Origin of the sequence: Kordiimonas marina (assembly GCF_023006325.1) — a bacterium.
Lineage (GTDB): Bacteria > Pseudomonadota > Alphaproteobacteria > Sphingomonadales > Kordiimonadaceae > Kordiimonas > Kordiimonas marina.
In genome coordinates this window covers 112,724-170,394 of the sequence record NZ_JAINDF010000004.1, presented here as the reverse complement: position 1 = coordinate 170,394, position 57,671 = coordinate 112,724, and the positions used below count along the sequence as shown (strand labels likewise).

Here is a 57,671-nt window from a genome sequence, read left to right as displayed (position 1 = left end):
ACGGAAAATAATGTCTCAATTTGAAACAATCGGCGTGAAGCCGAAACGGCGCCATACGGGTCCGCTGGCCGGACTGGTGAGATAGGTCAGGAAAGCATTGGCATCCGCCTGTGCCGCTTTGGTCATGCCGGCCATATAGAGGATGGGCTTGGTGCTGCCTTCCGGCACGGTGCCGAGGATGATAACCCGCTTGCTGGCCGCGGCATCACTGCCGTAGACAAAGCCGGGAAGCCCGCCGCGTTCCACCAAAAGCAGCGCTTGGCGCACATTGGGGGCAAGGGCGAGCCGGGGTTTGAGCGGCAGCCATAGGCCGATGTGTTCAAGAAAGGCGCGGGCATAGGCGCCTGCGGGGGCGATGGCCGGGTCCGCGAGGGCAAGCTTGCCGCCGCCGACCGTTTTTTCAATCAATTCCCTGGTTACAAGGTGGCCCGGTGTGCCTGCCGCACCACGGGAGGGCACCACCAGCACGAGGCTGTTTTTGACGAGGGGCACTGGGGCCCCTGACAAAAACCCGCCCTTTTCCAGCATCTGCACCCACGCCGGGTTGGCGGACAGCATCAGGTCCGCGGGGGCGCCGGCTGCAACCTGCCGCGCCATCGTGGCACTGGCGCCGAACGAGAGACGAGGCATCGGCTTGCCGGTCTCGCGGGCCCAGGCGGTGGCTTCCGCCTTGAGAACATCGGTGAGGCTTGCGGCGGCAAACACGATCAGCGGTTTTTTGGGCTCATCCGCGCGGGCTGCCTGTCCCCCCAGTATCAGGGCGGTGGCACACAGGATGGCACTTAGAAAGCGATGCGGCATGGCGGGCTCCTGGGTCGCGAAGGGGTTGGTCTTTCCGGCATAGTCAGTTTTCCGGCTTCACGCAAGCAGGCCTCTCCCTGGCGGTTTTCCCTGTGGGCTGCCCAGTTCGGAATGCGCGCACGGGCACAATTGCGCTTGGTCACTGGCTTTTTCCCGTCTAGGCTTGAGCCTGCTCAGGGGGAAGGAGCATTTATGGATGAGAAACATGAACCCGTAATGGGCTTTTGGCGCGCGTGGGGGCTGGTGGTCGGTCTGATGATCGGCTCGGGTGTCTTCATGCTGCCGACGGTCTTGGCGCCATATGGCTGGATCGGGGTTGGCAGTTGGCTCATTACCGGCACGGGTACGCTCGCGCTGGCCTTTTCTTTGGCGGCGCTCGCCAAGCGGATCCCGAAAGTCGGGGGGCCTTATGCCTATACCCGTGCGGGCTTTGGCGATTTCGCCGGCTTCCTGATGGCCTGGGGCTACTGGGTCTCGGTCTGGGTGGCCAGTGCCGCCATCGCGGTCGCCTTTGTCGGCTATCTCGGCGTTTTTATCCCTGCGGTGACGGCGAGCCCCGGGGCTTCAATCGCCGCGGGCGTTGGCATCATCTGGGTGCTGACCTATCTCAATTTCCATAGCATCCACCACAGCAGCGTGTTCCAGCTGGTCACCTCCATTGCCAAGGTTCTGCCGCTTGTGCTCCTCGGCACGCTTGGGTTCGTCGGCGCGCGCGGTGAGGTCTATGACACGATGGTCATGCCCTCAGGCTCCCCGCTTGCGGCGCTGGCGACCGCGGGGGCCCTGGCCATGTGGGCCTTTGTCGGTTTCGAGGTCGGTACCATCCCGGCAGGCGACATCAAGGAGCCGAAGAAAACCATTCCGCGGGCGCTTATTGCCGGGGTCGGGCTTGTGGTGGTGCTGTATCTGGCCGTTACGGTTGTCGTATTCGGGCTCGTGCCGTCCGAGCAACTGATGAAATCCACCTCGCCGCTTGCGGATGCTGCCAGCGTTCTTCTCGGCCCTTGGGGCGCAGGATTTGTGGCACTTGTCGCCCTTGTCGCGACCGCGAGCGCGCTCAATTGCAATATCCTCGCGGTCGGCCAGATGCCGATGGCGGCGGCGATGGACGGCCTTTTCCCGCAAGCGTTCGGGCAGCTCACGAAACGGGGAACCCCCGGTGTGGCCTTCCTTGTGGGGGCGGTGCTGTCGTCGGCGGCTTTGATGATGAATTATGTGAAGGGCCTGGTCGGCGCGTTCGAGTTCCTGATCCTCTTGTCGACACTCACCACCGTGGTGCCGCTCAGTTTTTCGGCCGGGGCCGCGTGGCTGTTCGCCGCCGGGGACAAGAGCCTCAGCCGGCGTGAGCGCCTGCGGGACGGCATTACGGCTGTGCTCGGGTTCCTCTATAGCCTGTGGGCGATCGGCGGTGCTGGCACGGAAGCTGTGTACTGGGGGTTCCTCCTGTTGATGGTAGGTGTGCCGGTCTATGCCGACATGCGGGCAAAGGCCAACGCCTTGGAAGACGCCGTGGATGCAGGCGAGGCGGCAGAGGAGGCGGCTGCGGAATGAAGCTTAGCGGTTTCAACGAATATGGCGCCTTGAAGGCCGTGGCCGTGCGCACGCCCGACGCGGCCTACCAGAGCGATGCCAAAATCACGGACGAATGGCAGCAGCTGCGCTTCCATGCCGCGCCCGATCTCGCTGCCGCACGCGCCGAACATGCGGCCTTCTGCGACCTCCTGACCGAAGCGGGCGCGGAGGTCATCGAACTGCCGACGAACGGTGAGATCACGCTCGATTCCATCTATGCCCGCGATGCGCTGCTTGTCAGCCCCGATGGACTGATCGTCTGCACCATGGGGCGGGCGAGCCGCAACCATGAACCGGCCTTGAATGCAGCCGCCCTCGGCGCGATGGGCTTCCCGGTCGCAGGCGTTATCGAAGCCCCCGGTACCATCGAGGGTGGCGATTTGATCTGGCTCGATGAGACTGCGCTTGCCGTGGGCCTCGGCCCGCGCACCAACGCGGACGGTATCGAGCAGCTGAAGGCGATCCTCGGCGGCGGGGTGGACGTGCATGTGGTGCCGCTGCCGGCGCCAGACCATCCGGAGGATGTGTTCCACCTGATGTCGATGATCAGCCCGCTGGACCGTGACCTCGCGCTCGTTTACCGGCCGCTCATGCCGGACAGCTTCGTCGCCTGGCTCGCCTCCAAGGGCGTGGAGCTGGTCGAGGTGCCGGAAGAAGAGTTTATCCCCATGGGCTGCAACGTGCTGGCGGTCGGCCCGCGGGATGTAGTGATGCTGGACCGGCTTCCGGAAACGCGGGCACGGCTTGAAAGCGCAGGCTGCCGGGTCCAGACTTACAAAGGTGATGAAATCAGCCGCAAGGGTGAAGGCGGACCGACCTGCCTGACCCGGCCGCTCAGGAGAGACGTGTGATGTTCGACGATAGCGCCATGCCGGTCCATACGGGCGAAAGCCTGCCTTCCTGGACTTACAGCGACCCGGATTTCTTCGCAGCCGAAATGGAGGCTGTGGTACGCCCGTCGTGGCAGCTTGTCTGCCACCGGAACGACATCCCGAATGTGGGCGACTATGTCACGCTCGATCTCCTCAATGACCGTCTGGTGGCGCTCCGCACCAGGGAAGGTGGCGTGCGCGTGTTCCACAATGTCTGCCGCCACCGGGGCTCCCGGCTTCTCGAGGGCTCGAGCGGCTCTTGCCCCGGCCGTATCCGCTGCCCCTATCATGCCTGGACTTGGGACCTTGAAGGCACGCTCATCAACGTGCCCTATGAGCGCGATTTCGAGGAGTTCGACCGCGCCCAGCATGGCCTCGCGACCGTGGAGACTGAGGAATTCCTTGGCTTCATCTGGGCGCGGCTTCAGCCGGGCGGGCCAAGCGTCGCCGACCAGTTCGCGCCTTATATCGACGAAATCAAACCCTATAGGTTCGAGGAGATGCAGCCGCTCGGCCGCGTGACCCTGCGCCCCCGCGTGGTCAACTGGAAACAGATCGCCGACAATTATGTCGATGCGCTCCATATTCCAGTGGCGCATCCCGGCCTTTCGGGGCTTGTCGGCAACACCTACGGCATGGAAGTGAAGGGCGACATTCACAAAATGTGGGGCGACGTGATGGAAACCCGCAAGGATTGCTGGTCGACCCGCGCCTACAAGAACCTGCTGCCGCCAGTCGATCATCTGCCCGCGGACAAGCAGCGCCACTGGGTCTATTACCGCCTGTGGCCGAACCTGGCGTTCGACATCTACCCGGACCAGATGGATTTCATGCAGTTCATCCCGATCTCGCCGACCGAGACCATGATCCGCGAAATCGCCTATGTGCTCCCGGATGACCGGCGCGAGATGAAGGCGGCGCGGTATCTGAACTGGCGCATCAACCGCGAGGTCAATGCCGAGGACACGGCGATCATCAACCGGGTCCAGAACGGCATGGGGGATTCGAGCTTCGTCACCGGCCCTCTGGCGAAGACCGAAGTTTGCCTGCGCGACAGCGCCGCCCGCATCCGTGAAGCCGTGCCCTCGGCCCGGCATAGGTCGAAACCCTAATAAGCTATCTGCAACACCCTTTCCAAGCTTTTGAGCTGACTTGTTACTTACCTAAGAAGTGATATAAAGTAACAATTAAAGGGGATAGTATGGCACAAAAGCTTTTTATAATTCTGCTCATGTTCGTTTTGTCACCTGTTGTGCATGCGCAGTTGGTAATACGGCAGCCGTTGCCTGTGACCGAAAAGGAGGCGCTTGATGCCGTTGAGCAAGTATTAGGATTGAAGCTTCGCTCCATAGATATGGCGGGTGTTCATAAGTACCGAGCTCGGACGAATAGTTCTGTGCTGGAGATCGATTGGGACAGTCCGCCCTTTGCACTCCCAGACGGGGGCTGTACAAAAAGGCACCACCATCTTTGGTATCCTGAGTGGGAGAAGGACAAAGCAAAGCTTCGGTCTCTACCCTATTATTTCCAGTCATGGAGCCTAATGGCCGAGAAGCCCCAAGGGCCTGATGCTTGTAATGCAGTAGGACATTGGTTTCGGGTTTCGCCGTCACTTGAATATGGCGGAATTATCGATTTTTTACCGAAACTTCGGGAGTGGGCTGGTTCGGTATCTGAAGCTGATTTCTGTAAAGCGCTGGCGAAGGGTGAAGGCAGAGACAAATGTGACTCGTTATGGAAGACCCTGCGAAAGAACGCCGATCTGTCCAACTTAACTTATATAGAGTTGTTCGAGTGTGCGCATGAAGCATCTCAGTGCCATAATGCGCTCGAGTTCCATTTCAAAGTCGGAAAGCTCGAAACCATGGTGCTGAACCTCTTCGGGACTGATGACGTCAATGACCCATTCCAGAGCATTGGTGTGTCTTGGCTCATAGTATAGATGGAAGCCGTGCCTGCTGCGCGCCACCGCCAGAAGCCGCGCTAGTCTAGAAGGATGTTTCCCTGAGAAGCGCGGCCACGACCGATTGGTAGGCGCGGACGAGCAGGCTTTGCGCGGAGGCGTCGAGCTTGAGGGTGCCACGCCGCGCCTGGGCGAAGGGCGCTGCCATGGGGGCTGTGCTCACATCGATATGCCCGGTTACCCGGTAAACAGCGTCCACAGGCACCAGCCTGCCGTGTTCCGTGCGCCGGGCCGCAAGCGGACCGCCAAAGATGCTGGCAAGCGCCGGGGCTTCCAGGGTTGAGGCGCCAATCTTGTCGATATCATCGATGGTTACCTTCAATATCTTCGCGGTCGGGCTGTCCGCCAGGAAATGCGCGTCCGGGTTGGCCCGCAGGCGACCGATGTCGGTCTGGGAGACATAGGCGACAACCCTGCCGCCAGCCTCGGTGCTGACGATACGGGCAAGCGGTGTCTTGGCGCTGAACCAAGTGCCGTTATGCAGGCCCTCGGCGAGGTCCCGCACCCGTCCGGCAATCGGCGCGCGGATGGTCAGCAGGTCTTCCCGTGCTTTCAGGCTTTCAAGACCGGCTTTCAGACGCAGGGCTTCTTTCTCAAGCGGTGACACGGTCGCCAGGGCACGGCCACCAACCCGGGCCTGCGCGAGCGAAATCTCCGCTTCTTGCAGTTGCAGCCTCTGCCCAGCCAGCTTGTCATCCAGCTCAGGCGAGCTGAACTGGAACAGGACATCACCTGCCTTCACGACCTCGCCATTCTTCACCTTCACAGCCGTGAGGCGGCCGGCGCTGGCGGTCAGGACCGGAGTATCCGCCTGCGCTTCCAGAATGGCGGCGCCCGTTACCGTGCCGCGCCAGGGAACGGCGAACAGGATCAGGGCAGCGGCAAGGCCACCCGCAAGCGCCTTGAACATGTTGGTCGGTTTCATCTGGCCGCGGTGGCGCCACCAGACTGTTAGCTCTCGGAACACAGGCAGGGCGATGAACCAGCCGATCTCCACCATGAACAGCAGGATGCCGAGGATTTTGAAGAACAGATGATAGACCACGAGCGCGATGCCGAGGAACAGGGTGAGGCGGTAAATCCATACCCCGAAGGCATAGAGGATAAGGGTGCGCTGGCGTTTTTCGCTGAATGGCTCGGGCATCGGCGCGCCCAGCCCAAACAGCATTTCGCGTATTTTCCAGCGGGCGAGGGCGAAGGCACGGTCCTGCAGGTTCGGCACGCGCAGATAATCCGACAGCAGATAATAGCCGTCGAAGCGCATGAAGGGGCTCATATTCACCAGAAGCGTCGACACCCATGTGGTGGAGGCCACGAGGAAGGCGGCGGACTGCGCCAGTCCTTCGGGGACCACATGCCACAGGAAAGTGGCGATAAGCGCAAGCGCGAGTTCGACCCGTATACCGGCGGAGCCAATCCGCAGCCTGTCTATATGGTTCGTGAGCTTCCAGGCGTCAGACGTGTCGGTATAAAGAACCGGGTACATGACCAGAAAAGCCACGCCCATGGTCGGTACCCGGCAGCCATAACGCGTGGCGGTATAGGCATGGCCGAGCTCGTGCAAGACCTTGGTCAGCGTCAGCGTCAGCGCGATCCACAGCGCGCCCTGCCAGTTGGCGAACTGCATGAAGGTGCCGATAAACCGGTCCCACTGCCGCAGGGTCAGGAACAGCCCGATGATGCCGAGAGTCAGCACCGTGATATGCGCCGCGCGCGAGGCAAACAGGTCGGCGATCCACTGGGTTTTTCTCAGGAACCGGTCAGGCCGGACGAGCGGAATGCGGATGAACAGATAATGGTGCAGCAGCCACTTCAGGAATGGCGGCTTTCCGGCGGCGTGGATACGGCCAAACTCCGCGACTGAGGCATCGCCCAAGCGGATGAGAAGCCCATTGCCGTGCAGGAAGCGGATCAGGCCGTCCACATCTGCCACCTCGAGGCTGAGAATGGTCTCTGCATTGACCTGATCGACCAGTGCCTGGGCGGTACTCGCGCCCCAGCGGCTCAGCATTTCGAACGCGGGCAGGCCGATGCGGAAATAGCGGTTGCGGACCGGGTCATGGATCGTCCAGCCCGGCGCGCCATACTCGTCCCGCTCAGCGGGCAGGAGGTGCAGGTCCTCCCGAAGCGGGGGCAGGGGATAGTCCTGATCCTCGGCGTCACCGTTCGTGGGCGCCTGATCCGCCGCTGCCATGGCCTATATCCCCACCATCTGGCGGAGGGCGGCAAGCGGCCTGCGGAACAGGAACAGGAACAAGGGAACGCGCTCGCCCAGCACCTTGGCAGAGCCCTTGAAGCCGATCCGGGGCACCTTGGTGCCGTCCTTGAAGCGGGCAACTGCCTGATAGGCGAGCTTGCCTGCGGGTGTTGTCACCGGCTGGTAGGATGCGCGCTCGAGCGTGGCATCCAAGGCCGACAAGGGTGCGACATCCAGGAACAGGCGAACCTCGGCCCCCGGTTTCAAGTCGATGGCATCCTTGACCGGGATCATGATTTTCACGTCGGCGTCTTCAGGCGCAGCCACCGCCATGACCCGCTCCCCGGTGGAGACCGGCCTGCCGCGCCAGTCGTTGGCATCCGCGAAAATGGCAATGCCGTCTGTGGGGGCCGTGACGTTAACTTCGGACAGCTGATAGGCGCTATAGGCTGCCTGTTCCTGGCGGAGCGCCAACCGCGCCCTCAGTAGCGCGACCTCGGCCCGGCCGCGGGCATCGCCGAACGCTTGCTGGCTCGCGCGTTTAAGCTCAGCCTCAGCTTCCTCGACCGCACGTTTTGCGATGGCGTCATTGGCCTTAAGCTCGGCGTCTTCAAACGAAAACAGCACGTCGCCCTTGTGGACTTCGGCGTTGGGTTTGACGAACACCTCACGAATGACACCGGCCATGGGGGCGGCAACCACCGCTGGGTCCTTGGGCGCAACTTCAGCCGGGGCAATCACGCTCAACCGCACGGGTAGAAGCATCAGGGCGACAAAGGCGCCTGCGGCAATCAATTTGGTCCTGCGAGAAAGTTTCGGTTTCGAAACAGCCTTTTTCTTGCCTGCGTTTAGGAGCGCCGCCCATGCATGGCCTGCACTATCGGCTACCTCGGCCAGGAGGATGGTTTCAGTTTCGGTCCACGGTTCAGGGCGGATGAAAAGAAGACCGCCGAGCATGCTGCCATCTGGCGCTATGATCGGCTGCCAGAAGGCGGTATCCGACAGGAATTCCTGCCATTCCGCCCGGTCAAGCTGGCCAAGGCTGGCGGGGTCGACCGTGCGGGCGCCCTCAAGCTCACCTGCCTTGTCGAAGCTCGCCATTGTGCGCTCGACGAACACGACGAATGGGGCATTCCGGTCGATTGTCGCGACGTTGGAAACGGCAGAGACTTTCAACTTCCCGCTCAGGCCGCGTTCGAGCAGGATCGCCTGCTTGTAGGCGATCAGCCGCCGCGGGTCGGAGACGAGGGTGAAACGGAGAGCCGTCAGGTCCGGCGCATGGCGGAGCGTGCGGGCGAGCGTCAGCAGCAGCCCGGCGGCGGTGGCCCCGTTCGTGTTGGTCTCAATCTGGCGTCCGTCGTCCATGGGTTCCCCGTCAGTTTGCCGGGTGGTCGATAATAGCCCGGCCACTCATGCCAGCCAGCAATTTCCCCTGTCCGGGGGCAATGGTAGCATAAATCTTGATTGTTTGGCTGACAGGGTCGATCCGGCCGCTGAGGCGGCTGACCTGGCCTTTGATGGCACCCCCGGTCTCATCGATATGGGCGGTCACCATTTGGCCCTTCTTGAGCCAGGCAAGCCAGGCTGAAGGCACGATAAGCTCTAGCTCCAAGCCACTGGTGCCGACAATTTCGATAAGCTTGGCGCCGGGTTCCGCCGTTTGGTGCGGCCTGGCATCCCAGCCAACGACGGCGCCGGCGAAAGGCGCTTTGATGGCACAGCGGTCCAGGTTGATGTTCTGGAGCTCAAGGTTGGCTTGGGCGCGGTCCCGGTCGGCGCGGGCCATAGCCACATCCAGCTCACCTGCCGATTTTAGCTCGAACAACCGTTCCTGGGCCGCCAGTTGCGCCTCGGCCTTGCGGACAGCGGCTGCTTGTGCCGCCTGCTGGGCCTTATAGGGCGCGCAGTCAAAGGTGACGAGTGTATCGCCTTTATGGAAGGTTGCGCCGGGGCGTTTCGGCATGGAGGCGATGGGCGCCAGAATTTGGCTTGAAAGCACGGCCCATTCGCTGGTGGTAACGAGCGCCCGGGCCTCGTATGCATTCGTGGTGTCAGTGTCCGCCATCACCTTGGGGGCAAGGGCCGGCAGGCACAATAGAAGGGCGGCGGACAAAGCCGTCCGCCGCACCCGGGAGTGGTTGAAAAAGCGTGTCGTCATCGCGAAACGGCGGTTCCCTCCGGCAAGCGTTCCGGTTCGTCATACTGGCCCTTGTCCCACTTGGCAAGCACGGTACCCACGGCTTTCGAGAGTGAGGCAACCGAGTTGTCCGGCACTGAGGCGGGGAGGGGATTGGCGCCGACGGTCGCGAAGATACGCCCATAGGCTGCCTGCATGTCGGCATAGGCCATGTCCCGCTGCAAGCCGCTCAGAAGCGCCCGGACTTCACCGCGGATTTCCTGCGCTTCGCTGATGGTGTTCGCTTTGCGGCCTGCGCTCAGGCGGTCGAAGATCTGGTCCTGTACATTGGCGATTTTATTGGCGAGGTCGAAGTCCGATTTGGCGTGGTTAAAGCGCAGTTCGGCAATATGCACCTGGCTGAGCACAGCCATGGAAAGCGCGAGCCGCCGGACTTTCGACAGGTCTATATTGCTATTGGCCAAATGCAGGTTGGCTGGCGCCTGAACGATTTTCATCAGGTTCCAGGACAGGTTCATCGCACCGTCGTACCAATCCTGGTTCAGCTTGTAGCTGTCGCTGGTGTAATTGATGCCGGTGGTGAAGTTGAGGCCTGGCAGCATGTCCATGACGGCGATCTTGGCGTCACGGCGATAGACGCGGAGCTGGTAGGCTTCTTCCCTGAGTTCCGATCGGTTCTTGAGCGCTTCGGTTTCCATCTTGTCGACGGTCATTGGCATATCCGGCTCAGCGGTCGGGATGGGGCCATCGGCCGCCGCCAAGTGGAAGTCAGTCCCCGGGCGGACGTTGATGAGGGTCGCAAGCTCGGTCTTGGCTTCCAGAAGCTGGCGGTGCCGGGTTTCCAATTCACGCAGCGTCAACAGCAGGTCCTGCTGGTATTTGAGGGCATCGAGCGAATTGCCGACATTCTCAGACACACGCTTCTGGGCTTCATCCAGGGCGCCACGCACACGCTTGATTACAGGCGCGAATTGCTTGAGCGCGCGTTCTGCAGCCGCCGCCCGCCAATAAGCCCGGCGGACGTCATTGACCACATTGTGGATCACGTTGCGGCGGCGTTCCTGAACGATCAGCGCGGTATCCGCCTGCTGGCGGGCACGCATATAGCCGATCGCGAAATCGAGCACGTTCCAGCTGACGGAAAGGTCGGCGGTCTTGCGCGTCCGGTCCGAACTGGTTGAGGTCGCGGTTTTGGCCGTGTTGTAGGTGCTGTCCTTGTTGCTGCGGCTCGAGATACCGGCGCGGGCGACAAGATCAGGCAGCAGGTCCATGCGGGCGACATCCAGCTGCCCCATCGCGACCGCTTCCTCCATCAGCTTCAGGCGCTGGTCGAGATTATATTTGAGTGCGCGGGCAATGGCGTCATCGAGCGTGAGCGGCGCGCTGATCGGTTCCTGGTCCTTGAAAAGGGCCTGAAGGTCGGTTTGTGCACGGGCCGCATTTTCCGCGTCGGTGAAAGGAACCGGCTTGATAGCACAGCCCGTGATCAGAAATGTGGAGGTGAGTAGAAGTGGCAGTATGCGTCTTTTCATATGCAATCCCTGACGGCCTGTTGCCAGAGCCATCCCCCTTTGGTCATCCATTGCGCGTTTCGCGCCCCCAATCCGTGGAAGAGTCATAAATAGTCCTAATTATCACGCTGCTGGCGGTTTATGAGCCAGCAGTGCCTGAGCGAGTGTTGTTTGATCTTTGCCGAATTTGCCTGCGGCAGCCGCTAATTGGGCGCTGAAGCCGGGCAGGGTCGGTTGCTGTTGTAAGTCAGAAGGTTTTTGGCCGTTCATGTGGGCTGAGGTTGCCGCATCTGCATGGTCCGGTGCCTGCGGGTTACGGCTGTCAGGCAGACTGTTGCCACCCTGCATTTGCGGCATGTCGATCAGATCATCGGGATGACCAAATTCACTGCCGTCACCGCCGCCTACATAGCTGTCTCCTGCCCCACCCACAACGGTATCGTTGCCAAACATGCCGCTTGACCCGAAGTCACCATTGAGGCCGAGGCCGAAGAAGCCGCCTAGGCCGCCGCCAAAACCGGCAGAGCCACTGATCGAGCCGCCAAGGCCGGAGCCCAGGCTGAAGCTGGAGGAAGAGGCCGTGTCCGTGGTTGAGACAATGGTGATCGCGGTGCCGACCGGCGTGCCGCTGTTGCCGACGACGCTGGTATTGCCAAGCGCGCCGGTAACCACGTTCACGATCGGCGTGCCGTTGCCGCTGCTGCCGCCAGTGTCGCCGACGGTAACGGTACTGAGGCCGCCGTCGGTCGAGCCACCGGTCCCGCCACTGCTGCTACCCTGGATCTGGCCGACTGCCGTGCTGACGGGGGTGCCGCTATTGCCGTTGCCTGTGGGTGTCTGGACGACGACCACCGTCCCGCCGCTTCCCTGTTCCGATACCGGTACAGGCGTCGGCGTGGTCACAACGACGGGAGCTGCCTGGACCGTTAGCGACAGGGTCGCACTAGTGCTGGCACCATGGCTGTCGGTTGCGATGATCTGGACCTGCAGGGTCTCATCCTGGTTGATGTTCGTCGGCGTGCCACTCAGGGTTCCAGTGGAAGCGTTGAAGTTCATCCATGAGGGCAGGGCGCCACCGCCCTGCAATTGCGCGGTCAAGGTCACGCTGTCCTGGCTGTCGGCATCCGAGAAGGTAGGAACCTGAAGGCTGAAGCTCTGGTCTTCCGTGAGCGTCGCCCCGGTCACTGTGCCCGAAACCGCCGGGGCGTCATTGGTGCCGGTGATGGTGATTTCCACCAACTGGGTCGTGCCGTCGGTCGCGGTGAAGGTGTGGGTGTCGGTAACGGTGTCACCGGCATTCAGGCTTTGTACCGCGCTTTCATCCAGCGTGTAGGTCCAGGTGCCACTGGTCATGGTGAAGCTGCCGTAGCCTTTGTCGCCGGTGGTCGCGCTGACGTCACTAAAGCTGGGGCTGACACCCGCGCCTGCATTGCTGATCGCAAGCGTGCCAGAAGCCGTGACCGGCGCATCGCCGACATTGCCTTCGGTGACTGCGCCGGTGCTGGTGCCCGTCACCGTGGAGGCATCACTGGTACCGTTGATGGTGACGGTGACTGTCTGCGTGGTGCCATCGGTGGCCGTGAAGGTATGGGTGTCGGTGACCGTGTCGCCGTCGTTCAGGCCCTGGACCGTGCTTTCATCGAGCGTATAGGTCCAGGTGCCGGACGACAGGACGAAGCTGCCGTAGCCATTGTCGCCGACGGTGGAAGCCACATTCGCAAAGCTTGGGCTGTCGTTGCTGTCGGCATCCGAAATGGTCATGGTGCCCGAGGCGGTGACCGGCGCATCGCCGACATTGCCTTCGGTGACCGACCCGGTGGTGGTGCCGCTCACCACTGCCGGGTCATTGGTGCCGGTGATGGTGATGGTGATTACCTGCGTGGAGCCATCGGTCGCGGTGAAAGTGTGGGTGTCGGTGACCGTGTCGCCTTGGTTCAGGCTCTGGACCTTGCTTTCATCGAGCGTGTAGGTCCAGGTGCCGGACGAAAGGGCGAAACTGCCGTAGCCATTGTCGCCCGTGGTGGCGGCGACATCCGCGAAGCTCGGGTTGTCGGCCACGTCCGGGTCGCTGATCGACAGGTCGCCGGTGGCGGTGACTGGGGCGTCGCCGATATTGCCTTCGGTCACGTTGCCGGTATAGGTGCCGGAAATGACTGATGGGTCATTCACGCCGGTGATGTTGACACTGATGGAGCCAAGCGACACATCCGTGCCGCCCCCGGTGCCGGTGTTGCCATTGTCGTTGGCGATGACAGCAATGGTATCCGCCCCCGTACCTTCGGCGTTGAGCGCGCTGGTATATTGGATGTTCGAGGCGGTGGCCAGGTAGACATCGATCTCCGAAACCGAGCCGGTCAGCGTCAGCGTGCCGGTGCCCGAGCCGCCAACCGTGACGCTGGCGTCGGACGCAGCTTCCAGGGTGCCGTGCGTGGCCGCCAGGGTCAGGGTAACCGACCCGCTGCCGGCATCAACGTCCGCCAGGGTAAAGCCCGAAAGGTCCAGGTTTCCCGCCGTGTCCTCGATCTGGGTGGAAGTGGCGGGAAGGCCGGAGCCGGTCGGATTGTCGTTGACCGTCGTCACCGTAATGGTTTGGGTTGCTGTCGAGCTATTGTCGGTACCGTCATTGACCACGAAACTAACCGTCCGGTCGGCGGTGGATGGGGTGTTCGAACTGTTCGCGTAGGTTACAGCCCTCAAGGCAGCCTGCCACTCGGCGACGGTGGCCGTGGCGCCGGAGGAGGTCAGGGTCAGGACACCCGTCGCGCTTTCATAGCTTGCCGCGATGTTGCCCATGGTGCTGCCGTCGTTGGTGAAGGCAAGCGCATCCTCGCCCGAGGAGAAGTTGCCGGTGATCGAAACGGTCGCGGAGGCAAGGGTGGTGTTATCGACGTCGGACACGGTAATGCCGCTGTCGATCGCGGTGGCGCTGTCACCTTCGGTATAGTCAAGGCTGGACGACGGCGTGTTGACCGACGGCGCATCATTGACCGGGGTTACGCTGACGGTCGAGGCAATTGAGACGTTGGATGTGTCCGTGCCGCCGTTCGACGTGCCACCACTGTCGGTCACGCTGGTGATGGTGACGACACGATCGTTGCTGCCTGGGTTATCGCTGGCGTTCGAATAATGCATGCCCTGAATGAGGGTCTGGAAGTCGGCTGCGCTGAGGCTGCCGCCTGTCAGCGTCACTGTCGCCGTAGTGCCGGAGACGGAGACGCTGTAATTCAGGCTGTTATCGGTGGTGGTGCCAGACCCATCGGCCATACCGATCGACCTGCCGTCGATGCTGATATATTCATCAGCACCACTGTCGACATTGGTCACCGTGAAGGTGAGACCGGTGAAACTCTGGCTGCTTTCGATGGTGCTGGCCGAAGCCCCCGTGAACAGATAGGCGACCGAACCGCCCTCGGTGTAGGTCGGGTTTGCGCCCGTGGCCGTCAGGGTCGGCGCATCGTTGACATCGGTGATGGTTACCGTGGAGGCCACACTGAGGCTGGTGGTATCGACGCCGCCGTTCGCGGTGCCACCACCATCCTTGATGCTGGTGATGGTCACCGTGCGCGTGGCCGATGCGCTGGCCGGGTCGTTCGAGCTGTTCGTATAGGTTATAGCGTTGATGAGGTCTTGCACCCCGGCGGCCGACATGCCGCCCGTATTCAGGGTGAAGGTGGCTGTGGTGCCGGAAACCGCAACGCTATAGTCCAGGTCATTGCCGGAGGTAAGGCCGGTCCCGGCCGCCAGGCCAACCGCCGTGCTATCGACATTCAGGACCTCGGACGAGCCATTGGCGACGTTGCTGACCGTAATGACGATGGTGTCGACGACCTGGCCGGTTTCGCCGGTATCGATCGCGGTGCCGGAGAACAGGCTGACGGCCGAGCCGCCTTCGGTGAAGGTCGGGTCGCTGCCCGTGGCGGTCAGGCTCGGCGCATCGTTGACACTGAGGACGGAGACGGTCTGGGTCGCCGCCGTGCTGCTGGCGGTGCCGTCCGATACCACATAGCTGATGGTACGGTCCGAGGTAGAGGGTGCGTTGGAGCTGTTGGAATAGGTCACAGCCCTCAGGGCGGCCTGCCATTCGGCCACAGTGGCCGAGGCGCCGGAACTGTTGAGCGTCAGCACGCCGGTCGTGCTGTTGTAGCTTGCCGTGATGTTGCCCATGGTGCTGCTGTCGTTGGTGAAAGCCAGCGTATCCTCTGTGGAGGTGAAGCCACCGGTGATCGACACGGTCGCGGTGGCCAGTGTGGTGCTGTCGGCGTCCGTTACAGTGATGCTGCTGTCGATCGCGGTGGCGCTATCGCCTTCGGTGAAGGTAAGGCCGCTGCCGAGCGCTTCGATCACCGGCGCGTCATTGACCGGGGTGATGGTGACGGTGCTGGCGCCCGATGCCCCGCTTTGGGTGTCCGAGCCACCGTTCGCCGTGCCGCCGTTATCCTTGACGCCTGAGATGGTGATGGTGCGTGTAGTGGCCGTGCCAGTCGGATTATCGCTGCTGTTGCCGTAGGTCATGCCGTTGATGACCGTATTGAAGGCGGTGGCCGAGAGGCTGCCACCCGAAAGGGTGACGGTGGCGGTGCCGCTTGTGACTGACACGCTATAGCTGAGGCCATTGGTCGCCGTGGTGCCGGACGTGGTGTCCGCCAGCGCAATCGAGGTGCCATCAATGGTCAGCGTTTCGGCGGATGTGCCGTCCACATTGGTGACCGTGGCGGTGAAGCCGGTCAGGGTCTGGCTGCTGTCAACGGTGGAGGACGTGGTGCCGCTGAACAGGGTCACGGCGCTGCCGCCCTCTGTCAGGCTGGGGTCAGACCCGGTGGTTGAGCTAGTCGGCGCGTCGTTGACGATGCTGATATCTACCGTTTGCGTCACCGCCGTGCTGCTATCTGTGCCGTCATTGGCCACAAAGCTGATGGTGCGGCTCACGCCGCCGCTCGCGCCCGGGTCAGAGGAATCGTTGGCGAAGGTCACGGCCCTCAGGGCGGCCTGCCATTCGGCCACGGTGGCTGTGGCGCCAGACGACGACAGGGTCAGCACACCGGTGGTGGCATTGTAGGCCCCGGTGATGTTGCCCATGCCGCTGGTGTTGGTGAAAGCCAGTGTGTCATGACCGGTCTGGAAATTGCCGGTGACCGAAACCGTGGCAGTTGCAAGCGTGGTGCTGTCCACGTCCGCTACCGTGATGCCACTGTCGATAACCACAGGCGTCCCGCTGCCTTCGGTGAAGCTGGCAGCACTTGAAGGTGCCGTGACCACCGGCGCGTCATTGACGGCGGTGATATTGACGCTGACGGTGCCAAGCGAAACGTCCGTGCCGCCGCCCGTGCCGGTGTTGCCATTATCGTTGATCTTGACCGCAACGCTGTCCGCCGCTGTGCCATTGGCGTTCGAGGCACCAGTGTATTGGATGTTCGATGCGGTGCCGAGGAAGCTATTGAGGCTTGCAAGGGTACCGGTCAGTGTCATCGCTGAGCTGGTGCCGCCCACTGTCACACTGGCGTTGGACGTGGCGGACAGGGAGCCGTTGGTTGCCGTCAGGGTCAGGGTCAGGTTGCCAGACTCGGCATCAGGGTCAGCAAGCGTGACGCCGGAAAGGTCCAGGTTGCCCGCGGTATCCTCCGTGACCGTCACCGAAGACGGCAGGCCGGTTGCGGACGGATTGTCATTAACTGCGCTGATGGAGACGGTCGAGGCAAGCGAGAGTGTCGTGGTATCCGACCCGCCGTTCGCGGTGCCGCCACTGTCCTTCAGGCTGGTGATGGTGATGGTACGGTCCGAACCTGAACTGGTCGGGTCATCGCTGGTGTTGTTATAGGCCGCATTGGTGACAAGGGTTTGCATCCCGGTCGCATCCAGCGTGCCGCCTGTCAGAGAGACTGTGGCGGTCCCACTGGAGACGGAGACGCTATAGCTCAGGCTGTTGATGCTGGTCGTGCCGGACCCACTGTTCACCAGGGCGATCGGGGTGCCGTCTAGGGTCAGCGTTTCCGCACTGGTGCCATCCACATTGGTGACAGTGAAGGTGATTGCGCTGAAAGTCTGCCCGGTTTCAACCGTCGAGGGCGTGACCGCGGAGAAAAGCGTCACAGCAGATCCGCCTTCGGTGAAGCTAGGGTCGCTGGCCGTTGCTGTCAGGGTCGGGGCATCGTTGAGGGCGGTTACATTGACTGTCTGGGTCGCGGCTGTGCTGTTGGCGGTGCCGTCACTGACAACGAAGCTGACCGTGCGGGCCGAGGTGGACGGATCGTTGGAGCTGTTCGAATAGGTGACGGCGCGCAAGGCTGCCTGCCATTCCGCCGTAGTGGCGGAGGCGCTTGCCGAGGTCAGGGTCAGCACGCCGGTCGTGCTGTTATAGCTGCCGGTAATATTGCCCATGCCGCTGGTGTTGGTGAAGGCCAGCGTATCCTGGCTCGACGAGAAGTTGCCGGTGATCGAAACGGTCGCGGAGGCGAGGGTGGCGTTATCCACATCGGAAACCGTGATGCCGCTGTCGATCGCCGTGGCGCTGTCCCCTTCGGTATAGCCAAGCGCGCTCGAGGGTGTGGTAACGACAGGCGCATCATTCACCGCGGTGATGTCGACACTGATGGAACCGAGCGTTACATCGGTGCCGCCGCCGGTGCCAGTGTTGCCGCCATCATTGGCCTTGACCGTGATCGTGTCAGCACCGGTGCCGTTCACGTTCGAGCCACCGGTATATTTGATGTTGGAGGCGGTGCCGAGGAAGGTGTTGATGTTGGCAACCGTACCCGAAAGGGTTAGCGAGCCCGAGCCGGAACCGCCCACGGTCACACCGCCGCTTGACGTGGCCGTCATTGTGCCGCCGCCGGCGCTAAGTTTCAGGCTTACCGAGGCGCTGCCTGCGTCCACATCCGCGAGGGTCATGCCGGACAGGTCCAGGTTCCCTGCCGTGTCCTCAGTATAGCTGGCGCTCGTCGGGACGCCTGTAGCGGTGGGGCCATCGTTGACCGCGGACACGGAAACGGTTGAGGCGATGCTAAGCGTGGCTGTGTCCGAGCCGCTGTTCGCAGTGCCGCCACTGTCCTTGAGGCTGGTGATGGTGACAGCGCGGGTCGAGCCGCTGCTGGTCGGGTTGTCGCTCGTGTTCACGTAGGTCGCGCCGGTGATGAGGGACTGCACGGCCGCAGCATCCATCGTGCCGCCTGTCAGCGAAACAGTGGCAGTGCCGCTGGTCACCGAAACGCTGTAGCTGAGGCTGTTGGTAGCGGTCGTGCCCGAGCCGCCGTTCACCAGGGCGATGGAGGTGCCGTCCAGGCTCAGGGCCTCTGCGCTGGTGCCGTCGACATTGCTGACGGTGAAGGTAATGGTGCTGAAGGTCTGCCCGCTTTCCACGGTTGATGCCGTGGCGGCGGAGAACAGCGATACGGCGGTGCCGCCTTCGGTGAAGCCCGGGTCGGCGGCCGTGGCCGTCAGGGTCGGTGCGTCGTTGACCGCGGTGATGGAAACCGTGGTCGAGCCCGTGACCGTGCCCGGGTTGCTGCCGGTCCCTTGCGCATTGGCACTGTTGCCGTCCGAGAAGGTCCAATCAAGCTGCGCGCTGGAGGCCGGTTCGTTGCTGCTATTCGAATACTGAATGTGCTGAAGCACATCATCGACCAGGGCGGCGGTTGCCGCCGTGCCGGTCGAGGTGAAGTTGATGGTCAGCGTGCCGCCCGTGTCACTGAAGGTCGCGAAGGTTTGCCCGCCCGATTGCAGGTTGGAACCCGAAACCGTGAACAGCGCGCCTGACGTGTTGAAGCCGTAGCCATCGTTCGCGCTCGCGCCGCCATTGCGCGCGATCGTGAGGCTGGCGCCGGCATAGTCCGCTGCCGCATCCAGTTCAACGTCCGAAACGGTGACGTTGGTATCCAGCGTGACGGCGGAGCCGTTCTCGGTAAAGGTCGGCGTGCCGTCGAGGCCGGTAAAGACCGGCACGTCGTTGACCGCGGAAATATCAATGCTGACCGTGGCAGCCGTGCCGTCGACCGTGCCGTCGTTCGGCGTGACGGTCAGCGTGGCCGCCCCCGTGCCGTTCGCGTTCGTGGCCCCGGTATATTTGATGTTCGAGGTGGTGGTCAGGTAGGTGTTGATGGCGCTCGCGGTGCCGGAAAGCGTCAGCGCCGTGCTGGTGCCGCCGACGGTGACGCCGCCGCTTGAGGATGCGGACAGGGTCCCTGCGTCGACTGCGAGGGTGACGGTCAGAGGATCGCTGTTCGCATCCGCGAAAGTGGTGCCGGAAAGGTTCAGGTTTGACGCCGTGTCTTCCGTTACCGTCACCGAGGTTGGCGCGCTCGAAACCGTCGGGGCGCTGTTGCTGATGGCAGTGGCGACCACCACGTTGTCGACACCCATGACGCTCATGGTGCTGGGGGTCGATGGTGCGATGCGGAATTCGACGATGTTGTTGAAATCGGCGCCGAGGCTAGCGCTGCTGACCGTCGTGTAACCGACATTGAAACCCTGGTCAGTGGCTGTGGTGAAGCCCGTCAAGGTCGTCGAAGATCCGATTTGGGTTCCCGAGGAATCATAGGCGGAAACGGTAAAAGTCTGGCTGGCGCTGGTGGTGGAGTAGAAGAAGACGAAACCGTCCAGCCGGAACGTGTCGGTGCCGTTGTCGGACTTCAGCGAGATATAGTTGAGCGTGGCCGGATAGCCTGCGCCGCCGCCGCTGCCGGCAAATTGACAAAACTGCAGGGCCTCGCCGCTCCAGGCTACACCTTCACCATAGTGGGAGGGGAGGTCAACAGCATAGCCATCGCCGCTAGCAAAAAGGCCGATGTCCATCGTGCTGCTGCCCGAATAGCTGGCGCTCAGCCCCGAACCGCCGACGTTGGCGACGGGGCCGGCGCTGTCGGTCGCCAGGATCGAAATCGAGGTGCCGAAATCCTTAGTGCCGATGGTCAGTGCAAGGGTCGACGTGAAGTCAGTCCGCAGGCCGTCGAAGGCCGCTTTGGATTCGATGGTGCCAGTGGCGACTTCAAGGACCCAGTCGCCGCCTTTGTCGGCGGCACCGGTCAGGTCGTTCGATGCGGCAACATCGGCGCCGGTAATGCTGGCGACGTTATCGATGAAGGCCATACCCTGACCGCTTTGGCCGACATCACAGCCATAAAGCAGCAGGTCGCCATCCGCGGTCAGGCTCTTGCCGATGGCTGCGAGCTCACTCGTGTAGGATGCCAGCGTATCGCTGTTGACCACGTCGGTGCCTAGTTGAAATTCGCCGACTGAACCGTGGGACAGGATAGTGATCGAGCTAATGCCGGTGCGGCCCGCAAGCTGGGCGGCGAGATCGGCAATGCCGTGGCTGGTGCCGTCGATCAGGATGACTTCTGCATTCGGGTTCACGCCCGCCAGCAGGGACTGGTAATCGCTGACCGAGGTATCGATGACGACGATGTCATGGCGTTCCTCGGAATTGACTGCATGCGCGGTCAGGTCGCCGAAGCCGGTGTGGCTGCGATCGCCGCTGTGGCGCATCACGTCGCGGCTGTCATGGGTGCGGCCACTGGTATGGGAGGATGCCGGCGCGGACTGGTCGGCATGATGGCCGCCGTGCGCGCCACCGTCGGACCGGCTGACAGCTGCGGCATTGGCTTCCGCTGTGGCGGCTGCGTCCTGGAGCGCTTGCGCCCCGGTTGCGACGCCGGCGGCATCATACATATAACGTGATTCCAGGGGTAGGGGCTTCAGGCTGGAAAGGCTGGTGCCGCCAAGCGGCATGGTGCGTTTGGTGCGAATATCGTCTGCCATTTTTCCCCATCCGGACTGGCGCCGCGTGGGGCCAGCCACTTTGTTCTAAGGGAAATTCCGCCATGGGCTATGGCCCGGGGCTTCCCTCCCCTGGTCTGTCTTTCCGCTCGGCAATCCGTTGAAAACGGGCCCCTACAGCCGACGGTTCCAGCCTCTGTCATGCTGTGTCTGTATGGATTGTTACCGTTTTTGCTTGGCTTGCAAAGTCAATTACAACCATGAATCCATATTTTTTTTGTTGACATTTTAATCAATTTTTCGCCGTCGATTCTTGTTGCTGCCGGGCAGGGCAGCTTTAGGTACTTCCCTGCGGGCGGTGGGCTTCGTTGCCGCCATCCCTCATATAACGCGAAAAATGCATGAAAAATATAATGATAGCTATGGTGTGGCCGGGTTTCCTCCAGGGTTTCCCTATGGTCAGGTGGCTGGATAAAAAATAGTGCCGATCGAATTTCACAAGATGGATCCGGCTGCGTCATAACTCGTAATACGGGAGTATTGTTTTGCAGTGTTTTCGAGGGAGGGTGCATGGCCGTGGACGGTCCTGCAGCCGCTTTCTGGTGCTGATCGTCAATCTCTGAACGGCTATCCAGAATTGTCGGGTAGGTATGTTGCAGACTTGGTGTGATGTCCCATTATCGCACTGAAATTGCAATACAAATTCAGATTGATATTCCCGCAACTACCCTCCTGCGTGCCTTGTTTAAGGCGAGCAATTTGGCTTTCAATCCTAAGGGGATGAAGATGGACGGATATTACGGTGTGATTCAGGCGCTCGGCTTTCAATTTGCGCCGCTCAAATGGGGCTACTGCAACGGCGCTCTTCTGTCGGTCAATCAGTATGCGGCACTCTATTCGCTGATCAGCACCTATTTCGGCGGCGATGGACGCGTCAGTTTCGGCCTGCCCGACTTGCGGGGGCGCAGCCCGATCGGCCAGTTCCAGGGGCCCGGCACGTCCCTCCGGACCATGGGCCAGATGACGGGGGCTGAGACGGTGACCCTGTCGCTCGATCAATTGCCTACGCATACTCATACCCATACCTATGCCGGTTCAGCCGGCGGTGGCAGCGACCTGGACGTGACGGTTGAGGTTGCCTCGAGTTTGGCTGATACCGAGACCCCGGCGGCGGGCGACTTTATCGGCATGCCGAGCAACACCTTGGGCACATCGGCCAACGGCAAACTGTTCGTGTCGGCGGCAGCCGTTACCAGCACGGTTCCGATCGGCGGTGTGACGGCAAGTGGCGGCGGGGCGTTCGACAACACCCAACTGGTCATCAACAACACCGGCGGCAGCCAGCCGGTCGACATCATGCAGCCGAGCCTTGTGGTCAACTATTGCATCTGCATGGACGGTCTCTATCCGACGCGCAGCTAACGGATGACGGGCGGACGGCTTCCTTCGACAGGGTGCCGGCGCTGCCTGCCACTCAAGGAGAGTGATCATGCTTGACCAATTGTCAGTCGATAAATTTGAGAAGCTCGTCGGGAGCGACGTCAAGGTGACGGTCATGACCGGTCCCAACCTGACGCTCACGCTCGACGGCGTCCGCAAGGGTGATTTCAAGTGCGACTGCATGCCGGAAGGCTGTCGTGCCCAATCCTTTACCCTGACCCTCAGCGGCCCGGCGAATTATCAGGTGAAGGACGGAACGTACGACCTGAGCTTCGACACGCTTGGCGCGGTTCCCGGCGTCTATATGGACAACAAGGGAACCCCGAAGCCTGAGCCGGAGGAAGGCGCCGCATCGCCTGAAAGCGCTGGGCCCCAGCGCGTGCTTTATGAAGTGGTTTTCTCCTGATGCCGGCGGCCCGCGCCGGGCGTCAGGCGACGCAACACCATGCCCGGCGGGAGCCGGGATTGAAGGAGCAATCCTATGTACGATAACTATATGGGTGTCATACAGGCTCTCGGTTTCCAGTTCGCGCCGGAAAACTGGGCCTATTGCAACGGTGCGATTATCCTGATCACGCAGCAGACAGCGCTCTATTCGCTGCTGGGCTGCGAATTCGGCGGCAACTGCACGTCCGTTTTTGGCTACCCCGACCTTCGTGGCAGGCTCGCCATGGGTCAGGGCCAGGGGCCGGGGCTGTCCCTCTGGCAGGTCGGAATGATGCCAGGCGAGGAAGAGACCTACCTCAGTCTGGTGGAGATGCCGACCCACACCCACCCCCACACCTACGGCGGTTCCGCTCACGGCGGCGCCACGGTTGAGATTGAAGTTGCCACACAGCTTGCAGACAGCCAGATACCGGGTGACGGCGATTATATCGGGGTGCCTAGCAATACTCTCGGCACCTCCGCAAATGGCCAGACCTATGCTGCGGCGGCGGCCGCAACGACGACGGTGCCGATTGGCGGCGTCAGCGCGGCAGGTGGCGGTGGCGGCTTCCAGAATACTTTGCTGAGCATCTCCTCTACTGGCCTCAACGCAGAGGTGTCGGTGATGGCGCCGAGCCAGGTGGTCAATTACTGCCTCTGCATCGACGGCTATTATCCGTCGCGGTCCTGATCAGGGTTCGAACCGGGGCGTACCCGCGCTCCGGTTCCATTCTTCTGCGAGGCAAGATATTGGTATGATTGAAGAAAACTGTATATGAGGGATGGCATGACGGAAGGCAATTGGGTCGCCAACGTAACCGCCGAGCGCTTCGAGGAGCGGTTGAAGAGCATGTTCCAACTGGTCAGTGGTGAAGTGACCATGGATGTCCAGCTTGTCCGGTGCAAATTGAACCCGGACGGCGAGGGGCCTGATAGCGTCCGCACCCCCTTCAGCCTGGTGTTCAGGGCTGACGAGGATGCGGCCCATCCGATGCAACAGACCAAGGAATTCACCGGCGCCTTGCATGGGCTTGAGCTCGGGACGCTGTCCGGCCTTTACATTTGCCGCACCCTGAGGCCGGTACGCACGCCGCCCGGGGCCTATTACCAAGTCGCATTCAACTAGTTGAGGAAGACACGATGATCACAGGCACCGTCAATCTGCCGCATGGCATGACCGCCCGCCCGGCCCGGGCGACCGACCGGGGTTTCCTCTCGAAAATGTACCGCGAGAACCGCGACGATATCCGCATGGCTGATGCCGAGCGCGACTATATCGAAAGCGTGATCGAAATGCAGCTTCGGGCGCAGGAAGGCGGCTACGGCACCCAGTTCCCGGACGCCGTTTATATGGTGATCGAGAAGAACGGGACCCGCATCGGGCGCGTGACGCTCGATATCGGCAAAGTGGAACTGAGGCTCGTCGATCTTGATTTCATCAAGAAGGCGCAGGGCAAGGGCTTCGGTTCCTCGATCATTGTCTGGATGATGCAGACGGCGGTTAAGGCCAGGCGTCCGCTCCTTGTGCCTGCCCGGCGCGACAATATCCCGCTTGGCCGTTTCCTGGAGAAATATGGCTTCCTCGAGGACGAAACCATGTCGGACGAGGTTTATGCTCGTATGGCCTGGTTCCCGACTACCGACGAGATGAGCGGTATTGCCAGCATCAAGCCGCGGCCGGCGGTGGTGGGGACGCACTGAACCGTCCGGAATTACATCCAGAATTCCGCCTATCTTCAGCCCGCCCTTTACAGGCGGGCTGAAGTCTTTATAGAGGGGCCATGACCCTCGATCCCAAACAGATTCTTGCCGATGTGTTCGGCTTTTCCGCCTTCCGCGGCCGCCAGGAAGAGGTGATCAGCCACGTGCTGGCGGGCGGCAGTGGCCTGTTGGTGATGCCGACAGGCGGCGGGAAATCTCTGTGTTATCAGGTGCCTGCGCTCTGCCGGGATGGTGTCGCGGTCGTGGTTTCGCCGCTTATCGCGCTTATGCAGGATCAGGTCACCAGCCTGCGCCAGCTTGGCGTGCGGGCGGCGGCGATCAATAGCGCGATGGAATTTGCTGACCTTGTTGCGGCGGAAAATGCGCTGAGGGCCGGGGAGCTGGACCTGGTTTATGTCGCGCCTGAGCGTCTGCTGACAGACCGGTTTCTGGCGCTTCTGGATGACATCAAGGTTGCGCTGTTCGCGATCGATGAAGCGCACTGCGTGTCCCAGTGGGGGCATGATTTCCGGCCGGAATACCGCCAGCTTGAGCTTTTGGCTACCCGGTATCCTGCGATCCCGCGCCTTGCGCTGACCGCCACGGCGGATGAGCCGACCCGGCAGGATATTGTCGAGCGCTTGGGCCTCAGCCCCGATGATGTATTCATCGCCGGGTTCGACCGTCCCAATATCCGGTATCTGATCGCGCCGAAGGAACAGGCGCGCAAACAGGTGTTGTCCTTCATCCAGAACGGCCACGCGGGTGAGGCGGGCATCGTCTATTGCCTCAGCCGGCAGGCGGTGGAGGAAACCTCAGCCTGGCTGAATGAGCAGGGCATCATGAGCCTGCCGTACCACGCCGGGCTCGACCGGGCGATCCGGGCCGGAAACCAGGACAGGTTCCTCAAGGAAGACGCCATCGTCATGGTGGCGACCATCGCCTTCGGCATGGGCATCGACAAGCCGGACGTACGCTTTGTCGTCCATATGGACCTGCCGAAAAGCCTTGAGGCTTACTATCAGGAAACCGGCCGCGCCGGGCGCGACGGCCTGCCTGCCGAAGTGTTCCTGGTCTACGGCGCCAAGGATATGGCGAAAATCCGCCAGTTCACCGAAAACTCCGGCGCGCCCGAAGCCCAGAAGCGGATCGAGCGCCAGAAGCTTGATGCGCTCCTCGGCTTTTGCGAGACCGCAAGCTGCCGCCGTCAGGTGCTGCTGTCTTATTTCGGTGAAGATGAGCATGAACCCTGTGGCAACTGCGATACCTGCCTCAACCCGCCCGACGTGTTCGACGGTACGGTGGCGGCGCAGAAGCTGATGTCCTGCGTTTACCGTACCGGGCAGATGTTCGGCGCGGGTCATGTGATCGACGTGCTTCTGGGCGGCAATACCGAGCGCATCCGCAAATTCGGGCATGACATGGTGTCCACCTACGGCATCGGCGAGGAGTACACGCGCCGTGAATGGCAATCGTTCGTGCGCCAGTTGGTTGCCCAGAACCTGCTTACGGTTGATATCACCGGGCATGGCGGCCTGCATCTGGGCGCTGAGGCAGGGCCGGTCCTCAAGGGCGCGCGGCAGGTCATGCTGCGCAAGGATCATGCTGTGGCGAAACCGGCGAAGGAGAAGCGCAAGCGGGCAGCCATTGGGGTTGCTGAAACCGACCAGGGCCTCTTTGAAGCCCTGCGTGCCTGCCGGGTCGCCCTCGCGCGGGAGCAGGGCGTGCCGCCCTATGTCATCTTCCATGACAGCACGCTTGCCGCCATGGCTGCCGACAGGCCGCGGGACCAATATGGGTTCGCACTTCTGCCCGGTGTTGGTGGCGCCAAACTGGAACGCTATGCCGAGCCCTTTCTGGCAGTCATTTCTGGCCATTCCAGTTAATTCTTGAACAATGAGGCATTGCCGCCACTAGAGGTGATTATTCCCTCTGATCCTGCCTTTGGTGCGTCAAAAGTGGTAATTGATTATTATATATTCCTCTTTAGTGTGAAGGTGTTTTGCCCGTTATGGCATACTAGTGTACAACTGTGAGTATTCTCATGGTGGGAGTGCTAGATGATGGATACGGTCTCCCCTCAAGCAGAGGCACTGGAAGAGGCATTTATGTTTGATACGTCGTCAGATATTGAGACGATTGCGGATGGATTCGAGGTTTTTCCCTGGAACAGCAATTTTGAAACCGGCATTGCAGCCATTGATAATCAGCACAAGGTGCTGGTTGGTATCCTGAACCATCTGGCGGCGCTGTTGACCGGGTCACCGAACCCGGATGCCCTTCTCAAGGTCTTCGATGAGCTGGAAAGCTACGCCGAATTCCATTTCACGGAAGAGGAGGAGATCTGGCGCACCTGTTTTGGGGACGATCCCCGTTACAAGCAGCATGAGAAGGTCCATGGGGCATTCCTGCGCAAGATCTCCGCGCTCAGAGACCAGCACGCCGAAAGCCATTTTGATGACACGCTTCTCAAGACACTGGAATTCCTGACCAACTGGCTGGCCTCCCATATACTGGATAGCGACCGCTATATGGCGCGGATCGTGCTGGCTGTGGAAGCGGGAATGCCGCTCGAGGACGCGCGCGAGCACGCCACGCGGGAGATGAGCGGGACGTCACGGGTCCTGATGGAAACCATCCTGTCCATGTATGGCACGCTCTCGGCGCGCACTGTCCGGCTGATCAAGGAAACGCTGACCCGCAAGCGTGTGGCGCATGACCTCCAGGTCAGCGAGCAGCGTGAAAAGGCATTCTCCGGCGCGGTGGTTGATAACGTTCCTGGACTGATGCTTCTGCTGGACGGTGAAGGGCGTCTGGTGCGGTGGAATACGCGGACGGTCGACCTGACGGGCTATGACGAGGACGAACTTGCCGGAAAGCCGGTGGCGGAATTGCTTGAGGGCGATCAGCAGGCGAACCTGCTGCCCAGCCTTGAAAGCCTGCGCGAGCAGGGTACGCAGGATTTTGAGATAGACATCCTGTTGAAGGACGGCACCAGCCGCCCTTACCAGATGACAGGCACATATCTGGACCTGGACGGTGAGGATTTTTACATCGGGATCGGTGTCGACATCAGCAAGCTTAAGTCGGTGGAGGCGGACCTGCGTTCCAGCCGGGACCATTACAAGGAAGCGCAGCACCTGGCGCACCTCGGCCACTGGACGCTCGATTTCGCCACGCGGGAGATTATCTGGTCGGATGAAGTCTACAATATCTATGGCTGCGACCCGGCGGTATGGCAGCCGACCTACGACAAGGTTATCGCCAGGGTGCATCCGGATGATGTTGCGGACCTGGAGCGGATTCTGAACCGGTGCCTGCAAACGGATGGTGCCTATTCCCATGTTCATCGGATTCTGATGGATGATGGTGGCATCAAATATCTACGGACCCGCGGGCATGTCGTGAATGAGCCAGTCCATGGGCAGGCCGGGACGGTGAAACGGCTTGTCGGGACCGTGCATGACATCAGTAATGAGAAACAGGCGGAACAGCAACTCGCCGAAAAGGCGGAAGAGGCCAAGGCCGCGCTGATGAGCACGGTGGCCGCAGTCGCAAAAGCGCTTGAGGCCCGCGACCCCTATACCGCCGGGCATCAGCATCGGGTGTCGGAAATCGCCGTTGCGATAGCTGAAAAAATGGGGCTGGACGCCCACAGGATCGAAGGTATCCGGCTTGGCGCCAGCATCCATGACATCGGCAAGCTCGCGGTCCCTGCCGAACTCCTCACCAAACCGAGCCGCCTCAGCGACATCGAATATGAACTGATCAAGAATCATGCCCCTGCAGGGCGGGATATTTTGGCGGACATCCAGTTCCCCTGGCCGATCTACGACATCGTTTCCCAGCATCATGAACGCATTGATGGCACCGGCTATCCGGACGGTTTGAAGGGCGATGAAATCTGCCTCGAAGCCCGCATTGTTGCCGTGGCCGATGTGTTCGAGGCCATGTCCGCGCACCGGCCGTACCGCGCGGGCCTCGGCCCCGACCGCGCGATTGAGGAACTCACCCGCAACAGCGGTCTTGCCTATGACAAGAATGCGGTCGATGCGCTCATCGATCTCTTGGTGGAGGATAAAAACCGGTTTGATGCTGGAAACCGCACGTCTGGCAACCGTTCCTGATTGACTCTTTCATGCGCTTTCGGCATATGATCGCGCACGATCACGTCAGGCAAAGGGCTTCGGTCTTTTGTGGGCATGTGCGGGAGAGATTGGCCCTTAAGTCGGGGCTGACGCCGAAGGAGCAACCGCCCCGGAAACTCTCAGGCAAAAGGACCGCACGCACCCGTTGACACTCTGGAAAGCAGGACGGGCCAAATCCGTTCTCACCGACGGGGTAAGCCAGCCGTATTTTTCCGGCTGGTCAAATCTCTCAGGTTCCGTGACAGAGGGGGCGCAACCTACCGGCTTTTGTCGGTTAAACGCTTGCGCGGGAGTGCCCTGAATGTCGACGGACGAAAATTTGCTTAAAACCCCCCTATACGACCTCCATGTCGAACGTGGCGGCAAGATGGTGCCGTTCGCCGGTTACCTTATGCCGGTCCAGTATCCGCTCGGGATCATGAAGGAACATGAACATACGCGTTCGGCTGCCGGTCTTTTTGACGTTTCCCACATGGGCCAGTGCTACATCCGCGCGACCGATGGCGGTGACCCGGCCGCGGCGCTTGAAAAGCTGATGCCCGGCGCGCTTCAGGTTCTGAAGCCCGGCAAGATGCGCTACACGCTGCTCCTGAACGACGAAGGCGGCATTGAGGACGACCTGATGGTCACCCGCACGCATGAGCCGGACGGCATGCTTTATGTGGTCGTGAACGCTGCCTGCAAGGACAAGGATTACGCCATCCTCGAAGAGAAGCTCGCGGGCCAGATCACGCTTGAGCCGCTCGACGACCGCGCCCTCATCGCCCTTCAGGGTCCGAAGGCGGAAGCCGTGCTGGCTGCGCTCGCCCCGGAAGTGGCGGACCTCGGCTTCATGGAAGCAACCGCTGTCACGCTGGAAGGCGTGGTTTGCTGGGTGTCCCGCTCGGGCTACACCGGCGAGGACGGCTATGAAATCTCAATCCCGCAAGAGGAAGTCGACGCTTTCACCCGCCGCTTGCTTCAGAATGACGATGTCGAGCTGATCGGCCTTGGTGCGCGCGACAGCCTGCGCCTGGAAGCGGGTCTCTGCCTGTCCGGTCATGATTTCGATGCCAGCGTCAGCCCGGTTGAGGCTGCCGTCACCTTCGCACTTGGCAAGAAACGCCGCGAAGACGGTGACTTCATCGGTGCTGAGCGCATCCTCAAGGAACTGGCCGACGGCCCCAAAAAGGTTCGTGTCGGCATCCAGCCGGAAGGCCGCGCACCGGCCCGTGAAGGCACCCCCGTTGCCGATATGGACGGCAATGAGATCGGTGTCATCACCTCAGGCGGTTTCGGCCCTACGGCCGGTGGCCCGGTTGCCATGGGCTTCGTGCCCGCTGCTTTCGCTACCGTCGGCACCGAAATTCAGCTTATTATCCGCGGCAAAGCCCACCCGGCAAAGGTGGCGGCGCTGCCCTTTGTTGAACAGCGCTACAAGCGCAAAACGTCCTGATTTTTTCGTCACAGATTGAATACGCCTAAGAAGGAATAAGCCCATGTTGAAATTCACCGAAGACCACGAATGGCTCGACATAGAAGACGGCATCGCCACCGTCGGCATCACCGACTATGCCCAGAAAGCCCTGGGTGACGTTGTATTCGTCGAACTGCCGGAAGTTGGCGCCACCTATTCGAAAGGCGATGAAGCCGCCGTTGTCGAATCCGTCAAAGCCGCCAGCGAAGTCTATGCCCCGATTTCGGGTGAGATCACCGCAGTCAACACCGCCCTGGAAGGCGAACCCGCGCTCGTCAACAGCGCCGCCATGGACCAAGGCTGGTTCTTCAAGATGAAAGTCGAAGACGAAGGCGAGCTGGACGAGCTGATGGACGAAACCGCCTACGCCGATTTCGTCGCTGGTCTCGAATAAGCTTTAGTGGGCGCTATCCCCAGGACGGGGTGGCGCCTTTTTTACTGCGACCCTTAAGGAGCAGGCGCATGCGCTATTTGCCGCTCACCGGTGCCGACCGTGAGGCCATGCTGGCCAAGATCGGCGTCCGGCATGTGGACGATCTGTTTAAAGACGTCCCCAGTGATGTTCTCAACCCCACCATTGACCTGCCGCGCCACAAGAGCGAGCTGGAGGTGGAACGCTATCTCTCCCGCCTGGCTGCCAAGAACACGGTGGCGGGTACCGTGCCTTTCTTCGTCGGCGCCGGGGCTTACAAGCACCATGTGCCTGCGACGGTCGACCATATGATCCAGCGCGGCGAGTTCCTGACCGCCTACACGCCGTATCAGCCGGAAATCGCCCAGGGCACGCTGCAATATATCTTCGAGTTCCAGACCCAGGTGGCGCAGCTGACCGGCATGGATGTGGCCAACGCCTCCATGTATGACGGTTCGACCGCGACCGCGGAAGCGGTTCTGATGGCACGCCGCGTGACCCGCAAGAAGAAGGCGGTTCTCGCAGGCAGCCTGCACGCACACTATAAGGCCGTGGTCGAAACCACGACCCAATATACCGATGACGAGATCGTCTGCCTGACGCCGATGCCGGCAGACCCAGAAGCCGAGCTTCAGGCTGCGATCGATGCGATCGATGACGCCACCAGCTGTGTGGTTGTCCAGAACCCGGGTGTGTTCGGCCATGTGCTCGACCTCACCAAGGTTGCGGAAGCCGCGCACGCCAAGAAGGCGCTGCTCATCGTTGTAGTCACCGAAGTCATGTCCCTCGGCCTGATCAAGAGCCCGGGTGAAATGGGCGCCGATATCGTGGTTGGCGAAGGCCAGTCGATCGGCAACGGCCTCAACTTCGGTGGGCCATACCTCGGCCTGTTCGCGACCAACGACAAGCTGGTCCGTCAGATGCCGGGCCGCCTGTGCGGTGAAACGGTTGACGCCGACGGCAAGCGCGGCTTTGTGCTGACGCTGTCGACCCGTGAGCAGCATATCCGCCGCGAGAAGGCGACCTCCAACATCTGCACCAACTCCGGCCTGTGTGCGCTGGCGTTCACCATCCATATGACGCTTCTGGGCGAAGCTGGCCTGCGCGGTGTGGCGAAAGCCAACCACAAGGCAGCTTATGACCTGAAAGCCGCGATGGCGTCCGTGCCGGGTGTCGAGGTTCTGAACCAGACCTTCTTCAACGAAATCACCCTCAAGCTGCCTGTTGCCGCTCGGGCAGTAGTCGACACGCTTGCGGACAGAGGCATTCTCGCCGGTGTACCGGCCTCGCGCCTCTATCCGGGCGAAGGCCTTGATGACATTCTCATCATGGCCGCGACCGAGACGGTGACCGCGGACGACATCCAGGCGCTTGCCGCCGCCCTGAAGGAGGCCTTCTGATGAGCATGAACACACAAGGTCGCCCCACGGGCGTTGAGGGTGTTGAAACCCAGCCGGGTCAGTTCGAAAGCTTCTCGGGCCATGTAGGCCTGCGTCTCGCCGAACCGCTGATCTTCGAGCTCGGCAGCACCGACACCACCGGCGTCGACGTGCCGGAGGTCGAGGATTTCGACATGTGCCTCGGCGGGCTGGAGCGTAAGAGCGAGATCGGCTGTCCGGGCCTGTCTGAGCCGGACACCGTGCGCCACTATACGCGCCTCAGCCGCCGCAACTACGGCATCGATATGGGCGTGTTCCCGCTTGGCTCCTGCACCATGAAGCATAACCCGCGTCTCAATGAGAAAATGGCACGCCTGCCGGGCTTTGGGGATATCCACCCGCTGCAGCCGCAGTCGACCGTTCAGGGCGCGCTTGGCCTCATCGACGAGTTGGCCACCTGGCTGATGACGCTGACCGGCATGCCGGCTGTCGCCATGTCTCCGAAGGCAGGTGCGCATGGTGAGTTGTGCGGCGTGATGGCGATCCGTGCGGCGCTGGAAGCCCGCGGGGACGCGCGTGAGATCGTGCTGTGCCCGGAATCAGCCCACGGCACCAACCCGGCAACTGCGGCTTTCTGCGGCTATAAGGTCAAGTCGATCCCGGCCAAGGAAAACGGCCGCGTCGATATCGAGGCGCTCAAGGCGGCGCTCGATGACACGGTGGCGGCGGTGATGATCACCAACCCGAACACCTGCGGCCTGTTTGAGACTGAAATCCGTGAAATCGCGGATGAAATTCACAAGGCCGGTGCCTTCTTCTACGCCGACGGCGCCAACTTCAACGCCATCGTCGGCAAGGCCCGTCCGGGTGACCTGGGCGTCGATGCCATGCACATCAACCTGCATAAGACCTTCTCAACCCCACACGGCGGCGGTGGTCCGGGCTCAGGCCCTGTGGTCTTCTCCGACGCGCTCAAGGACTTCGCGCCGGTGCCCTATGTGGTGAAGGACGCTGAAGGCTTCCACCTCGTCGAGAACAAGGAAGGTAAATCCTTCGGCCGCATGGTCGCGTTCCATGGTCAGATGGGCATGTATGTGCGTGCGCTCAGCTATATGCTCAGCCACGGCTCGGACGGCCTGAAGCAGGCGTCGGAAGATGCTGTCCTCAACGCCAACTATGTGCTCGCAAGCCTCAAGGATGTCATGACGCCGTCCTTCGATGGCCCCTGCATGCACGAGGCGCTGTTCGATGACCGCTTCCTGAAGGACACGGGGGTCACCACGCTCGATTTCGCCAAGGCGATGATCGATGAGGGCTACCACCCGATGACCATGTATTTCCCGCTGGTGGTTCATGGCGCCATGCTGATCGAACCGACCGAAAGCGAGAGCAAGGCCAACATGGACCAGTTCATCCGCTCCATGCGCGGGCTGGCCGCAGCCGCCAAGGCAGGCGAGGTCGCCCGCTTCGAAGGCGCGCCTTACCATGCGCCCTGGAAACGGCTGGATGAAACCCAGGCGGCCCGGAAGCCGGTCCTGCGCTGGGAAGCTGGCGAATAGGGCTGGCATGAAGCCAGACAGAGTTGAGGGAAGGGAGCTTTCGGGCTCCCTTCTTTTTTGTGTGGTGTTATCTGGCAACTTCTCCACCGTCACCCTGAACTTGTTTCAGGGTGACGGTGGATGCTGAAACAAGTTCAGCATGACGGTGTTGGGTGTTGGATGCAGGGGCGTTGAGGTACCATAAATATGGCCGCACCTCCTTCCAAGTCTCAGATATGTTTGACCTTTAGGTCTTTGATGGTAGGTTGATGCGTGCCGGAACAGGAGGCCACGTGACCAAACGCATACTGGTAGTAGACGATTCCGCAACCATGCGTGAACTGCTGATGCAGTATCTGCGCTCGGGCGACTATATGGTCTCCGGCGCGGAGAACGGCGTGCAGGCGCTCGAAATCCTCAAAACCGAGCAATATGATTATATCATCACCGACCTCCTGATGCCGGATATGGACGGCTTTGCGCTGATCCGTGCGATTTCCGAGCTGGACTGGGACCCGGGCATCATCCTGATGACGCAACAGGACGAACGCTCCCTGGCTGCCGCGCGTGAGCTTGCGCTGGCCTACAGCGTCAACCTCCTCGGCACGCTTGCGAAGCCGATCGACAAGGATGTGCTTCTCAATATGCTGACCGAGGTGGCGGAAACCCGTCCCAAGGGCCGCAAGAGCACTGAAACCGTGCTCGCTGAAACCGAATTCATGCGCGGCTTGATGACCGACGGCCTGTCACCCGTATTCCAGCCAAAGGTCGACCTCCGCACCCGGACGGTCGCGGGGGCTGAGGTGTTTGCGCGCTGGCGCTCGCCTTCGGGCGGTACGCTGGGGGCAGGGGCGGTGGTGAAAGCCGCCCGTGAAATCGGCCACATGGATGTGCTGACCTACAGGATGCTCGAACTTGCCATGGAACAGCAGGGCAAGTGGCGGCGCGAAGGGCAGGAGATTGCCCTGGCGGTGAATGTCTCGAGTGAGAATTTGCGCAAGCCCGATTTCGCCGATGTGGTGACCAGCCTTGCCGAACAATATGAGGTCGAGCCCAAATTCATCCGGCTTGAGGTCACGGAATCCGACCTTGAGGTGGATACCCGTGTGCCGCTGGAGGTTCTCTCCCGCCTGCATGTGCGCGGCTTCGGTCTGGCGCTCGATGATTTCGGGACCGGTTTCGCGTCGCTTATGCGGCTGCAGACCATTCCGTTTGATGAACTGGTGATCGACCGGCTTTTCCTTGCCCGCGCGCAGGAGAACAAGGTGGCCCGCACCATCCTGGAAACGGCGGTGGAGCTTGCCCACAAGCTTGAGCTGACCTGCACCTGCGAAGGTGTAGAAACCGCTGAACATCTGGCCATGATCAAGGACCTGGGGGCGGATATCGCCCAGGGCTATTTCCTCGGCAAGCCTATGTCCGCCAGTGAATTCCTGATCTGGATGGAAGACGCGCGCGATGGCGTGCTGAAGGTGCCGGGCCTGAACGACTAGTTTGCCTGAACGAACAGGCTGTCAGCCTTTCGCACCCTTGAAATAAAGCCTTAGGGCATCGTCCCGGAAGCGGATCATGTCCTCGTCGCCGAAAGGCACGCCAGTCAGGTAGCCGCTCATCGGGGCAACCACGAACGGGTAAATCACCATTCCCATCAAGATCACGATATGGCGGAAATCGTCGGCGTCTTCACGCAGGCGGCCTTCCGCCTTTTCGCGTTCCAGCATGGTCAGCCATTTCTGAACGAAGCGCGACCCGAAATGGGTGGCGAAATGGGCGCGCAAGTGTCCGCCCTCCATGATCACTTCCCGCAGCATCAGGTGGGGCAGCCAGCGCTTCTCCATGATATTGGCGTGAAAGAGAGTAACCCAGTCCTCAAGCGTTGTCGGCTTGTCGAGTTCCGCCAGGATTGGCGCGAACGCCTCTTCGAACGCGGCTTTTAGAAGGTCTTCCTTGCCGCCGAAATAATAGTGCACCATCGCGGGTGTCACCCCGGCTGCGGCCGCGAGGTCCGCGATCTTGGTGGCACCGAAACCCTGTCGGGCGAACACGGGGCCGGCGGCCTGGACCAGCCGTACTTTCCGGTCATCACCGCTGCCGTCCTTCGGGCGACCGACACGGCGTCTTTTTTCTGGTGTCTTGCTCATGGCTTATAAATTAATTGACGAATTAATTAATTTCAAGCATAAAAACATAACCCGAGTCCATGAAGAGCGAGGAGCCGGGAATAAAAGACTGCCTAATGCCGGTATTATTTCCGGTTGCTGCCCGTCCCGTAAAAGGGCTGGGCAGCATTGGGGCGTCTGTGTCAGGGTAGGGCATTGTCCATTCCCATGGCCGATGTACCCGGTGGAAGAATGACAAGTCCCGGAAATGCTGTCCCGGAGAGGTAACAATGAAAATCGTACGCGTTCTGATCGTTCTAGTCCTGGCGTCCTGTGCCATCGGCGGTGCCTGGTACCTCAACCGCCTGGGCGGCGACGACGCGGCCTACTATGGCTATGTGGAAGGGGAATATATCAACCTGTCCGCCCCCGCCTCGGGTGTGCTGGACAGTCTGATGGTCCGCCGGGGTACGCGGGTGAAGGCAGGGGCACCGCTTTTCACCATCGACACGACGACCGCATCGGCTGAACGGGCACGCGCGGTTGCCGCCAAGGCGCGGGCGGAAGCGAACCTCGCCGACCTCACCAAGGGCGCACGGCCGGAGGAAATTCGGGTCCAGAGCGAACAGCTCGCCGAAGCCGCCGCCGCCCTCAAAAATGCCGAGATCGAGCTCAAGCGCCAGGAAAGCCTTAAGGGCACGGAAGTTTTCATCCAGGCCAAGTATGATACCGCGCTGGCGGCACGGGACCAGGCGGCGGCGCGGGTGAAGGCGCTGAGCGCCACGATCAAGGTTTCGCACCTGCCTGCGCGGGATGACCGGATCGATGCGGCTAGCCGTGCAGTCGCCGAAGCCGATGCCGCGATCAAGACCGCGGACCGGCGCCTGGCTGAGCTGCAGCCGGCCGCACCTGTGGATGCCATGGTGCAGGACACCTATTATCTGCCCGGCGCCTGGGTGCCCGGCAATATGGCGGTGGTGACGCTGCTTCCCGATGACAAGCGCAAGCTGCGTTTCTTTGTGCCGCAGTCGCAGATCGCCAAGCTCCAGATGGGGCAGGAGGTTTCCTTCTCCTGCGATGGCTGCAAGGCGGGGCTCAAGGCCACGGTCTCCTACATCGCGCCGGAAGCCGAATATACGCCGCCGGTCATCTATTCCGCGGAAAGCCGTGAAAAACTGGTGTTCCTGGTTGAAGCGCAGATCAATGGCGGCGCGCTTCTGCCCGTCGGCCTGCCGATCGAGATCGAGAAATGACGGCCGCGACCGCGTCTGCAGCACGAGCGGATGATCCGCTTGCGATTGATGTCCACGGCCTTGTCAAAAGCTTTGACGGCAAGGTGGTGGTGGATGACTTCTCGCTCGCGATCCCGGAAGGCAAGATCTTCGGCTTTTTGGGCCCGAACGGTAGCGGTAAGACCACGACACTTCGGATGCTGTGTGGCCTGTTGACGCCGGATTCGGGCGAGGGCACCTGCCTTGGGCTGGACCTCCGCGATGAAGCGCCGCTCATCAAGCGCCAGACCGGCTATATGACCCAGAAATTCAGCCTCTATGAGGACCTGACGATCAAGGAAAACCTCGATTTCGTCGCCCGGCTATACGAAATGGACAGGCGCACGGAACGGGTGGAGGAATCGCTCAAGCACCTCGGCCTTTATGCCCGGCGTGACCAGCAGACAGGCACGCTGTCCGGCGGCTGGAAACAGCGCCTCGCGCTTGCAGCCTGTACGCTTCACGAACCCAGGCTGCTGCTTCTGGATGAGCCGACAGCGGGGGTGGACCCCAATGCCCGGCGTGAGTTCTGGGATGAAATCCATGCGCTGGCGGAGACCGGCATCACGGTGCTTGTTTCCACCCACTATATGGATGAGGCGGAACGCTGCCATGAGATCGTCTATCTCGCGTACGGCAAACTTCTCGCGAAGGGCACAATTGCGAATATCATTGATAATACAGCGCTTTACACCTGGCGCGCGAACGGCAAGAATGCCGACCGGCTCGCCAGCAAGCTTCGTGGTTGTGATGGGGTCGAGATGGCGGTGGCCTTCGGGGCAGACCTGCATGTGAGCGGCACGGACGAAGCGGCGCTCGAAGCGGCGATCGCCCCCTACCGGCATGAGGAAGGGATCGAATGGTTCCGTCACAAGCCGACGCTGGAAGACGTCTTCATCCATCTGACAGCCGGGTCGAAGGACAATTTCTCATGAAGCGGCCTTTTTCCATCACCCGTCTCAGCGCCATGCTCCTCAAGGAGTTCAACCACATGCGCCGTGACCGCACCACCATGGGCATGATGGTGGTGATCCCCTTGATGCAGCTCATCCTGTTCGGCTTTGCCATCAACACGGACCCGAAGGCGCTGCCGACCGCCATCTATTCGGCCGATACGTCCGAATATACGCGGGATTTTACCGCGGCCCTTGTGAACACCGGCTATTTCCATATCGTCAAGGAAACGCGCAGCCAGGAACATCTGGATGAGATGCTGACCCGGGGACAGGTGCAGTTCGCTATCTTCATCCCGGAGAATTTCACGCGCCGCCTCATCAAGGGTGAGCGCCCGCAGATTCTGGTCGAAGCCGATGCGACCGATCCGGTGGCGACCGGCAGCGCCATCAGCGCCCTCAATGCCATCAAACCCCGGGTTATGACCCGTGACCTCAAGGGCATCACCATGGCAAACCCACCGGCGCCGCCTGCATTCGATGTGGTGGTCCACAGGCGCTATAACCCTGAAAACATTACGCAATATAACATTGTGCCGGGGCTGATGGGCGTGGTGCTGACCATGACACTGGTGATGATCACCGGCCTTGCCGTCACGCGGGAGCGCGAACGCGGCACCATGGAGAACCTTCTGGCCATGCCGGTCAGGCCCATGGAAGTCATGCTCGGCAAGATCCTGCCGTATGTGCTGGTGGGTTATATTCAGGCGACGATTATCCTGATGGCGGCGGCGTTTCTCTTCCGGGTGCCGGTTGAGGGCAGCCTGACCATGCTGTCGGGTGCGACCATCCTGTTCATGATCGCGAACCTCGGGGTCGGCTTTACCTTTTCCACCGTGGCGCAGAACCAGCTGCAGGCCGTGCAGATGACCTTCTTCTTCTTCCTGCCGTCGGTGCTGCTGTCCGGCTTCATGTTCCCGTTCCGGGGCATGCCAGTGTGGGCGCAGGCGATTGGCGAGATACTGCCGCTCACCCACTTTCTCCGGATCGCCCGGGGTATCCTCCTCAAGGGCAGCCATTTTGCCGATATACAGGCCGACCTTCTGGCGCTTGTCGCCTTCGTGATTGTCTCCACCGGCATCGCCATGGCGCGCTACCGCCAGACACTCGACTAAGGCGCAGGATTAGCTCAACTTTTACGGAAACGTTGACAATGCAGGGGAAACCTGTGCATTGTCCGCTCGAACGTCAGCCGCTCCAGCCGCGTAAGATGGCCTCCGAAATATTCCGAACGCCATAGTCTGTTGAGCGCCCTGTGCAATTTTAATGCACCGAAAAGCCCAGATACGCGGGGCTTTCCCCAGCAAAAGAATAACCGACATGGTCCCGGCCGAGCGCCAATGTGGCGGGCCCGGCATGTCTTGTTGTCACGAAAGACAGATTTGACTCATTTTACTGATCTCGGCCTCGCCGAGCCTATCCTCCGTGCCGTTACTGATACCGGCTACGATACGCCAACCCCTATCCAAGCCCAGTCCATCCCCGAGCTTCTCGCCGGGCGTGACCTCCTGGGTATCGCCCAAACGGGCACAGGTAAAACCGCGGCCTTCGCGCTGCCGATCCTGAACAAGCTTCTGGACGCGGGCAAGAAACCACAGCCCAAGACCTGTCAGGCGCTTGTGCTGGCACCGACCCGTGAGCTCGCGATCCAGATCGCCGAAAGCTTCAAGACCTATTCGAAGCACATGAAAGCCACGGTGGAAGTGGTCATCGGCGGCGTCAAGCCGGGCCCGCAGGTCCGTGCCATGGCGCGCGGCGTCGATGTGCTGGTGGCGACACCGGGCCGCTTGCTCGACCATGTCGGCACCGGCGCCATCAAGCTCGACCAGGTTCACACCGTCGTCCTTGATGAAGCCGACCATATGCTCGACCTTGGTTTTCTGGTGCCGATCCGCCGCATCCTGAAGCTGTTGCCGAAGACCCGGCAGAACCTGTTCTTCTCCGCCACCATGCCGGGGCCGATTGGCTCGCTGGCGGGTGAGATGCTGAGGGACCCGGTAACGGTACAGGTAACCCCGGTTGCCACCACAGCAGAGAAGGTCGACCAGTCCGTCTTCCTGATCGAGAAAACCCGTAAGCGCGACCTTCTGCAGGAACTGGTTTCCAAGAAGGATGTCTCGCGGGCGCTCGTGTTCTCGCGCACCAAACGCGGTGCTGACCGGATCGCCAAGCAGTTGACTGCCGGGGGCGTCTCCGCCGCGGCTATCCACGGCAACAAAAGCCAGAACCAGCGCGAAAAGGCGCTTGATGGCTTCAAGGGCGGCAAAGTGAAAGTCCTTGTCGCGACCGATATCGCCGCGCGCGGCATCGATGTCGACGGCGTCAGCCATGTGGTGAACTACGACCTGCCGGAAGTGGCGGAAAGCTATGTCCACCGGATCGGCCGGACCGCCCGTGGCGGTGCCGCCGGTGTCGCCTATGCCTTCTGTTCGGACGACGAGCAGAAGCTGTTGCGCGAGATCGAGAAGACCACGCGTCAAAGCCTGCCGATTACCGACCGCCGTATCGAGGGCGGGGAAGAGTATGTTCCCGCCGCCGAGAAACCGGCGCCCCAAAAACGGGGTGGCAAGAAACAGGCTGCCGAGGTGAAGAAACAGCCGCGGGACAGGGCCCCGAAACGGGACAACCGCGAGCGGGCCCCTGAAAGGCGTGCTCAAGAGAAGCGGACGCCGGAAAAGCGGAGCCCTGAAAAGCTGGACCGCCGTGGTCGTGACAGTGTCCGCCGTCAGGCTGATGAAGCCTCCGCCAACCCGGTCGCCGGGCTTGACCGGATGCTCGGCAACACTGGCCGCGTCGAGCAGCAACCCAAGCAGGGGAACAAGGTCCCGGCCCAGAAAGCAGGGAACGGCAAGCCGACGTCCGGCAAACAGGTCACCGGTACGGTGAAATGGTTCAACGCCAAGAAGGGCTTCGGCTTCGTGACCCCCGACCAGGGTGGCGACGATGTGTTCCTGCATATCCGGGCGGTTGAAGGCGCGGGCATGACCCCGCCGAAGGACGGCGCCAAGATCGCGTTCGAGGTTTCGACCGACCCGCGTAAGGGCAAGCCTGAGGCTGTGAACATCCGCGCAGCTTAAAAGCCGCGGAAGTCTGCGCTATCGAATCCGTTTGTTCTCTTTTTGTTCTTATGGTAATGTGACCATAGAACAGCGGAGAACGAATGGATGCGTGCCCCCAAAACATATGCGAAAGCTGAGACGGTTTCCCCGTGGCTGGCGCCGCGCGGGCGCGGGGCTGTCTCCAACGTTTCTGGCCGGTTTGAACACCAGAGCCGGGAGATCGTCGATGACGGTTGGCATATCACCGAGGAGGTGAAGCCGCTCAGGACCGAGGTCATCGACGAAGCGCCCAAGCATATCCTGACCCGCAACAGCAGCCCGGACATTCCATTCGACCGCTCGATCAACCCCTACAGGGGCTGCGAGCATGGCTGCATCTATTGTTTCGCGCGTCCCTCCCACGCCTATATGGGGCTGTCCCCAGGGCTCGATTTCGAAAGCAAGCTGTTCGCCAAGCCGGATGCCGCCATGCTCCTGAGGCGTGAGCTCGCGGCGAAAAACTATAAGGTCGCGCCCATCGCCATGGGCACCAACACCGACCCCTACCAACCGCTGGAGAAAGACCGCGGCATCACGCGGGAAATCCTCAAGGTGCTTCTGGAATATGAGCATCCGGTGACCTTGCTCACCAAGTCCCGACTGGTCGTGCGGGACATGGATATCCTTGTGCCGATGGCGGAGAAGGGGCTCGTCAAGGTGGCGCTGTCGGTCACGACGCTTGACCGGCGCCTGGCTCGCTTGATGGAGCCACGCGCTGCCACGCCGCAGAAACGGCTGGACGCCATCCGCCTGCTGTCGGATGCGGGCGTGCCCACGGGCGTGATGTTCGCGCCCGTAATCCCCGCGCTCAATGATCATGAAATGGAAGCGGTCCTGTCGGCCGCCGCGCACGCAGGGGCAATCAATGCCGGTTTTATCCTCCTGCGCTTGCCGCGGGAGTTGGGGCCGCTGTTTGAGGAATGGCTGGAGACACATTATCCGGACCGTAAGGACCGGGTGCTCGGCCGCCTTGCCGCCATGCGCCATGGCAAGCTGAATGACCCGCGGTTCAAACACCGGATGAAGGGCACGGGGCTCGAAGCCGAGCTGATGTCCCTGCGCTTCCGCAACCTTTGTAAACGGCTGAAGTTAAACGAAACGCGTACCATGCTGGATGATACGCGTTTCAAGAAGCCAGTGCTTTCAGGCGGTCAATACAGCCTGTTCAACTGAGTGCTGTTCTTTTTTTACTCGTCATTCGCCGGCTTGACCGGCGAATCTAGGAACATGGGGGTTCATGTGGCTTTGGTCAGTGTTCCTGGACCCACCGATCAAGTCGGCGGGTGACGAAATCATAGTCGGTGTGTTTTGTGCAAACCCTCAGGCGCTTTCGTCCATGCTGAACAGCTCGGTATTGCCGCCGACTGCTGCGGTGTTGATGGTGAGCGTGCGTTCCGAGGCGAAGCGCAGCAGATAGTGCGGGCCGCCCGCCTTGGGGCCGGTGCCGGAAAGGCCTTCACCGCCGAACGGCTGCACACCAACGACCGCACCTATCATGTTGCGGTTGATATAGGTGTTGCCGATCCGGGTTTTTTCAAACAGTTCCTTCCAGCGGCCTTCCAGGCGCGAATGCACGCCGAAGGTCAGGCCATAGCCGGTGGCATGGATCTGGCGGACCACATCTTCCATGTCGGTCGATTTGAAGCGCACCACATGGAGGACCGGGCCGAACACTTCGCCGTCCAGCTGGTCGAGGCTGTTGAGTTCGAAAATATGCGGCGCGAGGAAGGTGCCGTTTTCGCATTCCTCTGACATCTCGGCCTTGGCGATCAGCTTGGCTTCCCGTTCCATGCGGGCGCAGTGCGCCGCCAGGCGGGCATGGGCCTCCTCATCGATGATCGGGCCGATATCGGTCGTCAGCTTGGCCGGATCACCGATCACGCGTTCCTTCAGGGCGCCCTTGAGCATCTCGATCACCTTATCGGCGACACTGTCCTGCACGAACATGACGCGGAGCGCGGAACAGCGCTGCCCGGCCGAACCGAAGGCGGACATGATGGCATCATCGGTGACCTGCTCCGGCAGGGCGGTGGAATCGACGATCATGGCGTTCTGGCCGCCGGTTTCGGCAATCAGCGGCACGATCGCCCCTTCACGGAGCGCGAGCGAGCGGTTGATCGCCTTGGCGGTTTCGGTGGAGCCGGTGAAGGCCACGCCGGAGATGCGTTCGTCCGCCACCAGCTTGGCGCCCACGCGCACACCATCGCCCAGCACGAGCTGAAGCACATCGACGGGCACGCCAGCCTGATGGAACAGGGTGACGGCGCGCCAGGCGATCAGCGGTGTCTGCTCCGCCGGTTTGGCGATAACGCTGTTACCAGCCGCCAGCCCGGCTGCAATCTGGCCGGTGAAGATAGCGAGCGGGAAGTTCCAGGGCGCAATGCTCAGGAACGTGCCACGGCCGCCGAGATAAAGCTCGTTTTTCTCGCCGGTCGGGCCGGGAAGGGCGATGGGCCCCGCGAACTGCTGTTCGGCTTGGGCTGCATAATAGCGGCAGAAATCCACGGCTTCGCGAACTTCGGCGATACAGTCGCCCAGCGTCTTGCCGGCTTCGCGGACCAGAATGTCGACAAGCGTGTCGCGGTCTGCCTCGAGCGCGTCGGCCATGGCACGCAGCACGGTCGCGCGGGCGGCACCACCAAGGGCATCCCAGCCTGGCTGCGCGGCCTGGGCACGTTCTGCGGCGAGGTCCAGGTCGGCTTCCTCAGCTTCGCGGACGGTACCGACAACCTTGCTGGTATCGGCCGGGTTGATGATGTTGACGGGATCGCCGCCGACTTCCTTGCCGGCAACGATGCTGGCGCCGGTGTAGCTGGTGTTCTTGCGGGCCTCAAGGGCGTCCAGAAGCGGTTGATACTGGTTGCGGTCCATAAGGTTACATCCTTTGGAATTCTTGCGGTCCGGGCCATAAATGGCTTCCGGTTTCGGGATCAGGGTATGGCGAAGCGCCGGGGCGGCGAGCACGGTGGTGACGGGGTCCCCCGCGACTTCCTCGACCGGTACATCGGCGTCCATGAAGCGGTTGACGAAGCTGGAGTTGGCGCCGTTCTCCAGAAGGCGGCGCACCAGATAAGGCAGCAGGTCCTCATGCAGGCCAACCGGCGCATAGGTACGGGTGCGGATCACACGGCCCATCACCTTGCTGACCGCTTTATAGAGCAGCGTGCCCATGCCGTGCAGCTTCTGGAACTCATAGCGCTTGTCCCCGGCCATCTCGACGATGGCGGCGATGGTGTGGGCGTTATGGGTTGCGAACTGCGGATAGATGGCATCCTGGGCGTCCAGCATCCGCGCGGCGGTATAGAGGTAAGAAATGTCGGTCGAGGCCTTGCGGGTATAGACCGGATAATCGCTGATCCCCATTTCCTGGGATTTCTTGATCTCGGTATCCCAGTAGGCGCCTTTGACGAGGCGGACGGCGAACTTGCGGCCATTGTCCCGCGCCAGGTGAACCAGCCAGTCGATCACATAAGGCGCGCGCTTCTGGTAGGCCTGCACGGCAAGCCCGAGGCCTTCCCAGCCAGCCAGGTCCGGGTCGGACGCCAGCTTTTCGAAAATACGCAGCGAGATTTCAAGCCGGTCGGCTTCCTCGGCATCGATGGTCATCTGGATGTCGTAAGACTTGGCTTTAAGCGCCAGCTCTTTCACCCAAGGCAGCATCTCAGCCATGACGCGGGCATCGTTGGCTTCGTCATAGCGCGGGTGAATGGCCGATAGTTTGATCGACACGCTGGAGCGGTCGTGCGGGTCGGCGCCATCGCCCTTCGTGGCGGTGCCAACCGCGTCGATCGACTTCATATAAAGCTCGAAATAGCGCTTTGCGGCATCCATGGTGCGCGCGCCTTCGCCGAGCATGTCGAAGCTCATCATCTTGTGTTCGGCGGGCTGCTTGGCCTGGCGGGCCAGGCCTTCGGTGATGGTGCGGCCAAATACGAACTGGCGGCCCATGATCTTCATCGCCTGCTGCACGGCTTTCCGGATCACCGGTTCGCCGGTGCGTGCCACCAGGCGGCCCATGAACTGGCCGGGGTTCTTGACGATGGATTTATCCAGCCGGATCACACCGCCTGTCAGCATCAGGGCCCAGGTGGAGGCGTTGACGAACAGGCTGTCCGACTGGCCCTTGTGCGAGGCCCAGTTGCCGGAATTGATCTTCTCGGCGATCAGCTTGTCCTGGGTTTCGGGGTCCGGCACGCGGAGAAGCGCCTCGGCGAGGCACATCAGCGCCACACCTTCCTGGTTCGACAGGCCGAATTCGGCCAGGAACGCATCGAGCGAGCCCTGGTCTTCCTTCATGGCGCGCGACTGGGCCACGATCGCGGCAGCTTTGGCCGCCACGTCCGCCCTGAGGGTGTCGTCCAACGGGAAATTGTCGATGAATCCGCGGACCGCGGTTTCTTCATCGGCGAGGAAATGGGCGCTCAGGGCGCTGAGTGCACTGGTCCGGTCTTTCGCCGGAAGTGGGGCAATGCGCAGTTTGGCCATCGGATGTCCCTCAACAAATAAATGGCGACGATTTTATTTTGTATCCAATTTTAATCTCCCTTAACCGCAAAAATCCCGGCTGAAAAGCAGAATCGTCATGCGCGCTGAAACCGCCGGAAATGCTGGTGTCTTTATAGCAAAATTCAGCGCCCTCCGCGCGGAAAAATAGCCTGACGCATCTGAAATTATCTGCGCCAAGCCGACTCCGTTTCGCGGGTAGGAAGCGTGTGGTTTTCCTCCCGCCCGTCGCTGTTCTGGTCACTGCGTGGAAAAATACGGTTGACTAATGTTATACTGTAATGCATTCATGAGTAGTGACGACGCAATTAGGGGGAGCGAATGATTTTCAGGAAAAGCATGTTTCTGGTTGGGGCTCTTGCTCTTGGACTTGCCGTACCAACCGCCCACGCAACGCCGAAACGTTTGCTGCCGTCAGAAAAAGGCGTTCCGGTGCAGTTCAAAGGCTACCGCCCAGGATCGCCAGTCAAGATCAACTATGCGGACTGGGATACTATCCTCCACGCCATTGTCATGGAGACGGGCAAGTCGGGCCGCGAGGCGGCTTTACCGCCCCGGCATTCGGTGGGCACGCGGGTTCAGTATGGCAACCAGAGCAGCCGCCGGTTGGAAGGCAACCGCGTCAACTTCGGCGAATTCAATAAGCCCGTGATCAGGATGATCCACGCCATCCGGCTTGACCTTGAAAAGGTGCCAAGCGGGGCCCCCTTGCGGCTGTGGTCCCGCAATGAGCAACTGGCTTATTGGCTGAACCTATACAATATCACCGTGGTGGATGAGATCGCGCACCGCTACCCGATCCGCTCCCTCAAGAAGCTTTATTACGGAACGTCGCGTACCCCGTCGCTTTGGGATCAGAAGATTTTGAAGGTCGCGGGCGTGCCGCTGTCGCTTCACGATATCGAGCACAAAATACTTATCCCTAAATTCCGCAATCCGCTTGTTATGTTCGGCTTGTTCCATGGGTTTGTCGGCAGCAGCAATATCCGTGCGAAGGCTTATACGGCGGACAATGTCTATGACCTCTTGAAGGAAAATGCCCAGGAATTCATCCAGTCCAACCGCGGCATGGAAATCAGGGGGGATACCCTCAAGGTGGCGGTGCTCTTCAAGGCGTATCCGGACCTGTTCCCGGACTTTAACAAGGATATGAAGCAGCTTCTGGCTTACTACTGCGCGCCTGAAAACCGGGGCCGTGTGTTGGCGGCCCATTCGGTCCGGGCGTCTACCAGGGATTTTTATATCGCGGATGTCTATGGCGGGGTGAAATATGCCAGCGATGCTTCGGTCGGCAACGTGGCCGCGCTGATGAGCGCCTTTGTCGCGCCGAAATCCGGCAGCACACAGCCGATGGTGGCTGGAGATATCGGGACCGACCTGGCAACCCAGAACGGGACCTTCGGCTACAGTATGCAAGGCTCCCGCCTGCCGATACAAGCCCGCGAATATCTGCTTAAAATCCGGAAGAAGAACAAGGAACGCAAGGGGACTGTGGACATCCAGGAAGTTGGCAGCGGCGACCGCGTTCAAAAGACAGATGAAGGGTCTGATGGCTCTTGATAGCTACTCGTGACAGCGGGGGAGTGGCTTCGCTATTGAATTCGATCCCTCTTTAGCGGAACCAGTTGGCGGCAGGAGAGCACTCTCCTGCCGCTTTCCATCTTTTGGGCTTAGGCCAGTTTGGTCAGCAGGTCCTTGGTATAGGGCGCCATATCGGCGAAGGCTTCGGCCTTGACCTTCTTGACCCAGTCCGGGTTGGCGATCAGCGCCCGGCCGACGGCGACAAGGTCGAACTCGCCCGCTTCCATGCGGCGGATGAGCTCATCAATGTCCGCGGGTTTGCCTTCGGAGAATTCGGCCTGGCCTGCCTCGGTGAAGGCGGTGTCGATGCCGACGGAGCCGACGGTGATGGTCGGCTTACCGGTCAATTTCTTGGTCCAGCCCGCGAGGTTGAGGTCGCTGTCCTCGAACTCCGGCTCCCAGAAACGGCGGGTCGAGCAGTGGAACACATCGACGCCCGCTTCGCTGAGCGGCGTGAGGAATTGTTCCAGCTCCGCCGGGTTTTTCGCCAGCTTGACGGTATAGTCCTGTTGTTTCCACTGGGACCAGCGCAGGATGACCGGGAAATCGTCAGAAACCTCAGCGCGGATCGCCTTGATGATTTCGGCTGCGAAGCGGGTGCGGGCCACCAGCGAGCCACCCCATTTGTCGGTGCGCTCATTGAGGCCTTCCCAGAAGAACTGGTCAATCAGATAGCCGTGCGCACCGTGGATCTCAACCGCGTCGAAGCCGATGCGTTCGCTGTCTGCCGCGGCCTTGGCGAAGGCGGCGATGACGTCAGCGATGTCCTCCTCGGTCATCTCATGGCAGCGCTTCTTGCCGGGCATCACCAGGCCGGACGGGCCATAGCCGGGGACCTCCGGGTCGGGCTCAACGCCCGCGCGGCGCGTGGAGCCCACGTGCCACAGTTGCGGCGCGATCTTGCCGCCTTCCTTATGCACGGCGTCAACCACGCGCTTCCATCCGGCGAGGGCTTCATCGCCATAGATGAAGGGCACGTTGGGGTAGCCGTTCGCGGCCTTGTGGCCGACGCAGGTGCCTTCGGTGATGATGAGGCCGACACCACCCGCGGCGCGCTTGCGGTAATATTCCACATTCAGGTCATTGGGCACATTGCCGGGGGAGAAGCCCCGGGTCATCGGTGCCATGACGATGCGGTTTTCCAGATGCAGGCTTTTCACATCGAACGGCTGGAACAGGCTCTTTACACTCATTTAGGGGTATCCTTAACGCTCGGGTTTGCGGACTTATGTGGGGCGGGGGAGGCCGCCTGGTTTCGCTTGGAGGTAATAGGTAGGGCCTGATGATGAGGGGTCAAGGGGCGAGCCGCAGATGAGAGCGGCTGTTCAAAAGCTTGTCATCCATCTTGCCGCTTCCCGCGTAGAAGCTTATGACTGAACATCAGACATCCAAGTGGGGAGATCGGAAATGGGACTTAAATCAGTGTTGACCGCCGTGGTGATGGTCGCGGCCTCAATTGGCATTTCATCCGCCGCGTCGGCCGCGGGCGAGAAAACCGCCTATGATTTCAACTTGGTCTCGATCGACCGCAAGCCGCTGCCGATGAAAAGCTTCGAGGGCAAGGCCGTGCTGATCGTCAACACCGCCTCCTATTGCGGCTATACCCCGCAGTTCAAGGGGCTCGAGGCCCTGTGGCGCGCCTACCGCGACAAGGGGCTTGTCGTTCTTGGCATCCCCGCCAATGACTTTGGCGACCAGGAGCCGGGCTCCGAGAAGAACATCAAGAATTTCTGCAAGGTGAACTTCCAGGTCGATTTCCCGATGACCAAGAAGATGATCGTCGACGGCAAGGAAGGCACGGCGGACATTTATAACTGGCTGGCGTCCAAGCTGGGGGAAGACAGCCGTCCCAAGTGGAACTTCTATAAATATCTGGTCGACCGTCAAGGCAACCCGGTGGCCTATTTCCCGAGCAAGGTAACGCCTGAAAGCCCGGAACTCCTCGCCGCCATCGACAAGGCGCTGAAGGACTAACGCACCCTCTCAATTTCGTCACCCTCCGGCTTGACCGGAGGGTCCAGGAACACCGTGCCCATATCTAGATTCGCCGGTCGAGCCGGCGAATGACGAAATGGAGGGTTAGCTGACCGTGTGGCTGCCCGCGCCCCCGTAAAGCGCGTTATTGAGCTCATCCATCGCGGCATCCAGCTCCGTCCCGAGCTTTGAGGGCGGGTTGAAGACGATAAGGCCACTGCCGAGCATGCGGTGGCCTTCAATCGTTTCGGGCGCCATGAATTCGCTGACCATCTTGTCACACCGGATGGCACGCAGGCCCGCCAGCATCTCTTCATGCCGCGCATCCTTCAGGATCGGGTACCAGAGCGCGAAGATACCGCTGTCCCAGCGCCTCAGCGCCTTGGCCATCTTGGGCACGATCTCGGCATATTCGCTTTTGATCTCATAGGACGGGTCGATGAGCACGAGCCCGCGTCTGACACTCGGCGGCACCATGGCGATCATGCCGTTCATGGCGTCCTGGCGGTAAATCTCCACCCGGTCCTTCTTGAAGGCTTCCTTGAGCTTGACCAGTTCACCGGGGTGCAGCTCGCTCAGCACCATACGGTCACCTGCGCGCATCATCTCCCGCGCGATCGCGGGCGAGCCGGGGTAGGCCGTGGCGCCATATTTCGCCCGGAACGTCTCCATCAGCTTCAGATAGCGGCTGAGCGCGGAGGTGTAGGTGCTGCCCAAAGCGATGGCCTTGATGCCATGCTTATATTCGCCGGTCTTGTTGGCTTCGCGGCTCGCGAGGTCATAGACCCCGCGGCCCGCGTGGGTGTCGAAATAGACATAAGGCTTCGGCCGCGCGTTCAAGGCCTCCAGCATCAGCAGGAGGCCGATATGCTTGTGAACGTCGGCAAAACTGCCGGCATGGTAGATATGCTGATAGCTGAACATCTATTTCCTTCAGGCGCCCCAAAACAGGCAGCCAAAAAATCAGGCTGTCAGGAAACCGGTGACGATTTCCTTGAAACTGCGGCTTTCGTCGGTGAGCGCTTCTACGGTCACTGGCACCCGTTCGGCAATCAGTTTCTTCGCGCCCATGAATTCGGCGACCCGGCCGACGCAGTCTGCGGCGATCATCACCCCGTCCTTGAGGTAGAAGAAAGCGACCGAGCGCGCCGCCGCGTCCCCGCGCGTGACCAGCGTATCATAGCCCTGGGAGAGGCCCGCGATCTGCAGCTTCATGCCATACTGGTCTGACCAGAACCACGGCAGCGTGTCATAGACCACGTCCTCGCCCAGCATATTCTCGACCGCCACCTTGGCCTGGTCGACCGCGTTCTGGACCGATTCCAGCCGCATGTCGCGGCCATAAAGCGCATTATGGTGCCAGGTCACGTCGCCGACCGCATAGATCGCCGGGTCGGTCGTGCGGCAATGGTCATCGACGACGATGCCCATGGGGTGCACATCCAGCTCGGCCGCGGCGGCGAGGTCGGCGTTGGCGACAAGCCCGATACCCGCGACCACCATGTCGGCCTCATAGCGGCCGCCGTCCTCGGTCAGCACGGCGGCGACATGGCCGTCCTTGCCCTCGATTTCGGTGACCATCTGGTGCGTGAGGACTGTCACGCCCTCGGCTTCATGGATGGCCTGATAGCAGGCGGAAACTTCGGGGGCGACCACGCGGCTCAAGATGCGGTCGGCGGCTTCCAGCACGGTCACCTTCTTGCCCATCTTGCGGGCAACCGCGGCTGTTTCCAGCCCGATATAGCCGCCGCCGATGACCACCAGCTTTTCGGCCTTCAGGAATTCGGCGCGCATGGCGTCGGTGTCGGCCATGGTGCGGACATAATGCAGGCCCTTCAGGTCATGGCCGGGGCAGGTCAGGCGGCGGGCGTGGCCGCCGGTCGCGAGGATGAGATAGTCGTAAGGCAGAACCTCGCCGTCGCCGAGTTCAAGCTGCTTGGCCGCCCGGTCGATCCGCGTCGCCCGAAGGCCCAGCTTCAGCGTCACACCTGCGTTCTCATAAGCCACTTGCCTCAGGATCGGCAGACGCTCTGCCGCCAGGTCGCCGGAAAGATAGGCTTTCGAAAGCGGCGGGCGCTGGTAGGGCAGTACCGGCTCATCGCTTATGAGCGTCACATCGCCTTCAAACTTGTTCTGCCTCAGGCTGGTGACAGCCTGCGCCGCGGCGTGGCCGCCGCCGACGATGACGATATGGGTCATAACTCAAATCCTTTAAGCGGCAGGTGCGCCGGGCGCCTCAGCCAATTGTCGGCCGGATAATGCGCCCGGGCGTCAATGGTATGCAAGGTAAAGGCATGGCGGGACTTGTCCGAGCGGTTGGCGGCACTCAGGTGCGGGAACTGCCCGCCGAAGATCAGCACCGTGCCCTTGGGTGCGGGCAGGGGGACTTTCCTGTCCTCCTCGAACGGGGTGTCATCCAGCGTGTCATGCCAGGTGTGGGTGCCGGTGTCGGCGCGGCGGAAGGCTTCGCGCAGGGGGCCGGTCTTATGACCTCCCGGAATGCCCCACAGGCAGCCGTTTTCCTCTGTGGCGTCCTCGATCGCCACCCAGAAGCCGAGGCAGCTTTCCGGCTCGGTACGCAGATAGGTGCCGTCCTGATGGCAGAGCACCTCACCGCCGATTTTCGGCTGCTTGAAAATATACATGGACTGTAAAAGTAGCGCGTCCTCATGCCCTAACCCCTGGGCGGCCAGCCGGAAGGCGTCCTGCCGGGTGAAGGCGCTGAAGGTGGGGTCGGTGTCATGCATGGCGTGGCCGACCTTGTTGATCGCCAGATGCTTGGGCACGGTCAGTTCGCCTGCCTCATCGAAGGCTTCCTCTTCGAAGAAGAAGCGGGTCTCATGCCCGGATTCGAGGAAATAGCGGTCCTGGTCATGCGCCTGGCTCGTCGAGGAAAAGACCGAGCGGTGCTCCTCCGGGTCGAAGGCCTCGACCATCTCATCCATGCGCGCCCGTAAACGGTCACAGTCCTCGGGGGTGATCAGGCCATCCAGTACCAGCACGCCGTCCCGGTCGAAAGCCTCACGCATCGCGTCCGTGATGCCGGTAAAGTCGCGCGCGTCAAAACGGGGTATCATATCCTTTAAATCCTCGGGGCCCGCCCGCCGATTAGACCCATGTCTGACGGAGGTTGATTTAGGCCGACCCTTCATGGAAATGAACGAAGCATAGGCCCAAAGGTGCGTCAAGCCTTGCCGGGAGAAGGCGGGTAGGGTACGCCATAGGAAAGCGTATGTGGGGAGGACAAGCATGAGCCAGTTCGAGTTGATTACCGTAGGGGCCGTGGGGCTCTTGCTTCTGCTCGTTCTGTGGCTGGTTGCCCAGGTGCGCAAGCTTTCCGCCAACTTAGAGGGCGGCGATGACCAGAGCCAGCTGATCCGAATCGAAACCCGTCTGCATGACATGGCCGATGCCGCCGCGCGCCGGGAACAGGCCACCCGCACCGAACTTGGCCAGCAGTTCCGGGATAACCGGGAGGAAGTCTCCAAGGCGATCGCGGCGCTTGCTGAACAGATGCGCAAGCTCGGCATGGCGCAGGCCGAGGACCAGACCAAATTCCGCGACAAGCTCGATGAGAAGATGAAGGAACTGCGGGAGGAGAACAGCCGCAAACTCGATGAGATGCGCAAAACGGTTGATGAAAAGCTCCAGACCACGCTGGAAAAACGCCTGAGCGAAAGCTTCAAGGCGGTGTCCGAACGGCTTGAGGCCGTGCAGCGGGGCCTTGGCGAAATGCAGTCGCTCGCCACCGGTGTCGGTGACCTCAAGCGCGTGCTCACCAACGTTAAATCCCGCGGCACCTTCGGCGAAGTGCAGCTTGGCCTGTTGATTGAGGATTTCCTCACCCAGGACCAATATGTCGCCAACTATGACTGCGGCAAAAGCTCCGGCGGGGAGCGGGTCGAATTCGGCATCCGCGTGCCCGGCACGGAGCGGGATGTCTTCCTGCCGGTGGACGCCAAATTCCCCACCGAGGATTATGAGCGGCTTCTGGGGGCTGTGGAGATCGGTGACAAGGTGGGCATCGAGGACGCGGGCAAGGGGCTCGAACGCTCCGTGCGCAAGTTCGCCAAGGACATCAACACCAAATATATCAACCCGCCGCACACCACCGACTGGGCGATCCTGTTCCTGCCGACCGAGGGGCTTTATGCCGAAGTGCTGCGCCGCCCCGGCCTTTTCGAAAGCCTGCAGCGGGACCTGAAGGTCACGGTGGCGGGGCCGACCAACTTCCAGGTGCTGCTCAGCACCTTCCGCATGGGCTTCCGCCAGATGGCGCTCGAAGAACGTGCGGGTGAGGTGTGGGATGTGCTCGGCGCGGTCAAGCGCGAGTTTGAAAAGTTCGGCGGCGATGTCGACAAGATCGCCAAACAGCTCCACACCGCGCTCCACCAGACCGATGAGATCCAGAAGCGCAAGCGCGTCATGCTCAAGGCGCTCAAGAATGTCGAAGCCGTCGAAGCCGAAAACGCTGCCCCCATGCTGTTCGGGGACGAGGACGCTTAATTAGGTTATTTTGTCGCTTTACCTATGCGCCATATGGTCACCTCATTCTTGAGGCGGTTTACTAGTAGAGTCACGTCTGCTCCTGGGAAATAATAGGCATCGTGTAAATGAGACATTGTTGACGGGCTTTTCTCCGATTTACCCAAACGCTTTTCAAATTTTCTAAGATCCCATGGGTACCCCATATAGACTGTGCTAATTACCCATTTCTGGCGCTTGTTTTGTAGGACTATTGAAGCCCTACTTTTGCCTCCCCCTACTAGCCTGAGTTTTGTTTTGGCGTGCATTTCGGGGATGTGTGCAGCCCTAGAATTACCCTTGGCACCCCATCTTGGGTAAAAGTCGACAGTTGCATTATATCTAGCTGATGGTAGGGGGCTGCTGGCCTTGGCCGTATCAAGAACTGCTGTAGTAACTCTGCCTGTTAGTGTAACTCTCTGATCATAACCTACGTATGTATCGTTAGGCTTTTGTCCAGCCAAGTCGACGGAGGCCATCACTTGAATTGGTGTGGGTGCATCCGTAGTGATAATAAATTTTACCCTATGGTCGTCTAGTGCTCTTGCTTCCACTTGAATTGAGGGGGAGTGCGCCTTCGCCTTTGTGCTTGGTATTAGGGCCAAAAAGGCTGTTGAAAGTAGTATTACGATACGCAGCATGTAGTGCTTCCCCCTATTTTTCTAATCAGCGCGAGGCTTTATATTCTCTTATATATAGAATATTACTCTAAAAAAGAGTGATTGCGTAAGGTGTCATATGAATCAGTTCCAACTCCACTCCTCAGTTTGAAAAAGTCCCTATAAAAAGTGGTGGAGGAAGAGTTTCCCCGCATCCCTTTGACTGAAATCAAACCGGGTATTTTTCGCGGCTGTTATACTCCTGCCATATTCAAGGATTAGGAGTATCCATATGAGCCATGTACCGCACGAGCTTCGGGAAGAGTTTCCGGAATTCACCGACAAAATCGCAGCCCTCAAGGCAGGCGATGAAGATTTTCATCAGATGTCGGATGAGTATCACACGATCAACCGGGAAATTCACCGGATGGAAACGGGCCTTGAAGGCGCGTCGGATGTGGCTGAAGAGGAACTCCGCAAGAAGCGCATGGTCCTCAAGGATGCCATCTATGCCAAGCTGAAGGACGCCTAAGCGCGCTCGCCCTTCAGCCTATTATGGCAGGGTCCTTGGGACAGATGCCAAAAAAATAGGGGGAGTCCTCAATGAGGCTCCCCCTGTTCAGTATGCTGGGTGGGGTGGAAATAATACATGCAATAAGTGTATAATATAAACTCATGATGTCAAGGAGATGATAATGCCCTATACGTCCGACGCCCCGGAACGCGGGCGCGACTTTCCGGATCTCAGCAGCCTTCGGGGTGCAGAGGACGGTGTTGCCCGGCTCGCGCGGGCCTATGAAAACGCGCGCATGAGCCTCATTGCCATGGAGGATGGCCAGCCGCGCTCACGCCGCTTTTCGCAGGCCGAGCTCAGGACCACGCTCCATGCGCTCAGCCTGCAGATTTCCTGCCGGCTCGGAAACTGATGCCCGCGGGCCTTATGGGCCCGTGCTTGTGATAGTGCCAGTCGGGCCGTGCCCGTTCAGACGGGGCAAGCCCGGACTGTGACAGCAATGTGACCGCTTTTGCGACGAAGCGTGCAAAAAGCGGGACGGGGGTTCTTGAAGCCCTCCGACACCCTCCCTACATTAGGTCTGTAGCCACGAAAGAGAGCCGCATAAGTGGCCAGGCTACGAAACGACAGCAAAAACGACATAAGCCATCCGACAGCAATAATGATGGCGATGAAAGCGAGGATAAAAGCCATGTTTACCGACCTTCTTACCAAGACCGATTCTGGTCCTTCTCAATTCAGGCCTGTACGGGCAACACGTGCTTGGCGTCGCCGCCGCCGTGTCGAACGTCTGGCCCGCGTTTCGGTCGCCATCTGCTGACCGGACCGTGTGTAAAGTTTGAACCCGCTGTTGCCCTGGCTCCAGGTTCTGTGCGTCTAGGCATAAGGTAATAGCGAGTTCCGGTCGGGCCGGGGTGCGGATCATACCCCTGACCCTAGCCCCAAGAGCCCATCCTGGCCCGACCACCCCTGATTATTACGAACTCTGTCCCGAGTATCGGAACTTTCCTCCCGACCCCCAAGTGGGAGGGATCTGCGTTCCACTCCTAACCTACCTACCCAAGCACTTGGCGCCGCCTTTTTCCCGAGGTGGCGCCACTTTCCTTTTCAGGGCATTTCTGGATACGCGCGGGCTCGTCGCTTGCCGCCATGTGCGCGGCTGTGTTTAATGGCGGGGACAACAGCCGGTCCGGCTGGGGCAACAGGAAAAGGATGCGATGAAACAAGAGGCGACACTGTTTTCGGTGGCGGGGATGGACCTCCGCGCGGGGCCTGACTGGGCGGCGGAAGCGAGCCTGATGGCGGAAGTCTCCGGCCCCGTGTGCGGGGTGGATGAGGTCGGGCGCGGCCCGCTTGCCGGCCCGGTGGTTGCCGCCGCGGTGGTGCTGAACCCCGAGCGCGTGCCCGAAGGCCTCAATGACAGCAAGAAGCTCACGGAGAAAAAACGGGAGCGTCTCTATGACCTTATCCATGAAAATGCCCTCGCCGTGATGATCGCCGAAGCCAGCGTCGAGGAGATCGATAGAATCAATATTCTGGAGGCCTCCATGCTGGCGATGCGCCGCGCGGTCGAGGGGTTAGCCCTCAAACCCGCAGGGGCCCTCGTGGACGGCAACCGCTCGCCCGGCCTTAACATGCCGACGCGGACGCTGATCAAGGGCGATGCCCGCTCCCTTTCCATCGCCGCTGCCAGCATCGTCGCAAAAGTTTTTCGTGATCGGTTGATGAAAAATCTCGCCGAAGAGCACCCCGCGTACGGATGGGAGCAAAACGCAGGATATGGTGTGCCCAAACATCTGGCTGCACTAAAGCTGGTGGGTGTGACGCCGCATCACCGCCGATCTTTTGCCCCGATTCGGCAGATTCTGAGTGAAGAATAGCTTACAACTGATTGATTCAGCTTAAAGAATCACTTGACCTCGAGTCGCCTTCGACTCATACTCCAGCCCATGGTTCGCCGGGAAAAACACCAAAATCAGACCTGAAAACAGGTCATTTCCGGCAGAATGGGACGGAGAATTTTATGGCTTTTGCACAGAGTGCGGCGCGCGGCGCCGACACCCGTGAGGCGCTGCCTCTTAATCAGATTTTGCAGGGGGACTGCATTGAGCGGATGAACGCATTGCCGGCCGGGTCGGTCGACGTGATCTTCGCGGACCCGCCCTATAATATGCAGCTCAAGGACAATCTGCACCGGCCCGACCATAGTAAGGTCGACGGCGTGCATGACGCCTGGGATAAATTCTCCAGCTTCGCGGCCTATGACGAGTTCACTTACCGCTGGCTCGCCGCCGCCAAGCGCGTGCTCAAGGACACCGGCACCATCTGGGTGATCGGCTCCTACCACAATATTTTCCGCGTCGGTGCGGCGATCCAGAACCTGGATTACTGGATCCTCAACGACGTGATCTGGCGCAAGTCGAACCCGATGCCCAACTTCCGCGGCACCCGTTTCACCAACGCGCACGAGACGCTCATCTGGGCTGCCAAGTCGGCGGACAAGGGCGGCTATACCTTCAACTATGATGCCATGAAGGCCATGAACGACGACACGCAGATGCGCTCGGACTGGACGCTGCCGATCTGCTCGGGCGGCGAACGCCTCAAGAATGGCGACAAGAAAGCCCACGCGACGCAGAAGCCGGAATCGCTGCTGTACCGTGTGCTGATGGCCTCGACCAAGCCGGGCGACGTTGTTCTTGATCCCTTCTTCGGCACCGGCACCACCGGCGCTGTCGCCAAGAAGCTCGGCCGCAACTTCATCGGTATCGAGCGTGAAGACGCTTACATCGAGGTCGCGACCAAGCGCCTCGATGCCATCGAAACGCTGGATGAAAATGCGCTTGAATTCACCAAGGGCAAGCGCGCCCAGCCGCGCGTTCCGTTCGGCACGCTGGTTGAACGCGGCCTCATCCAGGCCGGTGACACGCTTTATGACACCAAGCGCCGCTTCGCCGCCCGCGTCCGCACCGACGGCACGCTGGTGATCGATGACACCAAGGGCTCGATCCACCAGGTTGGTGCCCGCGTCCAGGGCGCCCCGGCCTGCAACGGCTGGACCTTCTGGCACGTGGAACGCAAAGGCGAGCTGATGTCGATCGACGACCTGCGCCAGCAGGTGATCGCAGAAATGCACTAGAGGTTACCTCCGAAAGCATGGGATGCCCGTCCTGTGCTTTTGTTAAGGCGCTCTCCTGCCCAGGAGGGCGCCTGTTTTTTGGTACCCTCCCGAAGCTGTGAGCATTTGTGACGGCGACACCTGACGCCCGGTCCGCTATGGTGCCCACGGTGGGT

Annotated in this window: 41 protein-coding genes and 2 riboswitches; of the genes, 28 read left to right on the top strand and 13 right to left on the bottom strand. The window is 60.9% G+C overall.

Going from position 1 to position 57,671, the window contains the following annotated elements; translation table 11 throughout:
• Window positions 1-15: 15 nt before the first annotated feature.
• Window positions 16-801, bottom strand: a complete 786-nt coding sequence (gene modA / locus K6118_RS10155; RefSeq protein WP_247120239.1) for a molybdate ABC transporter substrate-binding protein — start codon at window positions 799-801, stop codon at window positions 16-18.
• Between the two features lie 192 nt (window positions 802-993).
• Here modA and K6118_RS10150 point away from each other — a divergent pair, with 192 nt between their 5' ends.
• The 4 genes from K6118_RS10150 to K6118_RS10135 all read left to right on the top strand — a co-directional run bounded on the left by K6118_RS10150 (window position 994) and on the right by K6118_RS10135 (window position 5,187).
• Entirely contained in the window at window positions 994-2,352 is a 1,359-nt protein-coding gene (locus K6118_RS10150) for an APC family permease (RefSeq protein WP_247120238.1), read from the top strand.
• A complete protein-coding gene (locus K6118_RS10145; RefSeq protein ID WP_247120237.1) occupies window positions 2,349-3,224 on the top strand; it encodes a dimethylarginine dimethylaminohydrolase family protein in 876 nt (291 codons plus the stop codon). The genes K6118_RS10150 and K6118_RS10145 overlap by 4 nt, the downstream gene beginning before the upstream one ends.
• Window positions 3,224-4,357 carry an aromatic ring-hydroxylating oxygenase subunit alpha gene (locus K6118_RS10140; protein WP_247120236.1) on the top strand — a complete coding sequence of 378 codons (1,134 nt, stop codon included), beginning with the start codon at window positions 3,224-3,226 and terminating at the stop codon, window positions 4,355-4,357. Before K6118_RS10145 ends, K6118_RS10140 begins: the two co-directional genes overlap by 1 nt.
• 89 nt (window positions 4,358-4,446) lie before the next feature.
• On the top strand, window positions 4,447-5,187 hold the full coding sequence (locus tag K6118_RS10135; protein WP_247120235.1) for a hypothetical protein: 741 nt from the start codon (window positions 4,447-4,449) through the stop codon (window positions 5,185-5,187).
• Window positions 5,188-5,233: 46 nt separating this feature from the next.
• On the opposite strand, the gene K6118_RS10130 is transcribed toward K6118_RS10135, so the two are convergent.
• The 5 genes from K6118_RS10130 to K6118_RS10110 form a co-directional block, all read right to left on the bottom strand.
• Window positions 5,234-7,402 carry a site-2 protease family protein gene (locus tag K6118_RS10130; protein WP_247120234.1) on the bottom strand — a complete coding sequence of 723 codons (2,169 nt, stop codon included), beginning with the start codon at window positions 7,400-7,402 and terminating at the stop codon, window positions 5,234-5,236.
• Between the two features lie 3 nt (window positions 7,403-7,405).
• Window positions 7,406-8,770, bottom strand: coding sequence for an efflux RND transporter periplasmic adaptor subunit (locus K6118_RS10125; protein WP_247120233.1), 1,365 nt, complete (start codon window positions 8,768-8,770; stop codon window positions 7,406-7,408).
• A gap of 10 nt (window positions 8,771-8,780) precedes the next feature.
• Window positions 8,781-9,563, bottom strand: a complete 783-nt coding sequence (locus K6118_RS10120) for an efflux RND transporter periplasmic adaptor subunit (protein ID WP_247120232.1) — start codon at window positions 9,561-9,563, stop codon at window positions 8,781-8,783.
• Window positions 9,560-11,074 (bottom strand): TolC family protein, encoded by a 1,515-nt coding sequence (locus K6118_RS10115; RefSeq protein WP_247120231.1) that lies wholly within the window; start codon window positions 11,072-11,074, stop codon window positions 9,560-9,562. Before K6118_RS10115 ends, K6118_RS10120 begins: the two co-directional genes overlap by 4 nt.
• A 102-nt stretch (window positions 11,075-11,176) precedes the next feature.
• Window positions 11,177-20,803: a DUF4347 domain-containing protein gene (locus tag K6118_RS10110; protein ID WP_247120230.1), complete on the bottom strand. Its 9,627-nt coding sequence runs from the start codon at window positions 20,801-20,803 to the stop codon at window positions 11,177-11,179.
• Window positions 20,804-21,547: 744 nt separating this feature from the next.
• Here K6118_RS10110 and K6118_RS10105 point away from each other — a divergent pair.
• The 12 genes from K6118_RS10105 (at window position 21,548) to K6118_RS10050 (ending at window position 34,754) form a co-directional block, all read left to right on the top strand.
• Window positions 21,548-22,183, top strand: coding sequence for a phage tail protein (locus K6118_RS10105; RefSeq protein ID WP_247120229.1), 636 nt, complete (start codon window positions 21,548-21,550; stop codon window positions 22,181-22,183).
• A gap of 67 nt (window positions 22,184-22,250) precedes the next feature.
• Window positions 22,251-22,607: a DUF6916 family protein gene (locus K6118_RS10100; protein WP_247120228.1), complete on the top strand. Its 357-nt coding sequence runs from the start codon at window positions 22,251-22,253 to the stop codon at window positions 22,605-22,607.
• A 75-nt stretch (window positions 22,608-22,682) separates the two neighbouring features.
• Window positions 22,683-23,318, top strand: a complete 636-nt coding sequence (locus tag K6118_RS10095) for a phage tail protein (protein ID WP_247120227.1) — start codon at window positions 22,683-22,685, stop codon at window positions 23,316-23,318.
• A 96-nt stretch (window positions 23,319-23,414) separates the two neighbouring features.
• On the top strand, window positions 23,415-23,753 hold the full coding sequence (locus K6118_RS10090; RefSeq protein ID WP_247120226.1) for a DUF6916 family protein: 339 nt from the start codon (window positions 23,415-23,417) through the stop codon (window positions 23,751-23,753).
• 14 nt (window positions 23,754-23,767) lie between these two features.
• On the top strand, window positions 23,768-24,328 hold the full coding sequence (locus K6118_RS10085; protein WP_247120225.1) for a GNAT family N-acetyltransferase: 561 nt from the start codon (window positions 23,768-23,770) through the stop codon (window positions 24,326-24,328).
• A gap of 80 nt (window positions 24,329-24,408) precedes the next feature.
• Window positions 24,409-26,214 carry a DNA helicase RecQ gene (recQ, locus tag K6118_RS10080; RefSeq protein WP_247120224.1) on the top strand — a complete coding sequence of 602 codons (1,806 nt, stop codon included), beginning with the start codon at window positions 24,409-24,411 and terminating at the stop codon, window positions 26,212-26,214.
• A 222-nt stretch (window positions 26,215-26,436) separates the two neighbouring features.
• Window positions 26,437-28,455 carry a bacteriohemerythrin gene (locus K6118_RS10075; RefSeq protein ID WP_247120223.1) on the top strand — a complete coding sequence of 673 codons (2,019 nt, stop codon included), beginning with the start codon at window positions 26,437-26,439 and terminating at the stop codon, window positions 28,453-28,455.
• A 70-nt stretch (window positions 28,456-28,525) separates the two neighbouring features.
• Window positions 28,526-28,621: riboswitch (glycine riboswitch) on the top strand.
• Window positions 28,622-28,731, top strand: a riboswitch (glycine riboswitch).
• A 46-nt stretch (window positions 28,732-28,777) separates the two neighbouring features.
• Complete coding sequence (gene gcvT / locus K6118_RS10070; RefSeq protein WP_247120222.1) at window positions 28,778-29,911, top strand: glycine cleavage system aminomethyltransferase GcvT; 1,134 nt, start codon at window positions 28,778-28,780, stop codon at window positions 29,909-29,911.
• Window positions 29,912-29,954: 43 nt separating this feature from the next.
• On the top strand, window positions 29,955-30,326 hold the full coding sequence (gcvH, locus tag K6118_RS10065) for a glycine cleavage system protein GcvH (protein ID WP_247120221.1): 372 nt from the start codon (window positions 29,955-29,957) through the stop codon (window positions 30,324-30,326).
• Window positions 30,327-30,394: 68 nt separating this feature from the next.
• A complete protein-coding gene (gcvPA, locus tag K6118_RS10060; RefSeq protein ID WP_247120220.1) occupies window positions 30,395-31,744 on the top strand; it encodes an aminomethyl-transferring glycine dehydrogenase subunit GcvPA in 1,350 nt (449 codons plus the stop codon).
• Window positions 31,744-33,282 (top strand): aminomethyl-transferring glycine dehydrogenase subunit GcvPB, encoded by a 1,539-nt coding sequence (gene gcvPB, locus K6118_RS10055; protein WP_247120219.1) that lies wholly within the window; start codon window positions 31,744-31,746, stop codon window positions 33,280-33,282. The genes gcvPA and gcvPB overlap by 1 nt, the downstream gene beginning before the upstream one ends.
• 272 nt (window positions 33,283-33,554) lie before the next feature.
• Window positions 33,555-34,754 (top strand): EAL domain-containing response regulator, encoded by a 1,200-nt coding sequence (locus K6118_RS10050; protein WP_247120218.1) that lies wholly within the window; start codon window positions 33,555-33,557, stop codon window positions 34,752-34,754.
• 21 nt (window positions 34,755-34,775) lie between these two features.
• Here the strand turns inward: K6118_RS10050 and K6118_RS10045 are convergent, their stop codons facing one another.
• Window positions 34,776-35,402 carry a TetR/AcrR family transcriptional regulator gene (locus K6118_RS10045; protein WP_247120217.1) on the bottom strand — a complete coding sequence of 209 codons (627 nt, stop codon included), beginning with the start codon at window positions 35,400-35,402 and terminating at the stop codon, window positions 34,776-34,778.
• Between the two features lie 248 nt (window positions 35,403-35,650).
• Here K6118_RS10045 and K6118_RS10040 point away from each other — a divergent pair, with 248 nt between their 5' ends.
• From K6118_RS10040 to K6118_RS10015, 5 genes are all read left to right on the top strand, one after another.
• A complete protein-coding gene (locus K6118_RS10040) occupies window positions 35,651-36,613 on the top strand; it encodes an HlyD family secretion protein (protein ID WP_247120216.1) in 963 nt (320 codons plus the stop codon).
• The gene (locus tag K6118_RS10035) at window positions 36,610-37,566 is read left to right on the top strand and encodes an ABC transporter ATP-binding protein (protein ID WP_247120215.1); all 957 of its coding nucleotides are present in this window, start codon (window positions 36,610-36,612) and stop codon (window positions 37,564-37,566) included. The genes K6118_RS10040 and K6118_RS10035 overlap by 4 nt, the downstream gene beginning before the upstream one ends.
• Window positions 37,563-38,699, top strand: coding sequence for an ABC transporter permease (locus K6118_RS10030; protein ID WP_247120214.1), 1,137 nt, complete (start codon window positions 37,563-37,565; stop codon window positions 38,697-38,699). The genes K6118_RS10035 and K6118_RS10030 overlap by 4 nt, the downstream gene beginning before the upstream one ends.
• 267 nt (window positions 38,700-38,966) lie before the next feature.
• Entirely contained in the window at window positions 38,967-40,661 is a 1,695-nt protein-coding gene (locus K6118_RS17535) for a DEAD/DEAH box helicase (RefSeq protein ID WP_343269940.1), read from the top strand.
• 87 nt (window positions 40,662-40,748) lie between these two features.
• Window positions 40,749-41,855 carry a PA0069 family radical SAM protein gene (locus K6118_RS10015; protein WP_247120213.1) on the top strand — a complete coding sequence of 369 codons (1,107 nt, stop codon included), beginning with the start codon at window positions 40,749-40,751 and terminating at the stop codon, window positions 41,853-41,855.
• 147 nt (window positions 41,856-42,002) lie between these two features.
• Here the strand turns inward: K6118_RS10015 and putA are convergent, their stop codons facing one another.
• Entirely contained in the window at window positions 42,003-45,167 is a 3,165-nt protein-coding gene (gene putA / locus K6118_RS10010; RefSeq protein WP_247120212.1) for a bifunctional proline dehydrogenase/L-glutamate gamma-semialdehyde dehydrogenase PutA, read from the bottom strand.
• 339 nt (window positions 45,168-45,506) lie between these two features.
• On the opposite strand from putA, the gene K6118_RS10005 reads away from it, so the two are divergent.
• Window positions 45,507-46,745: a DUF547 domain-containing protein gene (locus tag K6118_RS10005; protein ID WP_247120211.1), complete on the top strand. Its 1,239-nt coding sequence runs from the start codon at window positions 45,507-45,509 to the stop codon at window positions 46,743-46,745.
• 110 nt (window positions 46,746-46,855) lie between these two features.
• Here the strand turns inward: K6118_RS10005 and K6118_RS10000 are convergent, their stop codons facing one another.
• Window positions 46,856-47,959, bottom strand: a complete 1,104-nt coding sequence (locus K6118_RS10000; protein WP_247120210.1) for an NADH:flavin oxidoreductase — start codon at window positions 47,957-47,959, stop codon at window positions 46,856-46,858.
• A 214-nt stretch (window positions 47,960-48,173) separates the two neighbouring features.
• Here K6118_RS10000 and K6118_RS09995 point away from each other — a divergent pair, with 214 nt between their 5' ends.
• A complete protein-coding gene (locus tag K6118_RS09995) occupies window positions 48,174-48,740 on the top strand; it encodes a glutathione peroxidase (RefSeq protein WP_247120209.1) in 567 nt (188 codons plus the stop codon).
• Between the two features lie 105 nt (window positions 48,741-48,845).
• On the opposite strand, the gene K6118_RS09990 is transcribed toward K6118_RS09995, so the two are convergent.
• Genes K6118_RS09990 through K6118_RS09980 form a run of 3 tightly spaced genes read right to left on the bottom strand, consistent with a single transcriptional unit; the run spans window position 48,846 to window position 51,817 of the window.
• Window positions 48,846-49,664, bottom strand: coding sequence for a 23S rRNA (adenine(2030)-N(6))-methyltransferase RlmJ (locus K6118_RS09990; RefSeq protein ID WP_247120208.1), 819 nt, complete (start codon window positions 49,662-49,664; stop codon window positions 48,846-48,848).
• 39 nt (window positions 49,665-49,703) lie between these two features.
• Window positions 49,704-50,939 (bottom strand): NAD(P)/FAD-dependent oxidoreductase, encoded by a 1,236-nt coding sequence (locus tag K6118_RS09985; RefSeq protein WP_247120207.1) that lies wholly within the window; start codon window positions 50,937-50,939, stop codon window positions 49,704-49,706.
• Window positions 50,936-51,817 carry a phytanoyl-CoA dioxygenase family protein gene (locus K6118_RS09980; RefSeq protein ID WP_247120206.1) on the bottom strand — a complete coding sequence of 294 codons (882 nt, stop codon included), beginning with the start codon at window positions 51,815-51,817 and terminating at the stop codon, window positions 50,936-50,938. The genes K6118_RS09985 and K6118_RS09980 overlap by 4 nt, the downstream gene beginning before the upstream one ends.
• Window positions 51,818-51,989: 172 nt before the next feature.
• Here K6118_RS09980 and K6118_RS09975 point away from each other — a divergent pair, with 172 nt between their 5' ends.
• Window positions 51,990-53,246: a DNA recombination protein RmuC gene (locus K6118_RS09975; protein ID WP_247120205.1), complete on the top strand. Its 1,257-nt coding sequence runs from the start codon at window positions 51,990-51,992 to the stop codon at window positions 53,244-53,246.
• Window positions 53,247-53,251: 5 nt separating this feature from the next.
• Here K6118_RS09975 and K6118_RS09970 read toward each other — a convergent pair whose 3' ends face one another.
• A complete protein-coding gene (locus K6118_RS09970) occupies window positions 53,252-53,905 on the bottom strand; it encodes a hypothetical protein (RefSeq protein ID WP_247120204.1) in 654 nt (217 codons plus the stop codon).
• Window positions 53,906-54,155: 250 nt separating this feature from the next.
• Here K6118_RS09970 and K6118_RS09965 point away from each other — a divergent pair, with 250 nt between their 5' ends.
• The 4 genes from K6118_RS09965 to K6118_RS09950 all read left to right on the top strand — a co-directional run bounded on the left by K6118_RS09965 (window position 54,156) and on the right by K6118_RS09950 (window position 57,516).
• On the top strand, window positions 54,156-54,395 hold the full coding sequence (locus tag K6118_RS09965) for an HP1242/YdcH family protein (protein WP_247120203.1): 240 nt from the start codon (window positions 54,156-54,158) through the stop codon (window positions 54,393-54,395).
• Between the two features lie 163 nt (window positions 54,396-54,558).
• Entirely contained in the window at window positions 54,559-54,789 is a 231-nt protein-coding gene (locus K6118_RS09960) for a hypothetical protein (RefSeq protein ID WP_247120202.1), read from the top strand.
• An 805-nt stretch (window positions 54,790-55,594) separates the two neighbouring features.
• Window positions 55,595-56,257: a ribonuclease HII gene (locus K6118_RS09955; RefSeq protein WP_247120201.1), complete on the top strand. Its 663-nt coding sequence runs from the start codon at window positions 55,595-55,597 to the stop codon at window positions 56,255-56,257.
• Window positions 56,258-56,400: 143 nt separating this feature from the next.
• Window positions 56,401-57,516, top strand: coding sequence for a site-specific DNA-methyltransferase (locus K6118_RS09950; protein ID WP_281500741.1), 1,116 nt, complete (start codon window positions 56,401-56,403; stop codon window positions 57,514-57,516).
• The last annotated feature ends 155 nt before the right edge of the window (window positions 57,517-57,671 follow it).

Coding starts and splice junctions, on each gene's coding strand:
- modA (WP_247120239.1), bottom strand. CDS start 801: ATGCCGCATCGCTTTCTAAGTGCCATCCTGTGTGCCACCGCCCTGATA.
- K6118_RS10150 (WP_247120238.1), top strand. CDS start 994: ATGGATGAGAAACATGAACCCGTAATGGGCTTTTGGCGCGCGTGGGGG.
- K6118_RS10145 (WP_247120237.1), top strand. CDS start 2,349: ATGAAGCTTAGCGGTTTCAACGAATATGGCGCCTTGAAGGCCGTGGCC.
- K6118_RS10140 (WP_247120236.1), top strand. CDS start 3,224: ATGTTCGACGATAGCGCCATGCCGGTCCATACGGGCGAAAGCCTGCCT.
- K6118_RS10135 (WP_247120235.1), top strand. CDS start 4,447: ATGGCACAAAAGCTTTTTATAATTCTGCTCATGTTCGTTTTGTCACCT.
- K6118_RS10130 (WP_247120234.1), bottom strand. CDS start 7,402: ATGGCAGCGGCGGATCAGGCGCCCACGAACGGTGACGCCGAGGATCAG.
- K6118_RS10125 (WP_247120233.1), bottom strand. CDS start 8,770: ATGGACGACGGACGCCAGATTGAGACCAACACGAACGGGGCCACCGCC.
- K6118_RS10120 (WP_247120232.1), bottom strand. CDS start 9,563: ATGACGACACGCTTTTTCAACCACTCCCGGGTGCGGCGGACGGCTTTG.
- K6118_RS10115 (WP_247120231.1), bottom strand. CDS start 11,074: ATGAAAAGACGCATACTGCCACTTCTACTCACCTCCACATTTCTGATC.
- K6118_RS10110 (WP_247120230.1), bottom strand. CDS start 20,803: ATGGCAGACGATATTCGCACCAAACGCACCATGCCGCTTGGCGGCACC.
- K6118_RS10105 (WP_247120229.1), top strand. CDS start 21,548: ATGGACGGATATTACGGTGTGATTCAGGCGCTCGGCTTTCAATTTGCG.
- K6118_RS10100 (WP_247120228.1), top strand. CDS start 22,251: ATGCTTGACCAATTGTCAGTCGATAAATTTGAGAAGCTCGTCGGGAGC.
- K6118_RS10095 (WP_247120227.1), top strand. CDS start 22,683: ATGTACGATAACTATATGGGTGTCATACAGGCTCTCGGTTTCCAGTTC.
- K6118_RS10090 (WP_247120226.1), top strand. CDS start 23,415: ATGACGGAAGGCAATTGGGTCGCCAACGTAACCGCCGAGCGCTTCGAG.
- K6118_RS10085 (WP_247120225.1), top strand. CDS start 23,768: ATGATCACAGGCACCGTCAATCTGCCGCATGGCATGACCGCCCGCCCG.
- recQ (WP_247120224.1), top strand. CDS start 24,409: ATGACCCTCGATCCCAAACAGATTCTTGCCGATGTGTTCGGCTTTTCC.
- K6118_RS10075 (WP_247120223.1), top strand. CDS start 26,437: ATGTTTGATACGTCGTCAGATATTGAGACGATTGCGGATGGATTCGAG.
- gcvT (WP_247120222.1), top strand. CDS start 28,778: ATGTCGACGGACGAAAATTTGCTTAAAACCCCCCTATACGACCTCCAT.
- gcvH (WP_247120221.1), top strand. CDS start 29,955: ATGTTGAAATTCACCGAAGACCACGAATGGCTCGACATAGAAGACGGC.
- gcvPA (WP_247120220.1), top strand. CDS start 30,395: ATGCGCTATTTGCCGCTCACCGGTGCCGACCGTGAGGCCATGCTGGCC.
- gcvPB (WP_247120219.1), top strand. CDS start 31,744: ATGAGCATGAACACACAAGGTCGCCCCACGGGCGTTGAGGGTGTTGAA.
- K6118_RS10045 (WP_247120217.1), bottom strand. CDS start 35,402: ATGAGCAAGACACCAGAAAAAAGACGCCGTGTCGGTCGCCCGAAGGAC.
- K6118_RS10040 (WP_247120216.1), top strand. CDS start 35,651: ATGAAAATCGTACGCGTTCTGATCGTTCTAGTCCTGGCGTCCTGTGCC.
- K6118_RS10035 (WP_247120215.1), top strand. CDS start 36,610: ATGACGGCCGCGACCGCGTCTGCAGCACGAGCGGATGATCCGCTTGCG.
- K6118_RS10030 (WP_247120214.1), top strand. CDS start 37,563: ATGAAGCGGCCTTTTTCCATCACCCGTCTCAGCGCCATGCTCCTCAAG.
- K6118_RS10015 (WP_247120213.1), top strand. CDS start 40,749: ATGCGTGCCCCCAAAACATATGCGAAAGCTGAGACGGTTTCCCCGTGG.
- putA (WP_247120212.1), bottom strand. CDS start 45,167: ATGGCCAAACTGCGCATTGCCCCACTTCCGGCGAAAGACCGGACCAGT.
- K6118_RS10005 (WP_247120211.1), top strand. CDS start 45,507: ATGATTTTCAGGAAAAGCATGTTTCTGGTTGGGGCTCTTGCTCTTGGA.
- K6118_RS10000 (WP_247120210.1), bottom strand. CDS start 47,959: ATGAGTGTAAAGAGCCTGTTCCAGCCGTTCGATGTGAAAAGCCTGCAT.
- K6118_RS09995 (WP_247120209.1), top strand. CDS start 48,174: ATGGGACTTAAATCAGTGTTGACCGCCGTGGTGATGGTCGCGGCCTCA.
- K6118_RS09990 (WP_247120208.1), bottom strand. CDS start 49,664: ATGTTCAGCTATCAGCATATCTACCATGCCGGCAGTTTTGCCGACGTT.
- K6118_RS09985 (WP_247120207.1), bottom strand. CDS start 50,939: ATGACCCATATCGTCATCGTCGGCGGCGGCCACGCCGCGGCGCAGGCT.
- K6118_RS09980 (WP_247120206.1), bottom strand. CDS start 51,817: ATGATACCCCGTTTTGACGCGCGCGACTTTACCGGCATCACGGACGCG.
- K6118_RS09975 (WP_247120205.1), top strand. CDS start 51,990: ATGAGCCAGTTCGAGTTGATTACCGTAGGGGCCGTGGGGCTCTTGCTT.
- K6118_RS09970 (WP_247120204.1), bottom strand. CDS start 53,905: ATGCTGCGTATCGTAATACTACTTTCAACAGCCTTTTTGGCCCTAATA.
- K6118_RS09965 (WP_247120203.1), top strand. CDS start 54,156: ATGAGCCATGTACCGCACGAGCTTCGGGAAGAGTTTCCGGAATTCACC.
- K6118_RS09960 (WP_247120202.1), top strand. CDS start 54,559: ATGCCCTATACGTCCGACGCCCCGGAACGCGGGCGCGACTTTCCGGAT.
- K6118_RS09955 (WP_247120201.1), top strand. CDS start 55,595: ATGAAACAAGAGGCGACACTGTTTTCGGTGGCGGGGATGGACCTCCGC.
- K6118_RS09950 (WP_281500741.1), top strand. CDS start 56,401: ATGGCTTTTGCACAGAGTGCGGCGCGCGGCGCCGACACCCGTGAGGCG.